38 protein-coding genes (2 of these 38 running past the window's edge) are annotated in these 57671 nt (G+C 64.3%); 14 read left to right on the top strand and 24 right to left on the bottom strand.

Annotation, left to right across the window (positions count from 1 at the left end; all coding sequences use genetic code 11):
- Positions 1-828: the 5' end (the start) of an NAD-glutamate dehydrogenase gene (locus NXT3_RS19250; RefSeq protein WP_104839880.1), read on the bottom strand. Its footprint begins 3960 nt before the window's first position; 828 of the gene's 4788 nt are visible here — the first part of the coding sequence; its start codon is at positions 826-828; its stop codon lies beyond the left edge, outside the window.
- A 283-nt stretch (positions 829-1111) separates the two neighbouring features.
- Here NXT3_RS19250 and pdxY point away from each other — a divergent pair, with 283 nt between their 5' ends.
- Together pdxY and NXT3_RS19240 are read left to right on the top strand one after the other, a co-directional pair.
- Complete coding sequence (gene pdxY / locus NXT3_RS19245; RefSeq protein WP_097526037.1) at positions 1112-1993, top strand: pyridoxal kinase PdxY; 882 nt, start codon at positions 1112-1114, stop codon at positions 1991-1993.
- Positions 1994-2041: 48 nt separating this feature from the next.
- Positions 2042-2689 carry a carbonic anhydrase gene (locus NXT3_RS19240; protein WP_104839879.1) on the top strand — a complete coding sequence of 216 codons (648 nt, stop codon included), beginning with the start codon at positions 2042-2044 and terminating at the stop codon, positions 2687-2689.
- 247 nt (positions 2690-2936) lie between these two features.
- On the opposite strand, the gene NXT3_RS19235 is transcribed toward NXT3_RS19240, so the two are convergent.
- Together NXT3_RS19235 and NXT3_RS19230 are read right to left on the bottom strand one after the other, a co-directional pair.
- On the bottom strand, positions 2937-3758 hold the full coding sequence (locus tag NXT3_RS19235; protein ID WP_037418366.1) for a lytic murein transglycosylase: 822 nt from the start codon (positions 3756-3758) through the stop codon (positions 2937-2939).
- Positions 3759-3931: 173 nt separating this feature from the next.
- Positions 3932-4966 carry an aspartate-semialdehyde dehydrogenase gene (locus NXT3_RS19230; protein ID WP_097539640.1) on the bottom strand — a complete coding sequence of 345 codons (1035 nt, stop codon included), beginning with the start codon at positions 4964-4966 and terminating at the stop codon, positions 3932-3934.
- Between the two features lie 569 nt (positions 4967-5535).
- On the opposite strand from NXT3_RS19230, the gene NXT3_RS19215 reads away from it, so the two are divergent.
- Complete coding sequence (locus tag NXT3_RS19215; RefSeq protein WP_037390440.1) at positions 5536-7428, top strand: MFS transporter; 1893 nt, start codon at positions 5536-5538, stop codon at positions 7426-7428.
- Positions 7429-7502: 74 nt separating this feature from the next.
- Here the strand turns inward: NXT3_RS19215 and NXT3_RS19210 are convergent, their stop codons facing one another.
- On the bottom strand, positions 7503-8195 hold the full coding sequence (locus NXT3_RS19210; RefSeq protein WP_097539638.1) for a phosphatase PAP2 family protein: 693 nt from the start codon (positions 8193-8195) through the stop codon (positions 7503-7505).
- Between the two features lie 127 nt (positions 8196-8322).
- Positions 8323-9435, bottom strand: coding sequence for a 3-isopropylmalate dehydrogenase (gene leuB / locus NXT3_RS19205; RefSeq protein WP_097539637.1), 1113 nt, complete (start codon positions 9433-9435; stop codon positions 8323-8325).
- 378 nt (positions 9436-9813) lie between these two features.
- Between leuB and NXT3_RS19200 the strand changes: the two genes are divergently transcribed.
- On the top strand, positions 9814-10455 hold the full coding sequence (locus NXT3_RS19200) for a LysE family translocator (protein WP_037418352.1): 642 nt from the start codon (positions 9814-9816) through the stop codon (positions 10453-10455).
- Positions 10456-10537: 82 nt separating this feature from the next.
- Positions 10538-12601, top strand: coding sequence for a M3 family metallopeptidase (locus NXT3_RS19195; protein ID WP_104839878.1), 2064 nt, complete (start codon positions 10538-10540; stop codon positions 12599-12601).
- Positions 12602-12812: 211 nt separating this feature from the next.
- On the opposite strand, the gene NXT3_RS19190 is transcribed toward NXT3_RS19195, so the two are convergent.
- From NXT3_RS19190 to NXT3_RS19145, 8 genes are all read right to left on the bottom strand, one after another.
- Positions 12813-14084, bottom strand: coding sequence for a glycerate kinase type-2 family protein (locus tag NXT3_RS19190; RefSeq protein ID WP_095678024.1), 1272 nt, complete (start codon positions 14082-14084; stop codon positions 12813-12815).
- Between the two features lie 326 nt (positions 14085-14410).
- Positions 14411-16066 carry a GMC family oxidoreductase gene (locus tag NXT3_RS19180; protein WP_097539635.1) on the bottom strand — a complete coding sequence of 552 codons (1656 nt, stop codon included), beginning with the start codon at positions 16064-16066 and terminating at the stop codon, positions 14411-14413.
- An 89-nt stretch (positions 16067-16155) separates the two neighbouring features.
- Positions 16156-16929, bottom strand: a complete 774-nt coding sequence (locus tag NXT3_RS19175) for a 3-ketoacyl-ACP reductase (RefSeq protein WP_104839877.1) — start codon at positions 16927-16929, stop codon at positions 16156-16158.
- The gene (locus NXT3_RS19170; protein ID WP_037418321.1) at positions 16926-18446 is read right to left on the bottom strand and encodes a GMC oxidoreductase; all 1521 of its coding nucleotides are present in this window, start codon (positions 18444-18446) and stop codon (positions 16926-16928) included. The genes NXT3_RS19175 and NXT3_RS19170 overlap by 4 nt, the downstream gene beginning before the upstream one ends.
- Positions 18443-19555 (bottom strand): ABC transporter ATP-binding protein, encoded by a 1113-nt coding sequence (locus NXT3_RS19165; RefSeq protein ID WP_104839876.1) that lies wholly within the window; start codon positions 19553-19555, stop codon positions 18443-18445. The genes NXT3_RS19170 and NXT3_RS19165 overlap by 4 nt, the downstream gene beginning before the upstream one ends.
- Before the next feature lie 4 nt (positions 19556-19559).
- Positions 19560-20441 (bottom strand): carbohydrate ABC transporter permease, encoded by an 882-nt coding sequence (locus tag NXT3_RS19160; RefSeq protein ID WP_097539633.1) that lies wholly within the window; start codon positions 20439-20441, stop codon positions 19560-19562.
- A complete protein-coding gene (locus NXT3_RS19155; RefSeq protein ID WP_037418313.1) occupies positions 20441-21319 on the bottom strand; it encodes a carbohydrate ABC transporter permease in 879 nt (292 codons plus the stop codon). Before NXT3_RS19155 ends, NXT3_RS19160 begins: the two co-directional genes overlap by 1 nt.
- 239 nt (positions 21320-21558) lie before the next feature.
- Entirely contained in the window at positions 21559-22803 is a 1245-nt protein-coding gene (locus tag NXT3_RS19145) for an ABC transporter substrate-binding protein (RefSeq protein ID WP_037418310.1), read from the bottom strand.
- 331 nt (positions 22804-23134) lie between these two features.
- Between NXT3_RS19145 and NXT3_RS19140 the strand changes: the two genes are divergently transcribed.
- Positions 23135-24211, top strand: coding sequence for a LacI family transcriptional regulator (locus NXT3_RS19140; RefSeq protein WP_104839875.1), 1077 nt, complete (start codon positions 23135-23137; stop codon positions 24209-24211).
- Positions 24212-24318: 107 nt separating this feature from the next.
- On the opposite strand, the gene NXT3_RS19135 is transcribed toward NXT3_RS19140, so the two are convergent.
- The 5 genes from NXT3_RS19135 to NXT3_RS19115 are packed head-to-tail and all read right to left on the bottom strand — an operon-like array spanning position 24319 to position 30259.
- Entirely contained in the window at positions 24319-25827 is a 1509-nt protein-coding gene (locus NXT3_RS19135; protein ID WP_037418304.1) for an aldehyde dehydrogenase family protein, read from the bottom strand.
- Positions 25827-26606 carry an enoyl-CoA hydratase/isomerase family protein gene (locus NXT3_RS19130; protein WP_037418301.1) on the bottom strand — a complete coding sequence of 260 codons (780 nt, stop codon included), beginning with the start codon at positions 26604-26606 and terminating at the stop codon, positions 25827-25829. Before NXT3_RS19130 ends, NXT3_RS19135 begins: the two co-directional genes overlap by 1 nt.
- The gene (locus NXT3_RS19125; protein WP_199773311.1) at positions 26599-28212 is read right to left on the bottom strand and encodes an acyl CoA:acetate/3-ketoacid CoA transferase; all 1614 of its coding nucleotides are present in this window, start codon (positions 28210-28212) and stop codon (positions 26599-26601) included. The genes NXT3_RS19130 and NXT3_RS19125 overlap by 8 nt, the downstream gene beginning before the upstream one ends.
- 5 nt (positions 28213-28217) lie before the next feature.
- Positions 28218-29219 carry a Gfo/Idh/MocA family protein gene (locus NXT3_RS19120; protein ID WP_037418295.1) on the bottom strand — a complete coding sequence of 334 codons (1002 nt, stop codon included), beginning with the start codon at positions 29217-29219 and terminating at the stop codon, positions 28218-28220.
- On the bottom strand, positions 29216-30259 hold the full coding sequence (locus NXT3_RS19115; protein WP_037418292.1) for a LacI family DNA-binding transcriptional regulator: 1044 nt from the start codon (positions 30257-30259) through the stop codon (positions 29216-29218). Before NXT3_RS19115 ends, NXT3_RS19120 begins: the two co-directional genes overlap by 4 nt.
- A 292-nt stretch (positions 30260-30551) precedes the next feature.
- Between NXT3_RS19115 and NXT3_RS19110 the strand changes: the two genes are divergently transcribed.
- Entirely contained in the window at positions 30552-31724 is a 1173-nt protein-coding gene (locus tag NXT3_RS19110) for a dihydrodipicolinate synthase family protein (RefSeq protein WP_104840041.1), read from the top strand.
- A gap of 51 nt (positions 31725-31775) precedes the next feature.
- Here NXT3_RS19110 and NXT3_RS19105 read toward each other — a convergent pair whose 3' ends face one another.
- Positions 31776-33113: an omega-aminotransferase AptA gene (locus NXT3_RS19105; RefSeq protein ID WP_104839873.1), complete on the bottom strand. Its 1338-nt coding sequence runs from the start codon at positions 33111-33113 to the stop codon at positions 31776-31778.
- 146 nt (positions 33114-33259) lie between these two features.
- On the opposite strand from NXT3_RS19105, the gene NXT3_RS19100 reads away from it, so the two are divergent.
- Complete coding sequence (locus tag NXT3_RS19100; RefSeq protein WP_097526064.1) at positions 33260-33808, top strand: type II toxin-antitoxin system RelB family anti-toxin; 549 nt, start codon at positions 33260-33262, stop codon at positions 33806-33808.
- Positions 33809-33988: 180 nt separating this feature from the next.
- Here NXT3_RS19100 and NXT3_RS19095 read toward each other — a convergent pair whose 3' ends face one another.
- The 4 genes from NXT3_RS19095 to hglS are packed head-to-tail and all read right to left on the bottom strand — an operon-like array spanning position 33989 to position 39656.
- Positions 33989-35221, bottom strand: coding sequence for a pyridoxal phosphate-dependent aminotransferase (locus NXT3_RS19095; protein ID WP_104839872.1), 1233 nt, complete (start codon positions 35219-35221; stop codon positions 33989-33991).
- Between the two features lie 19 nt (positions 35222-35240).
- Positions 35241-36773: an L-piperidine-6-carboxylate dehydrogenase gene (locus tag NXT3_RS19090; RefSeq protein ID WP_104839871.1), complete on the bottom strand. Its 1533-nt coding sequence runs from the start codon at positions 36771-36773 to the stop codon at positions 35241-35243.
- A 47-nt stretch (positions 36774-36820) separates the two neighbouring features.
- Positions 36821-38242 (bottom strand): FAD-binding oxidoreductase, encoded by a 1422-nt coding sequence (locus tag NXT3_RS19085; RefSeq protein WP_097539627.1) that lies wholly within the window; start codon positions 38240-38242, stop codon positions 36821-36823.
- 13 nt (positions 38243-38255) lie between these two features.
- A complete protein-coding gene (gene hglS / locus NXT3_RS19080; RefSeq protein WP_104839870.1) occupies positions 38256-39656 on the bottom strand; it encodes a 2-oxoadipate dioxygenase/decarboxylase HglS in 1401 nt (466 codons plus the stop codon).
- A 112-nt stretch (positions 39657-39768) separates the two neighbouring features.
- Between hglS and NXT3_RS19075 the strand changes: the two genes are divergently transcribed.
- The 4 genes from NXT3_RS19075 (at position 39769) to NXT3_RS32480 (ending at position 51430) form a co-directional block, all read left to right on the top strand.
- Positions 39769-40662, top strand: coding sequence for a LysR family transcriptional regulator (locus NXT3_RS19075; protein WP_037418277.1), 894 nt, complete (start codon positions 39769-39771; stop codon positions 40660-40662).
- A 347-nt stretch (positions 40663-41009) separates the two neighbouring features.
- Positions 41010-49622 (top strand): cyclic beta-(1,2)-glucan synthase, encoded by an 8613-nt coding sequence (gene ndvB, locus NXT3_RS19070; protein WP_104839869.1) that lies wholly within the window; start codon positions 41010-41012, stop codon positions 49620-49622.
- A 195-nt stretch (positions 49623-49817) separates the two neighbouring features.
- Positions 49818-50972, top strand: a complete 1155-nt coding sequence (locus NXT3_RS19065; RefSeq protein WP_097526076.1) for an OpgC family protein — start codon at positions 49818-49820, stop codon at positions 50970-50972.
- A gap of 161 nt (positions 50973-51133) precedes the next feature.
- Positions 51134-51430 (top strand): nitrilase-related carbon-nitrogen hydrolase, encoded by a 297-nt coding sequence (locus NXT3_RS32480; protein ID WP_234819763.1) that lies wholly within the window; start codon positions 51134-51136, stop codon positions 51428-51430.
- Between the two features lie 572 nt (positions 51431-52002).
- Here the strand turns inward: NXT3_RS32480 and NXT3_RS19055 are convergent.
- The gene (locus tag NXT3_RS19055) at positions 52003-53760 is read right to left on the bottom strand and encodes a glucan ABC transporter ATP-binding protein/ permease (protein WP_097539624.1); all 1758 of its coding nucleotides are present in this window, start codon (positions 53758-53760) and stop codon (positions 52003-52005) included.
- 368 nt (positions 53761-54128) lie between these two features.
- Between NXT3_RS19055 and NXT3_RS19050 the strand changes: the two genes are divergently transcribed.
- Both NXT3_RS19050 and pyc read left to right on the top strand, forming a co-directional pair.
- On the top strand, positions 54129-54869 hold the full coding sequence (locus NXT3_RS19050; protein ID WP_037390409.1) for a helix-turn-helix transcriptional regulator: 741 nt from the start codon (positions 54129-54131) through the stop codon (positions 54867-54869).
- A gap of 184 nt (positions 54870-55053) precedes the next feature.
- Positions 55054-57671, top strand: partial view of a pyruvate carboxylase gene (gene pyc / locus NXT3_RS19045; RefSeq protein ID WP_104839868.1) — the 5' portion only. 838 nt of this gene lie beyond the right edge of the window; only the first 2618 of its 3456 coding nucleotides appear in the window; it begins with the start codon at positions 55054-55056; the stop codon falls past the right edge of the window.

The following is a 57671-nucleotide window of genomic DNA, read 5'->3' as shown; positions in this document are numbered from 1 at the left end:
GAAGGCCAGGATCTCCGGCGTCGTCAGAACCGCATCCTTGCCCTGCCTGAGAACGCGGACCTCGGGATTGGAGAGGATGCCGAGGCCGCGCCCCCTGCCGCGCTCGACGCTCGCTTTCTCGCCCTTTCCGGAATAGGTGTATTCGCGCATTCCGAGGAAGGTGAAATTATTGTCCCTTAGCCAGCGAAGGAAGGCGAGGGCCTCGTCGCGGTCGCTCTTCTTGCGGGAGGCGCTGTAATCTTCCAGTTCCCGCATGGCCTGATCGAGGAGAGCGGTCATCGCCGGCCAGTCGTGTACCGCCTGATGAACCTGCTCCAGCACGTCGCTGATGCGCTTGCTCAGCGACCGCTCCTCGAGCGGCGTCAGTTTGCTCAGATGGATCTGGATGTGGCTGATGCGGTGGGCGGGGTCGCTTCCCTCGTCCGGGTCGAACAATTTGGCGGGCTGGCCCGGCTCCCTAACCAGAATGGGGTGGATCGCCAGGTGGATGTCGCGATGGGTGCTCGTCACCTCGCCCATGACGGAGTCGTAGAGGAAAGGCATGTTGCGTTCGGTGACGGCGATGATCGAGACTTCCGTTCCATCCGGCGCCACGCCCGGCACCGTCTCGACCGACACCTGCGGTCTGCCGCCGTCCCAGCGGGCCAGTTCCTTGCGCGCATGGGCGGCGGTCAGCGCCAGCATGTCCGGCGAATAAAGATCAAGGTCGTCGTTGCTCGCGCCGCTGAAGAGGATTTCCGGCGGCAGAGTTTCGGCACCGATCTTGGTCACTGCCGCACGGGCCGCATCGATGTGACGGTCCCGTTTCGGATTATGCTTCACGCCCATGAACTCGCTCCCCCAAAAATGATAGTTGACCCTATCAGAACCATGGTCAATGGCGATGGTTTTTTAAACGAATTTGGGCGAAATCGAGCCGGTTTTTGAAGAAATTCACGCCGAGTCCACCTAAATCCATTTAAATCCGGGGTGATTTCGCAAAAATTTCCAGAAAAACGATGAAAACGAACAAAACCCCGCAAGGCTTCAAAATCGTCCCGAGCGACTGCCTGTTGACAAGGCGGCGACAGTCGGGCGATCACGCTTCGAATCGAAGGATGGTCTTGCCCCGATGTCCGAAATGCACGCCGCGCCAGGCGCCGTCATCGTCATCTCCAGCCACGTGGTTCGCGGCACCGTCGGCAATCGCGCCGCCGTGTTCGCGCTGGAGACGCTCGGGCATCGTGTGTGGGCGCTGCCAACCATCATTCTTCCCTGGCATCCCGGTCATGGCCGTTCGACGCGGGTGGTGATGCCGGACGCGGATTTTCGGTCCGTCATCGACGATCTCGCCAGCGCCCGCTGGGCGGGCGAGGTGCGCGCCGTCCTCTCCGGCTACCTGGGTTCGCCTGCTCAGGCCGAGGGCGTCGCCCGGCTGGTGACGGTGCTCAGGGGCCGCAATCCAGACCTTTTCTACGCCTGCGACCCGGTGATCGGCGATGTGAACGGCCTTTACGTGCCGGTCGAGATTGCCGCCGCCATCCGCGACCGGCTGCTGCCGCTGGCGACGCTCGCGACGCCGAACCGATTCGAGCTTGCCTGGCTTGCGGGCGCAGCACTCGAGACCAATGCGACGATTCTCGACGCAGCACTTGGTCTTGGGCCGCCGCAGGTGCTGGTGACTTCGGCGATCCCCATGATGAGCGGCGGCACCGGCAATCTCTATCTCTCCGGCCGCCATGCGCTGCTTGCTGAGCATCGGCTGATCGACGACCCGCCGAACGGCACCGGAGACCTGCTTTCGGCCGTTTTCCTGGCCCGACTTCTTCAGGGGCTTTCCGAGGAGCGGGCGCTGCAGATGGCCACCGCCAGCGTGTTCGAGATCATCGCGCGCAGCCGCAAGCGCGGCGCCGACGAATTGACGCTCGAGCAGGATGCTTCGAGCCTGGCGACGCCGATGGCGATGGTGCAGATGCGCCGGCTGTTGCATCCGAGCCAGGTGCGGCCGAAATAAAGAAACTGCTCATAATGGATTGATCTGACGATCGCAGCGAGGTAACCGATGGATATGCAGCGTTTCCCGGAACATCTTCTGAACGGCTATCGCAACTTCATGAGCGGCCGGTTCAGCGAACAGCAGCAACGCTACAAGACACTAGCAGAAACGGGGCAGAAGCCGCGGACGATGCTCATCGCCTGCTGCGATTCGCGTGCGGCCCCCGAAACGATCTTCGACTGCGGCCCGGGCGAGCTCTTCGTCATCCGAAACGTTGCCAATCTGATGCCGCCCTATGAGCCGGACGGGCACTATCACTCAACCTCGGCGGCCCTGGAATTCGCGGTCCAGTCGCTGCGTGTCAGCGATATCGTCGTCATGGGTCACGGCCGCTGCGGCGGCATCAAGGCGGCCCTCGATCCGGATGCGGAACCGCTCTCGCCCGGCGATTTCATCGGCCGCTGGATGAATCTCTTGAAGCCCGCCGCGGAGCAGATCCAGAGCAACGAGGTGATGACGCCGGCCGAACGCCAGCGCGCGCTCGAGCGCGTATCCATCCGCAATTCGATCGCCAATCTCCGGACTTTTCCTTGCGTGCAGGTCCTCGAGGCGAAGGGAAAACTGCAGCTTCACGGCGCCTGGTTCGACATTTCGACCGGCGAGCTCTGGGTGATGGACGCGAAGACCGGCGATTTCACCCGCCCGGGAACGTGACGCGACACTGACAGACATATGGGTTCGCCCATCATCCGGTCTGCCGCCAGTCCCTTCCCGCAGGCGGGGAGAAGGGACTGGCGGAACGGCCGATGCCTGTTCAGAAATCTGCTTGAGCGATCCGCAGAACAGCACCGCGATCCTTCAGGAAAGGGGCGCAGAGGTTGCAGCAAAGTCCCTTCTCCCCGCAAGCGGGGAGAAGGTGCCGGCAGGCGGATGAGGGCAATTCAAGCGTGGCTGTTTCTGATCAGTCGCCGTCGATCTCGGCGCCGATGATGGCGATCGCCTGCTGGTAGACGCTTGCGGCGTTCCAGCCCTGGATCGCCGCGTAGTTCACCTGGCCCGGCTGGTAGCCGCCACCCGGCTGCCAGCCGTGGCCGCGCAGGAAGTTTGCGGTCGAGGCCAGCGCGTCGGCTTTCGAGCGCACCATGTCGATATGGCCGTTGCCGTCGCCATCCACGCCGAATTTCAAGACGTTCAGCGGCAGGAACTGCGTCTGACCGATTTCGCCATGGGCAGCGCCGCGGGCGGTGGGGCTCAGATCGCCCCGTTCGACGAGCTGAAGCGCGGCATAGAGCTGGTCGGTGAAATAGGCAGAGCGGCGGCAATCATAGGCGAGCGTCGAGACGGCGGAGAGCGTGTGCTCCTTGCCCATGAAGGAGCCGAAGCCGGTCTCCATGCCCCAGATGGCGATCAGCGGGCCGGCCGGCACGCCGTAGCGCTGCTGGATGCTTTCGAAAAGCGCGGCGTTCTGGGCGCGCATTTTCCGGCCGCGCGAGATGATCGCCTGGCCGCCGCGCTTCTGCATGAACTGGTCGAGCGACAGCTTGAAGCTTTTCTGGCCGCGGTCGGCACGGATCGTCGCCCGGCTGTAGGAAACATTGGCGAGAGCCTGATCGAGCACCGATGGCCTGATGCCGTTGCCGGCCGCCTCGCGCTTGAACTCGGCGACCCAGGCGGAAAAGCCCCCGGCGCCGTTGCCGCATTGCGCCGCAGAAGCGGCCGCGGGAAGAAATGCCGTTGAGATGAGGGCTGCAAGCCCCGTTACTGCGCACCTTGCCATGTGCATGGTATACCCCGTCAAAGCCCGAATGGTTGACTTGAAAGCCCGCCCCGCCCGGGCTCTCTCGTTTGCTCTCGTCCCCCGGCGATGTTTCACGTGAATCCACCGCCCCGAAGGCGAAACCCCGCAAGGTCGATGTCGCCGAGCGGGGCTTCGGATTATGCGTGATCGCCGCCTGATCAAGCCGCCTGCTTGCGCGGCTTGATCAGGCCGCGATTGACAAGCAGTTCGGCAATCTGAACGGCATTCAGCGCCGCACCCTTGCGCAGGTTGTCGGAGACCACCCACATGTTGAGACCGTTTTCGACGGTCGCGTCCTCGCGGATGCGCGAAATATAGGTCGCGTCTTCGCCGGCGCATTCATAGGGCGTTACGTAGCCGCCGTTCTCATGCTTGTCGACGACGAGGCAACCCGGCGCCTCGCGCAGGATCTCGCGCGCCTCGTCGGCGGTGATCTCGTTCTCGAATTCGATATTGACCGATTCCGAATGGCCGATGAACACCGGCACGCGCACCGCGGTGCAGGTCACCTTGATTTTCGGATCGAGCATCTTCTTGGTCTCGGCGAGAACCTTCCACTCTTCCTTGGTGTAGCCGTCCTCCATGAAGACGTCGATATGCGGAATGACGTTGAAGGCGATGCGCTTGGTGAACTTCTTGCTCTCGATCGGGTCGGCGACGAAGACCGCGCGCGTCTGGTTGAAGAGCTCGTCCATGCCGTCCTTGCCGGCGCCGGAGACCGACTGGTAGGTGGAGACGACGACGCGCTTGATCTTCGCGTGGTCGTGCAGCGGCTTTAGGGCGACGACGAGCTGAGCCGTCGAGCAATTCGGATTGGCGATGATGTTTTTCTTGGTGAAGCCGGAAACTGCGTCGGCGTTCACTTCCGGCACGATCAGCGGCACTTCGGCGTCGTAGCGCCAGGCCGACGAATTGTCGATGACGACGCAGCCCTGCTGGCCGATCTTCGGCGAGTACTTGAGCGATACCGCGCCACCGGCCGACATCAGGCAAATATCCGTGTCGGAGAAGTCATAGGTTTCGAGGTTGGAGACCTTCAGCGTCTTGTCACCGTAGGACACTTCAGTTCCGATGGAGCGCGAGGAGGCGAGCGCCACAACCTCGTCCGCAGGAAATCCCCGTTCGGAGAGGATGTTCAGCATCTCCCGGCCCACATTGCCGGTGGCGCCTGCGACTGCAATCTTGAAACCCATGTTCTAAGCTCTCTTTCTGTCTCTCCTCATCTGGTGGAGGCGGAGCCGCGCGGATCGTCCGCGAGGGTCCTGTCCCCGGCCGTGCCGGGGAGAGAGCGGAGGGCCAGAGACGTCAGACGGTTTTCGTCGTCGTTTTGGCCGTTGTTTTGCTTGCGAGCGAGAAAGCGCACGCCTGCCCGGCATGGGCCGGCACGTGCAGCGCAGCGATGGACGAATTGTTCGGTCGCATCTCGTTTCCTCGTTCGCCGCTGCTCTTACCGGCTTTTCCACAAGAGTCAAGCCGCCGGAGCCTCTGCGCCCCTCGAATTGCTCGGCCGGCCAACCGATCCCGACCGTCATGGTCCCTCTCCCCGTCGTCACGCCGCGTGCGGGCGAGGGTTAGGGTGAGGGGCAAATCCGCGCCCGATCGCCACATTAGACGAAAGTCATAGGACGAAAGCATCCCTGCCTGGGGAAGGGCTTTTCTGACATCCTCTCGACTCAGGCGCACCGCGTTCCGGACCTCGGGGAGGAGCCGGATCGATCGAACGGGCGCTCAAGGAATGCCTTTTGAAGTGGAGGATCATCAAATGGCAAATGTCGCAACAGCGGACGGCGTCAAGAAAGCCGGCCCTATGACCGCCGAGGAGAAGAAGGTCATCTTCGCCTCGTCGCTCGGTACCGTCTTCGAATGGTATGATTTCTATCTTTATGGATCGCTCGCCGTCTATATCGGCGCGACCTTCTTCAGCCAGTATCCGGAGACGACCCGCAACATCTTCGCGCTGCTTGCCTTTGCCGCAGGCTTCCTGGTGCGCCCCTTCGGCGCGCTCGTCTTCGGCCGGATCGGGGACCTTGTCGGCCGCAAGTATACGTTCCTCGTCACGATCCTGATCATGGGTCTGTCGACCTTCCTGGTCGGCGTTCTGCCCGGTGCCGCTTCGATCGGTATAGCCGCGCCGATCATCCTGATCGTCCTGCGCCTGCTGCAGGGTCTGGCGCTCGGTGGTGAGTATGGCGGCGCCGCAACCTATGTTGCCGAACATGCGCCGCATGGCCGTCGCGGCTATTTCACCTCGTGGATTCAGACGACGGCGACGCTCGGCCTGTTCCTGTCGCTGGTGGTGATCCTGTTCGTGCAGTTCATACTCGGCAAGGAGGCCTTCGCCGCGTGGGGCTGGCGCATACCCTTCCTGCTGTCCTGCGTGCTTCTTGGCGTCTCCGTCTGGATTCGGCTGAAGATGAACGAATCGCCGGCCTTCAAGAAGATGAAGGAAGAGGGCAAGGGTTCGAAGGCGCCGCTGACGGAGGCCTTCGGCCAGTGGCGGAATGCCAAGGTCGCGCTGCTGGCGCTCTTCGGTGCCGTCGTCGGTCAGGCCGTCGTCTGGTATTCCGGCCAGTTCTACGCCTTGTTTTTCCTGCAGAGCATCCTGAAGATCGACGGCCAGTCGGCGAACCTGATGGTTGCCGCCTCGCTCGTGCTCGGCACCGGCTTCTTCGTCTTCTTCGGCTGGCTTTCCGACAAGATCGGCCGCAAGCCGATCATCATGGCCGGCCTGCTGCTCGCCATGCTGACCTACTTCCCGCTGTTCAAAACCTTGACCTGGGCCGGAAACCCGGCTTTGGCCGAGGCACAGCAGAGTGTTCGCGCCACCGTCGCCGCCGCACCCGGGGACTGCAAATTTCAGTTCAACCCGACCGGCACGGCGAAGTTCACGACTTCGTGCGACATCGCAACGGCCTTCCTGACAAAGAACTCGGTGCCTTATGACGTGGTGACCACGGCGGCCGCGGGGACGCCGGCGACCGTGAAGGTCGGCGAGACGACGATCACCAGCTATGACGCGGTCGCCGCCGGCGACAAGGCGAAAGCCGAGGATGCTGCGTTCAGCAAGCAGGTCAACATGGCGCTGCAAGCCTCCGGCTACCCGCTGGTGCGTGGTGCCGCAAAGGTGCCAGAATCGAAGCTCGACGCTTTCGTCGCGGCCAATCCGGAGCTCGCCCTCGACGCGGCTGCGATCCGCGCCGGCGACAAGACCATGGTTCCGGCCGACAAGCTGACTGCCGACAAACTGCTGACCAAGGAAGAAGTCGGCAGCGCGACCGAAATGGCGGTCTATTCGATCGACAAAGGAGGCGCATTCACGATGGTGGCCGATCCGGCTCGCGTCAACTGGACGGTGATCATTGCCGTGCTGACCGTCCTCGTCATCTATGTGACGATGGTCTACGGACCGATCGCCGCTCTGCTCGTCGAACTCTTCCCGACCCGCATCCGCTACACCGGCATGTCGCTGCCCTATCACATCGGCAACGGCTGGTTCGGCGGCCTGCTTCCGGCAACGGCCTTCGCCATGAGCGCGGCAAAGGGCGATATCTACTATGGTCTCTGGTACCCGATCGTCTTCGCCGGCATCACCCTGGTGATCGGCCTGCTGTTCCTGCCGGAAACCAAGGACCGCAACATCGACGCGATGGACTGAGCCGCAAATAAGGCAGCCTTTCCTCGATATCCAATAAGCTCTCCTGACTCCGGCGCGGCCTCCGCGCCGGCTTTTTATTTGAGCCGAGAACGCGCGGTCTTCGGTGCCGGCCAGCCGCCGGCGTCGAGCCGGAAGAGCCAGTCCCGGCGGGCGAAGAGAAAGGCGACCATCATTGCGGTCCAGAGGCCGAGCAGCAGGCCGGCCGCCACATCGCTCGGATAGTGGGCGCCGACGACGACGCGCGACACGCCGATCAGCAGCGCCAAGATCAGAAAGAGCGGCCGCAGCCTCGGCGTCAGCATGGCGAAGGCACCGAAGAAGGCGCCGGCGGCCGTCGAGTGGCCCGATGGAAAACTCTCGAAAGCGCCGCTGCCGGTAAAGGGCGTCAGGCTGTAGGCCCCGTATTCGGCGAAGAGCTCCGGGCGGGCGCGGCCGATCAGCAGCTTCAACCCGTGCACCAGCACGCTTGCCGTGCCGATCGTCAGCAGGAAGTAGGCCCCGAGGCGGCGTGCCGTGCGGGCCCGCTGCCGGACGGTGTTGCGTCGCGACGATCGCCTGACGATGAAGGCGATCAGGAGCAGGGTCGCGGAGGTATAGATCATCCAGGCGAAGGTGCCGAAATCGGTGATTGCCCGGTTGAAGCCGATGATCTCTTGCGGCAGGCCCTGCGCCCATTGCGACAGGTGCGGATCGAAGGGAACGAGGGCCACGACGAGAATGATCGTCGTCAGCAGGATCCAGCTGGAGGAGGCAAGCGGTTGGTTCATGTCGTGTTTCCCGGATCGGTTCCCTGCATGTGAAGTCGAGCGCGGAAAAATCAAGGGATTCAAATCAAAACACCTCCGGACCGTGTCCGGAGGTGTGTTCGTATAGGTAGGCGAGAGTAACGGCCGATCAGGCCGAGAGCGCCTTGAACTCGGCGAGAATGGCGTCGCCCATTTCTACGGTGCCGACCTTCCGGCAGCCATCCGCCATGATGTCGCCGGTGCGGATGCCCTTGTCGAGCACGTTGGCGATTGCCTTTTCGAGATTATCGGCTTCCTTCACGAGGTTGAAGGAGTAGCGCAGGCACATGGCGAAGGAGGCGATCATCGCGATCGGGTTGGCGATGCCCTGGCCGGCAATGTCCGGCGCCGAGCCATGCACCGGCTCGTAGAGCGCCTTGCGCTTGCCGGTCTTGGCGTCCGGTGCCCCGAGCGAGGCCGAAGGCAGCATGCCGAGCGAACCGGTCAGCATCGCAGCGACGTCCGACAGCATGTCGCCGAACAGGTTGTCCGTGACGATCACGTCGAACTGCTTCGGTTGCCGCACCAGCTGCATGCCACCTGCGTCGGCCAGCATGTGCTCGAGCTGAACGTCGAAATACTTTGCCTTGTGCGTCTCGGTAACAACCTGGTTCCAGAGCACGCCCGACTTCATGACGTTGCGCTTTTCCATCGAGCAGACGCGGTTGTTGCGGGTGCGCGCCAGCTCGAAGGCGATGCCGGCGATGCGCTCGATCTCGTAGGTGTCGTAAACCTGGGTGTCGATGCCGCGCTTCTGGCCGTTGCCGAGATCGATGATTTCCTTCGGCTCGCCGAAATAGACGCCGCCGGTCAGCTCACGGACGATCAGGATGTCGAGGCCTTCGACCAGCTCCGGCTTCAGCGAGGACGCGTTGGCAAGCGCCGGATAGCAGATGGCCGGGCGCAGGTTCGCAAAGAGTTCCAGATCCTTGCGCAGGCGGAGAAGTCCGGCTTCCGGGCGCACTTCATAGGGAACCGCGTCCCATTTCGGTCCGCCGACGGCGCCGAAAAGCACCGCGTCGGCGGCAAGGGCCTTGGCCATGTCCTCTTCCGAGATCGCCGCGCCGTGGGCGTCATAGGCGGATCCACCCACGAGCCCCTCCTCCGTGACGAAACCGGCGTCCTGCTCGGAGTTCATGTAAGCGATGATTTTACGGACTTCCGCCATGGCTTCCGGGCCGATGCCGTCGCCGGGCAGAAGGAAGAGATTGCGCACAGTCATGGATAGTCCTTCTCGAGGGGAAAACTCGGGCGGTTCTTAACGCAACTTCGTATCGAGGGAAATCGCGTTGGCGAAAGATTTGTGCGCGTCTACCGGTTCCCTCGGAAACAGACCTCGCCTGCCGGAGCGCGAGAAAATGATAATATGGACCGATCACCGGTTCGCCCCAACGGCGAGGAAAAGCCCATGCGCAGGTTCATTCGGGCTGTCGCAGAGGTGGTTTAGGCCACGATGGACATCCTCACCTTCCGCAAACCGTCGCAGGCCAAGATGAGGCGCTGAGACAAGCCGGCCCGGTTCGCCGCCACTGCCGGTTTCCGCTTGACGGAATCGGCGCCGGACGCTCGAATGACCGAATTCCACAACCGGGGTTCCAAGATGTCCGAGACGCTTCTTGTCGGTGCCTTCCTTGCGGCTCTTTCCTATACGCTGATCCCCGGCCCCGCCTTCCTGGCGCTGCTCGGCATCGGCGCCGGCCAGGGCCGGAAAGCCGGCGCGCTGTTCATGGGTGGCCACCTCGCCGGCGATATCCTCTGGTCGACGCTGGCGCTCATCGCCATCGTCGGTGCCCGCTCGATCGGTACGGCGCTCTTTGACATTCTCGGGCTCATCTGCGGCGCCTATCTCGCCTGGATTGGCTGGACGGCGCTGAAGGCCCGGCCGAAGGGCGACAATCGCGCCCTGATGACGGTCGAGCGGCCGCTCCGACGCGGGCTGATCTTCGGGCTCACCAATCCCAAGGGTTATCCGGTGGCGCTCGCGACCTTCACGGCGCTCCTCGCCGGCTCCGCCAACGCCTTGGAATTCGACGCCCTGCCGATGCTCCTCGCCGTGTCGCTGATCGGTTTCCTGCTCGCCGATGTGATTCTGGTCGCCATTATCGGCGCCTCGGTCGTCCGGCGCTTCTACCGGCGCCACGAGCTCACCATCGTCCGGCTATCCGGGCTGCTCTTCATCGGCTTCGCCGTGCAGGCGATCTGGCACGCGGCGCCCGGTCTTTTCGGCATGCGCAGGGCTTGAACAGCCCGCGTCCGCCAACCACGTCACATCTGCCGGTGCGTCAAGCCCACGCCCGGTGCGATCCGCATGCGAAAGGAATCTCATGACCGCCGACGCTTCGCTCAATCCCGCCCTCACACACTGGACCGGCCATGAGGGCTTGCCGCGCTTCGCGGCGATAAACGACGAGGACTTCGCGCCCGCCTTCGATGCCGCCTTCGCGAGCCACGAGGCGGAGATCGAGGCGATCGCCAACAATCCCGAGCCGCCGAGCTTCGACAATACTGTCGTCGCTCTGGAGATCGCCGGCGACGAGCTGTCGCGCGTTTCGGCACTGTTCTGGACCAAGGCCGGTGCCCACACCAACGAGGTGATCCAGGCGCTGGAGCGCGACATTGCACCGAAGATGTCGCGCCACTATTCGAAGATCGGCACGAATCCGGCGCTCTTCAGCCGCATCGACACGGTGTGGGAGAAGCGGCAGGAACTCGGACTCGATCTCGAGGCGACGCGTGTTCTCGAACGGCACTGGAAGGGTTTCGTCAAGTCCGGCGCCAAGCTCGACAAGGTGGAGCAGGAGCGACTCGCGACAATCAACGAAACGCTTGCCGGCCTCGGCGCGAAATTCGGCCAGAACGTGCTGGCCGATGAGAAGAACTGGGCGCTCATGCTCACGAGCGATGAGGAACTGGCCGGGCTGCCGGATTTCCTCAAGGACGCGATGGCCGAAGCGGCACGCGACCGGGGCGAGGACGGTAAGTATGCGGTGACGCTGTCGCGCTCTATCGTCGAGCCGTTCCTGACCTTCTCGGAAAACCGCGAGCTTCGCGAGCAGGCTTTCCGGGCGTGGACGGCGCGCGGCGAAAATGGCGGCGAGACCGACAATCGCGGCATCATCGCCGAGACGCTTTCGCTACGGGCGGAAAAGGCGAAGCTGCTCGGCTATCCGAACTACGCCGCACTCAAGCTCGACGACACCATGGCGAAGACGCCGGAAGCGGTGAACGGCCTGTTGCTGCGGGTCTGGGAAAAGGCGGTGGCCCGGGCCCGGGAGGAAGAGGCGGATCTTGCCAGGCTGATCGCTGCTGAAGGCCGCAATCACGACGTGATGCCCTGGGACTGGCGCCACTATGCCGAAAAGCTGAGAGCGGAAAAGTTCAGCTTCTCGGAAAGCGAGCTGAAGCCCTATCTGCAGCTTGAAAGGATTATCGGCGCCTGCTTCGACGTCGCCCATCGTCTCTTCGGCATTACGGTGACGGAAAAGAGCGGCATCGCCGCCTACCATCCGGACGTCCGCGTCTTCGAGATCCGCGACGCTTCGGGCAAGCTCGCGGCGCTCTTCCTCGGCGACTACTTCGCCCGCTCCTCCAAGCGCTCCGGCGCCTGGATGAGCTCCTTCCAGTCGCAGCACAAGCTGAAATTGAAGAACGGTGCGGTCGGCGAAATCCCGATCGTCTACAATGTCTGCAACTTCGCCAAGCCCGCCGACGGCAAGCCGGCACTGCTTTCCATCGACGACGCCCGCACCCTCTTCCACGAGTTCGGCCACGCGCTGCACGGCATGCTGTCGAACGTCACCTACCCCTCGGTGTCTGGCACCGGCGTTTCGCGCGACTTCGTCGAACTGCCGTCACAGCTTTACGAGCATTGGCTGACGGTGCCGGAGATTCTTAGGAAATACGCCGTGCACTACCGCACCGGCGAACCGATGCCGCACGCCCTCCTCGACAAGGTGCTGGCGGCGCGGACCTTCAATTCCGGCTTTGCCACCGTCGAGTTCACCGCGTCGGCGCTCGTCGACATGGCCTATCATACGGCGGAAAACATCGGCGATCCGATGGCGCTCGAGGCGGCGACGCTCGAAAGGATCGATCTGCCGGCATCGATCGTCATGCGGCATCGCAGCCCGCATTTCCTGCATGTCTTCTCCGGAGACGGCTACTCGGCCGGCTACTATTCCTACATGTGGTCGGAGGTGCTCGACGCCGACGCCTTCGCCGCCTTCGAGGAGACCGGCGACCCCTTCGATCCGGCAATGGCGGCCAAGCTCAAGGGCCACATCTATTCCGTCGGCGGGGCGATCGATCCGGAAGACGCCTACAGGGCCTTTCGCGGCAAGCTGCCGAGCCCGGATGCGATGCTGGCGAAGAAGGGGCTTGCGGCATAGGTGTTCCCCGACGCCTTTCGTGCCTCGTGGCTCGCCCCCTCCCCAACCCCTCCCCACAGGTGGGAGGGGCTTTGGCGCCCGCTGCGGCCGATTGCCATTTTCCAACGTAGCATCTGCCGTACCGTAAAGAGGATCGCAGAGGCCGCGGCAACTTAAGCCCACCTGTGGGGAGGGGCTGGGGAGGGGCCATGTTGCGCCGTGGTCATTCACATCAGCGAATCAAGATCGCCCGGAAATCATTGACATTGGTGCCGGTAGGACCCGGCGCGAAGAGATCGCCGCTGGCGGCGAAGGCCGACCATGCGTCGTGGCGGGCGAGATGGGCGCGGGGATCGGCGCCTGCCGCCCGCATGCGGCCGACACTCGTCCCGTCGGCAAAGGCGCCGGCATTGTCTTCAGAACCATCGATGCCGTCCGTGTCTGCGGCGAGCGCATCGATCCCCGCGACGCCATCTATGTCGAGCGCCAGCGACAAGAGGAACTCGCTGTTGCGGCCGCCCTTGCCGTAGTCCTTGCCGGAAATCGTCACCGTCGTCTCGCCGCCGGAAAGCAGCACGACGGGTTTGGCGAAAGGTCGGGCGCGCAACGCCACTTCGCGGGCGAGTGCGGCATGCATGCGGCCGATATCGCGCGCCTCGCCCTCGATCGCATCCGACAGGATCATCGCCTCGATGCCGCTCTGCCGCGCCCGCGCCGCCGCAGCTTCCAGCGACACGCTCGCCGAAGCGATCACATGGACCTCGTTGCCGGCAAAGGCAGGATCGTCGGGGCTCGGTGCGCGCGCCGCATCCGAGCGAAGATGGGCGACGACCCGCTCCGGCAGCGCCATGGCGTAGCGCGCGACGATCTCGCGTGCCTCTTCCAGGCTCGACCGGTCCGGCACGGTCGGCCCGGAGGCGACGAAGGCGGGATTGTCACCCGGGACGTCCGATACGACCAGACTGACGACGCGTGCCGGCGAGGCGGCGAGGGCCAGGCGCCCACCCTTGACCCGCGACACGTGCTTGCGCACCACGTTCATCGCCGAGATCGGTGCCCCGGAAGCAAGCAGCGCCCGGTTGACGGCAATCTCGTCCTCGAGCGTCAGCCCATTCGGCGGCGCCGGCAGCAGCGCGGAGCCGCCGCCGGAGACAAGCGCAATCACCAGGTCGTCGGCGGTCAGTCCCTCGACCCGTTCGAGGAGTCCCGCGGAGGCGATGAGCCCCGCCTCGTCCGGCACGGGATGGGCCGATTGCAGCACCTTGATGCGGGCGCAATTTTCGATCGGCCCATGGCGAGCGACCACCACCCCTTCGAACGGGCCGTCCCAGAGCCGCTCAAAGGCGGCGGCCATTTGGCTTGCCGCCTTGCCGGCACCGATCACGATCGTTCGCCCCTTCGGCCGCTTCGGCAGATGGGCGCGAATGGCGGCTTCAGGGTCGGCCGCCACGACGGCAGCCTCGAAGACGGAGGTCAGAAAGGAGCGCGGCTCGATCGATGCCATGAATCAGTCCGGGATCTCGAGGTCAAAGACGAACACACCTTGGACGCCGCCCTCCGCCGTCGCAATGATTTTTGCGCCGATTCCGCGATGATCTGCGCCGTCGCGATCGGTGACGGCTCGGCGATTGCCCCTCTCCTCGGGTTTAACCCGAGGACTAGCCCGCTCTCCCCGCGCGCGGGGAGAGCGGACAAAGAGGGCGCGGCATACCCCTTCTCCCCGCTTGCGGGGAGAAGGTCGCGGAAGCGTGATGAGGGGCAAACGTCGGCCTTGCTTACCTCGGTGCGAAGGCGGATCAAAACGCAGTGGCGGATCATGCTTGCCTCGCGTCAGCGAATTGCCGCGCGAGCCCGCGGCCGCGTGTCGTTGCGCTCGTGCTCGAACACGGCCTGCGGCAGCGGCGGCAGGCCGCGGATGATGTCGGCCCCCTTCTCGCCCATCATGATCGTCGGCCCGTTGGTGTTGCACGACGGCACCCGCGGCATCACCGAACTGTCGCAGACCCGCAGACCCTCTAGGCCGCGCACCTTCAGCTCCAGATCGACCACAGCCGCCGCATCCGTGCCCATCTTGCAGGTGCCGACCGGATGATGATCGGTCTTGGCATTGGCGCAGCCATAGTCGAAGAGCTGCTCGTCCGTCTTGATATCCTTACCCGGCAAACGTTCGGCGAGCACGAAGGGTTCGAGGGCCGGCTGCTGCATGATCTCGCGGGCGATCTGCAGGCCTTCGAGCGACATCTTGCGGTCATGCGGATCCTCCCAGTAGTTGGGGTCGATCAGCGGCGCGGCCGCCGGATCGGCCGAGGAAAGGCGAACCGTGCCGCGCGAGCGCGGATGCAGATAGGCGGAGTTGAGCGTGACGCCGGCGTTCTTCAGCCGCGCCACGCCCGCCTCGATGCCCGAGCCGAGGCCGAGATGGAATTGGATATCCGGCGAGCGGGCATTCGGATCGGCATACCAGAAGCCGCCGGTCTCGAAGAGCGACGAGGCGACCGGACCCGAGCGGAAAAGCACATATTGAAGGCCCGCCCAGAGCGTGCGGTGCAGCTTGGCGACATTGTCATAGGTGTGGTCGCCGGTGCATTCGGCAATCACGAAGAGGTCGAGGTGGTCCTGCAGATTGCCGCCGACGCCGGGCAAGTCATGCCGAACCTCGACGCCGATCGAGCGCAGGTGGTCGGCCGGGCCGATGCCGGACTGCAAGAGCAGCTTCGGCGAGCCGATGGCGCCGGAAGAGACCAGCACCTCCCGTTCGGCGCGGACCGCCTCGCTGCCCTTGGCGGTCACCACTTCGACGCCGACGGCGCGGCTTCCTTCGAGCACGATGCGGGCGACGCGGGCACCGGTGCGCACCGTCAGGTTCTTGCGATCCTTGATCGGCGAGAGATAGGCGAGCGACGCGGAGGAGCGCCGGCGGTTGCGCTGGGTCAGCTGATAAAAGCCGACGCCCGCCTGCTGCTTGCCGTTGAAATCGTGATTGTAGGGAATACCGAGCTCCTGGCCGGCGCGGATATAGGCGTCGCAGATCGGCAGCGACGAGACCGGCATCGAGACACCGAGCGGCCCGCCATAGGAATGGTAGTCGTCGGCGAAGCGCTGATTGTCCTCGGCGCGCTTGAAATAGGGAAGCACGCTGCGATAGTCCCAGCCGGCGCAGCCGTCCTCGCTCGCCCAGAGATCGTAATCGACGGCATTGCCGCGGGTGTAGAGCTGCGCATTGATCGACGAACCGCCGCCGATCACCTTCGCCTGCGTATAGCGCAGCACCCTGCCCTTCATGTGCTTCTGCGGCACCGTCTGCCAGCCCCAGCTCGCCACGCCCTTGGTCATCTTGGCAAAGCCGGCCGGCATGTGGAACAGCGGATTCCAGTCGCCGCCGCCGGCTTCCAGCAGCAGCACCTTGACCGTCGGATCCTCGCTCAGCCGATTGGCAAGCACGCAGCCGGCCGGGCCGGCACCGGTGATGATGTAGTCGAATGCCATTCTCCGTTCCTCCGCCGCCTCTATTGGAACGTTCCAAATAGAAGTCGTGATAAATCTGGCGGACGCCTCCGACGAGACGCTCCTTGCTGCTAAAGTCGACTGATCGACAGGCCCCCATCGGCCTGAATGACTGAGCCGGTGGCGAAAGCAAATTTGCCGCTGGCGAGGCCGGCAACGATATTGCCGATATCCTCGGGCTCGCCCCAACGCTTGACCGGTACCAGCCCGCCGGCGATCAGCGCATCGTATTTGCCGGAGACGGCGGCGGTCATGTCGGAGCGGATGATCCCCGGGCGCACCTCGAAAACCGCGATGCCAGTCTCGGCGAGCCGCAGCGCCAGGCCTTGGCTGAAGGCGGCAAGGCCCGCCTTGCTCATGCAGTAGTCGAGCCGCTCCGGCGAGGTCATCGCCGCGGAGACCGAGGTGATGTTGATGATCGAACGTGGCGCGCCCGCCTCGACCGCAAGCAGGGCCTTCAAAACGGCTTGGGTAAAAAAGACCGTGCCGCGCAGGTTGATCCCGACGATCGTGTCGAAATTCTCCGGCTTCAGGTCGAGGAAATCGCCGCGCACCACGGAGGCGATGCCGGCATTATTCACAAGGCAGTCGATCCTGCCGAAGGCGGTGATCACCGCGTCGACGGTTGTCTGGTGACCGGAAAGATCCGCAATGTCGGCCCGGAGGAAGATGGCGCGTGCCCTGAGCGCCTCAAGTTCGGCGATGACCGGCGCCACGCCGTCCGCGTCACCGATGCCGGTAATCGCGATATCGAAACCACCGGCCGCAAGAGCCCGGGCGATGCCGAGGCCGATGCCGCGGCGGCCGCCGGTGACGATCGCGACGGGGCGAGCCTTGTCCGTCATGACCGGAGATCCTCCCTAACGATATGATCGGCGACGCGCAGCGCCTGGGCCGCGACCGTCAGGGCCGGATTGACGGCGGCGGAGGTCGGCAGGAAGCCTGCATCGACGACGAAGAGGTTCGGATGGTCGAAGGCGCGGCAATGGACGTCGAGCGGCGCCTGTGCCGGGTCATTGCCGATCCGCACCGTTCCGCACTGGTGCGACGGCGTCCGCTTGTCGAAGGCGCGCGCCAACACCACCGGAAAGCCTGCCTGCTTCAGCACCGCCTTCAGCTTGGCGACGAGCTTCAGATGCGCATGCCAGTTGGTGCGTACCCATTGGAGCAGGATGCGGTCGCCGTCGACCATGATGCGGCTTTCGGGCGACGGCAGATCCTCGCTCATGGCGTAGAAGTCGATGGCGCGGGAAGAAACCTGGCCGAGCAGCCATTCGGGCATCGACCGCATGTTGGCCTTCAGGATCGCGCCGGAGACGCGGCCGAGGAGCTGGATATTGCCGAGCGGCGGCCCACCCTCGCCATCGGAAAGATAGAAATCGTTGAGGCCGAAGGTCTTCTGGTAGACGGAATCGTTGCGATACCAAGGGCTGAGCGCGATCACCGCGCTCGAATTGTGGTTCATGAAATTGCGGCCGACCTGGTCGGAGCGGTTGGCGAGGCCGGCCGGGTTGCGGTCGTCCGCCGAGCGCAGCAGCAGAACGGCCGATTGCACGGCGCCGGCGGAGAGAATGACGAGCTTCGGCGAGAGACTGTGTTCCACACCGTCTTTGACATAGTGCACGGAAGCAATCGCCTTGCCGTCTGGCGCCGTCGTCAGCAGCGTAACCCGCGAACCGGTCTGCAGGCGGACATTCGGATATTCGAGCGCCGCCGTCAGCGCCGCCGTCTCGGCGTCCATCTTGCCGTCGAAACTGTTCGGATGTGCGTCCCAGGGCGTCTTGCCCTTGGCGAGCCAGCGGTCGATATCGATGCCGAGCGGCAGCGAATAGGGATGCAGGCCGTTTTCGCGCAGCCGCTTGCGCACCTTGGCGATCGCCGGCTCGTCCGGCACCGGCGCATGCGGATAGTCGTTCGAATGCGCCGGTTCGGTCGGGTCCTCTCCGAGGCGTCCGCGCACCTGGTAGAGCGCTTCCGCCCTGGCGTACCAGGGTTCGAGCTCCTCATAGGAAAAGGGCCAGGCGGGCGAGACGCCGTCGAGATGCCGCATCTCCTCGAAATCCTCGCGGCGGTAGCGTGTGAGCACCGCCCCGTAGAATTTCGAGTTGCCGCCGACATTGTAGTAGTTGCCGGGGTTGAAGCCGGCGCCGCCCGCCTCGTACCAGGTCTCCTTCGGCCGGAAATGTCCGCGCTGGAAGATCGCCCGCTGGTCGCGATTGACCGGCAGGTCCTCGATGTGGTGGCCGGCCTCGAGGATGAGGATTTCGGCGCCCGAAGCGGCAAGTCCCGCGGCCACCGTGGCGCCGCCGACACCCGAACCGATGATGACGATATCCGGCTGGCTCTGCATGCTCTGGCTCATGCGATCCGCATCTGGCTCTCGGGGTCGAAGAACACCGCCTTGTCGAGATTGAAGGCGAGCCGCGACGTCTGGCCGGGGGCGATGCGGGCGTCTGCCCTGAGCCGCGCGACGATTTCCTTGCCCCCGAGACGGGTCACCGCGAAGGTATCGGAACCCGCGGGTTCGACCACCTCGATCAGGCAGTCGCCCTCGGCGACGAACTTCGCATTGCGGTCGGCGCCGTCCGGATCGGTCAGTGCCTCAGGACGGATGCCGAAGACCACGTCACGGCCAGCATAGGCGGAGAGCGCACCGTCATGCGGCATGGCGAGCTTCAGCGGCTCGGCATTCGGCCGCTCCAGCGTGACCGCGACGTTCTCCCCGGCCGCTTCGATCCGCGCCTTCAGCAGGTTCATCGCCGGCGATCCCATGAAATCGGCGACGAACATATTGGCCGGGTTGTTGTAGATCTCGGCCGGCGTTCCGAACTGCTGCAGCACGCCGTCCTTCAACACGGCGATCTTGGTGGCGAGCGTCATCGCCTCGATCTGGTCATGCGTCACATAGACGATCGTCGTCTTCATGCGGTGGTGCAGGCGCTTGATTTCGGTGCGCATGTCGACGCGCAGCTTCGCGTCGAGGTTCGACAGCGGCTCGTCGAAGAGGAAGAGTTTCGGGTCGCGCACCAGGGCACGGCCCATGGCGACGCGCTGGCGCTGGCCGCCGGAAAGCTGGCCGGGCTTGCGCTCGAGCAGATGGCCGATCTGCAGCATGTCGGCGACCTGCTTGATCGCCTTGTCGCGCTCCTCCTTCGGCACGCCGCGGATTTCCATGCCGAAGGCGATGTTCCCGGCGACCGTCATGTTCGGATAGAGCGCATAGGACTGGAACACCATGGCGATGTCGCGCTTCGACGGGTGCAGCCCCGAAACCGAGCGACCATCGATGGCGATGTCGCCCGAGGTGATCGGCTCCAAGCCGGCGATCGTGTTGAGCAACGTTGACTTGCCGCAGCCAGACGGGCCGACGAGCACGAGAAAGCCGCCCTGTTCGATCTCGATGTTGATATCCTTCAGGATCTCCAGTGAGCCGTAGGATTTGCGCAGATTGCTGATTTTCAAGAATGACATGGGCTTACCCTTTCACGGCGCCGGACATCAGCCCGCGGACGAAGTAGCGGCCGGACACGATATAGACGATGAGCGTTGGCAGGGCGGCGAGGATCGCGCCGGCGAAGTGGACGTTGTATTCCTTGACCCCCGTCGACGAGCTCACCAGGTTATTGAGCGCCACCGTCATCGGCGTCGAATAGGGGCCGGAGAACGAGGCACCGAACAGGAAGTCGTTCCAGATATTGGTGAACTGCCAGATGACCGAGACGACGATGATCGGCCCGGAGGACGGCAGCATGATCCGCCGGAAGATCTGGAAGAAGCTCGCTCCGTCGATCTGCGCGGCGCGGACTAATTCGGTCGGGAAGGCCTCGTAATAGTTGCGGAAATAGAGCGTCGTGAAGCCGATGCCGTAGACCACATGGACGAGGATCAGCCCCCAGATCGACCCCGCAATGCCGAGAATGCCGAGGATGCGCGCCATCGGGATCAGCACGATCTGGAACGGGATGAAGCAGGACAAGAGCAGCATGCCGAAGAAGATGTTCGCTCCCGGGAAGCGCCACTTGGTCAGTACATAGCCGTTGAGCGCACCGATGATCGTCGAGATCGCAACGGCCGGAACGACCATCAGGATCGAGTTGATGAAGAAGGGGCGGAGACCGGTCGGCTGCACGCCGATCTGCGCCGTCGACCAGGCGGAAAGCCAGGGCTCGATCGTCCAGATCTGCGGCAGGTTGAGCATGCCCCCCTGGCGAATTTCGTCGAGCGGCTTCAGGGAATTCACCACCATCACGTAGAGCGGCAGCAGCGAATAGAGCGCGAAGAGGATCAGCGCCAAGTAGATCAGCGCCCGGGTCAGGCGGTTGTGCGAGATGACGTTCTCGGGACTGGGAGCGCCCATCAGCGTTTTCCTCCCCGGATTTCGGAATAGAGATAGGGGACGATGATCGAGAAGATCATCACTAGCATGATGATTGCCGACGAGGCGCCGATCGCCATCTGATTGCGGGTGAAGGTGTAGGAATACATGAAGGTCGCCGGCAGCTCCGTCGCCTGCCCCGGCCCGCCGCCGGTCAAGGCGATGATCAGGTCGTAGGCCTTGATGGCGAGATGGGCGAGAACGACGAAAGCCGAGAGGAAGACCGGCCGCATCAGCGGTATGATGATCCGCCGGTAGATGGTCGGCGTCGTCGCCCCGTCGATCTGGGCGGCCTTGATGATCTCGTTGTCGACGCCGCGCAAGCCCGCCAGGAACATCGCCATGATGAAGCCGGTCGACTGCCAGACGGCGGCGATGACGACGCAATAGATCGCGTAGTTGCGGTCCTTGATCCAGTTGAAGGAGAAGCTCTCCCAGCCCCACAGATGCATGGTGTTCTCAAGCCCGATGCCGGGGTCGAGGAACCACTTCCAGGCGGTGCCGGTGACGATGAAGGAGAGCGCCATCGGATAGAGATAGATCGGCCGGAGAAACCCTTCGGCGCGGATCTTCTGGTCGAGCAGGATCGCCAGCGCCAAGCCGAGCACCGAGCAGATGACGATATAGAGCGTCGCGAAGATCGCCAGATTGCTGACCGCCCGCCACCAGTGCGGCAGCGCCCAGAGCCGGCTGAAATTCGTGAGCCCGACGAAATTGTAGGACGGCAGCATCTTGCTGTCCGTCAGCGACAGGAAGCCCGTATAGACGATGAAGCCGTAGACGAACACCAGAACTATGAGAAAGCTGGGGGCGAGCACGAGCTTCGGCAGAAGCTCCTGCAGCCGGGTGCGGCTATCCATGTTTGTTACCACCGTATCGTTTCTTTTTTGCCCCTCATCCGCCTGCCGGCACCTTCTCCCCGCACGCGGGGAGAAGGGATATGCCGCGGCGCCTCCGCCCCCTCCCTCCCGGGAAAGGGGACAGCTCAGCCCTCAGGAGATGAAAGGCACGCCGAGCTCGCTGTTTGTCCCTTCTCCCCGCAGGCGGGGAGAAGGTCTCGGCAGCGGGATGAGGGGCAAGCCCCTCCCCCGCACCACCCTTACTTCGCAGCCTCGACCGCCGCGGCGAGTTCCTTCACCGCCTCTTCGGAGCTGAGCTCGCCGTTGAACTGGCGGGTCACCACGTCGTAGATGGCGTTCTTGACGGCGGCCGGGTTGGCGTGGCCATGCGCCATGGAGCCCATGAGCGTGCCGTTGGCATTGGCTTCGGCAAGGTCCTTGATGCCCTTCTTGCCGCAGGCGTCGAAGTCGGTATCCGGAACGTCGGTGCGGGCCGGAACCGATCCCTTGACGACGTTGAAGGCCGACTGGAAGGTCGGGCTTTCGATCGCCGAGGCCATCTGCAGCTGCGCCGGGACCTTGTCGTCCGAGACCTTGAACATCGCGAACTGGTCGGAGTTGAAGGTGACCGAGCCTTGCGTTCCCGGGAAGCGCATGCAGACGAAATCGGTGCCCGGCACCTTCTTCGCCTTCAGGAATTCGCCCTTCGCCCAGTCGCCCATGAACTGCAGGCCGGCCTTGTTCTCGATGACCATCGCCGAGGCGAGGTTCCAGTCGCGGCCGGAGAAGTTGTCGTCGACATAGGATCTGAGCTTCGTCATCCGATCGAAGGCTTCCTTCATCTTGTCGCCGCCGAGCGTCGCCGGATCGAGGTCGATGAAGGCCTTCTTGTAGACGTCGTTGCCGAGCGAAAGCACGACCGCGTCGAAGATCGTCGCATCCTGCCAGGGCTGGCCGCCGTGAGCGACCGGAGTGATGCCCTGCTCCTTGAACTTGTCGAGCAGCGCGATCAGCTCATCCCAGTTGGCCGGCTCCTTGCCGCCGGCCTTGTCGAGCGCCGCCTTGTTGATCCAGACCCAGTTGGTCGAGTGGACGTTCACGGGAGCGGCGATCCAGTGGCCGTCATATTTGGAGAACTGCTGCAGGGCGGCGGGAACCACCTTGTCCCAGCCCTCCTTGGCGGCGATCTCGTCGAGGTTGCCGAGCGCCCCTTCCTTGGCCCAATCGAGAATGTCGAAGCCGAGCATCTGCACCGCCGTAGGCGCATTGCCCGAGGTGACGCGGGCGCGCAACACGGTCATTGCCTCGGTGCCGCCGCCGCCGGCCACCGGCATATCGGTCCAGGTGATGCCCTTACTTTCTAGGTCCTTCTTCAGAACGTCGAGCGCCGCCGCTTCGCCACCGGACGTCCACCAGTGCAGCACCTCCACGTTCTCTGCTGCGCGCGCGGCGGTTGCCGCCAACATCAGTGCTGCAACAGCCGTCGTCGTCATCAACTTGCGCATCGTTTCCTCCCGTTTGCAAGTTACCGAAGCGGAAATCTCCTCCGCCTTGCTTGATTTGCCGCCCACTCTCAGGGGCAGCTTGGGCTTGCGGCATGCACCGCCCGCTCAATTTAAAACGTTACAAATCGCCACGAGTCAAGCGGACCCGCTGTTCGACCACTCTTCCGCCGAAACAGTCTGAGTTACCTGCGTTCTGCGGCACAACGCAGATGCTGCGGCGCAGCAGAAAATCCGCGCTAGGACGGTTTAAATCGTTTGCATCATACGATTGCCTGATGGTTGGCGTCACGTTACAAATGCCGCTCTTGACCGCTTGCAGGGAAGCATTCGTTTGGCCGATCCTACGAAACCCGTTCGCCCGGAAGGAACCGCGCAAAGGCGCGGCAAGCCCACCCTGCGCACCATCGCCGACATCACCGGTCTCGCCGTCACCACGGTCTCGCGGGCGCTTGCCGATGCGCCGCAGATCTCGCTCGAGACGCGCCAGCGGGTGCGTCAGGTGGCGCTCGACATCGGCTACTCCCCGGACCGCGCCGCCCAGCGCCTGAAGACCGGGCGCACCAACGTGATCGCGGTGCTGCTCGCGCCGCACGAAGAGATCCTCGGCTACGGCACTTCGGTCATGGCCGGCATCGCCCGCGCGCTGCAGGGCACCGCCTACCACCTGATCGTCATGCCGAACTTCCTCGATGCGGCGAATATCGATGCGGTGAACTACGTTATCCGCAACGGCATGGCCGACGGGTTGATCTTCTCGCGCACCGAACCTCTCGATCCGCGCGTCAAGCTGCTTTCGGAGGCCGGCTTTCCCTTCGTCACCCACGGCCGCACCGAGCTTGCCACCGCGCATCCCTTCGTCGACTACGACAATTTCACCTTCACCTATGAGGCGACGCGGCGGCTGATCGCCAAGGGCCGCCGCAAGCCGGCGCTGATCAGCGGCCCGGCCGATTTCACCTTCAGCGGCCACATCCTGCATGGCTTCATGACGGCTGTGCGCGAGACGGGCTGCGCCTACGAAATCCTCTCCGACATCGACCTCGACAGTCCGGCGGGCGCGATCCGCGACCGGATCCGCCGGCGCCAGACCGAGAAGGATCCGCCGGACGGCTTCACCTGCGGCGGCGAGGTCTGCGCCTTGGCGACGATCACCGGCATGAGCGATTGCGGCCTGAGGCTGGGGCTCGAATACGACATCGTCGCCAAGCAGACCTCGCCGCTGCTCGGGGCCATCCAGCCGCAGGTCGACACCATCTATGAGGACCTGACCGAGACCGGCGCGCATATGGGACGCATCCTGCTGCACCGCATCGGCGGCAGTACCGATATCGGCGAGCTGCAATTGCTGCTCGACCCGGAGCTTCGCTTCAAGATGCCCGCCGAAGTCCCGGGAGACGGCGCGGTCTGACTGGCGGGCGGTCGACGAGCCAAGGCACGGCATCCGCCTCCCCTGCCTCATCGTTGCTGCGAACCTAGCGAGTAATCGCATCTTCGACCTGCCTCCCGATTCCGATCTCAGCGCGGCATCCACCAGCTGGTGCGCCGGCCGATATGCATGTTGAGCGTCTTGGTTTCCGTGTAGTCTTCCACCGCATGCCGCCCGAGTTCACGCCCGAGACCCGACTGGCGGTAGCCGCCAAAGGGCAGTTCGGAGGCGCCGTCCATGAAGGTATTCATCCAGATCGTGCCGGCACGTACACGCCGCCCGATCGTCAGGCACGTGTCGAAGTCGCGGCTCCAGACGCCGGCCGAGAGCCCATAGTCGATCGAATTGGCGATGCGGATCGCCTCCTCGGTCGTCTCGAAGGTGAGGACCGAGAGGACCGGCCCGAAAACCTCCTCGCGCGCCACCGCCATTTCCGGACGGACGGACGAAAGAATGGTCGGCGCCATGAACTGGCCCATGCCGAGATCGAGCGCTGCACCGCCGTGGCTGACGGCCGCCCCCTCGCCCGCGGCGGCAGTTACATAGCCGGCGATCTTTTCCAGATGCTGCGGCGTGATGATCGCGCCGACCTGCGTCTCCGGATCGAGCGGGTCGCCGACCTTGACCTTGGCCGACAGGCTGGCGATCCGGGCCGTGACCTCCTCGGCGATGTCGCGATGCAGGATCAGCCGCGAGCCGGCATTGCAGCATTCGCCGGCATTGAAATAGGCGCCGAACACCGCCGCATCGACGAACTCGTCGAGATTGGCGTCGGGGAAGACGATCTGCGGGTTCTTGCCGCCGAGTTCGAGTGACACCTTCTTTAGGGTCTGCGCCGCATTCGCCATGGTCAGCCGCCCCACCCCGGTCGAGCCGGTGAAGGAGACCATGTCCACATCCGGATGGGTGGTGAGCGGCGCACCTGCCTCCGGCCCGGTGCCGACGATGATGTTGACAACGCCTGCCGGAACTCCTGCGGCCTCGAGAATTTCGCCGAGGACGAGGGTCGAGGCGGAGGTGAGTTCCGAAGGCTTGACCACTGACGTGCAGCCGGCGGCCAGCGCGAAGGGCAACTTCTGGCTGACGATCAGAAAGGGGAAGTTCCAGGGCGTGATGATCGAGACGACACCGATCGCCTCGCGCAGCACGACGCCGAGGGTGCCGTCGCCGAGTGTGTTGTAGCTTTCGCCGGAAAGCTCGCGGGCGAGCGCTGCGGCATAGCGCCAGATATCGGCCGCACCCGCGAGTTCACCCTTGGCCTGGCTGATCGGCTTGCCGGATTCGATCGCGTCGAGAAAGGCAAGCTCCTCGGCGCGCGCGGCAATCATGTCGGCAGCGCGGAGCAGGATCAGCGAGCGTTCGGATGCCGTCATGCGCGGCCAGGGACCGTCGTCAAAGGCGCGTCGCGCCGCGGCGATGGCGCGCTCGGCATCCACCTTGGTCGCCGCGGCATAGCGGCTGACGACGACGCCATGACCGGGCGCCACGCGCTCGATTGTCCGGTCTTCGGTGCCGGCCATCCATTGGCCGTCGATCAGCATGCGGAATTCGCGGACCGTGTAGTCGCCAAGCGGCTTCGGCCTCAGCAGAACCATCATCACCATTCTCCCTTGAAGCGCGCTTCGCGCTTTTCGCTGAAGGCCGCGACGCCTTCCCTGAGATCGCCGGTCTTGGCGACGAGGATCGAACCCAGCGTCTCGACGGCGGCACCCTTGTCCTCGCCATTCGCCGAAGCGATCATCAGCTTCGATATTTCGAGCGCCGCCGGGCCGCGGCGAGCGATCCGCCCGGCATAATCCCGCGCCGCGGCCATGACCGTACCGGTCTCGACCACGGCATCGACGAGCCCTTCGGCCCTCGCCGCCTCCGCCGAGAACATCTCGCCGCCGAGCACCATGCGCCGCACGATCTGCGCGCCGAAACGGGCAACGAGGCGCTGAGTGCCGGACCAGCCGGGCACCATGCCGAGGCTCGTTTCCGGCAGGCCGATCTTCACCTGGCTTTCGGCGATGCGGATATCCGCCGCCGCGGCCAGTTCGAGGCCGCCGCCGAGCGCATGGCCGTTTAAGGCGGCGATCACCGGCATGCGCAGCGTCGCGAGGCGCTCGAAAACCCGGTGGCCGAAGCGCACCCAGTCATGGCCGAAGGCGACGGCATCCATGCCGCCCCAGGCCTTGATGTCGCCCCCGGCGGAGAACGCCTTGCCCTCGCCCGTAAGGATCGCGGCGCGCACGTCGCGATTTGCCTCGACCGCATCGCAGGCGGAAGCGAGCGCCTTCAGCATGTCGATGTCGAAGGCATTGAGTTTTTCCGGCCGCGCGACGGTCATCGTCGCGACGGCACCGTCGATCTCGATACGGATGCGCTCGTCAGCCATCAGCACCTCCCCTGATCTCGCGCCGGCGCTTCGCCGGCAGCTTGAGCCCCAGCGGCGCCTGGTGGAAGAGCGCCGCGTCCATCACCTTCAGCCTGTCGGAAACCACCAGCGGGAATTCCGACTGGTCGAGGATATGCGCCTCAATGTCGACGCCCGGCGCAATCTCGGTGAGCAAGAGGCCCTCGGCCGTCAGCTTCATGACGCAGCGCTCGGTGACGTAGGTGATGTCCTGCCCCTGCTCGATGGCCCGGCGTCCCGAGAAGGTGACGTGCTCGACCTGATTAACGAGCTTCTTGAGCTTGCCTTCCTTCTCGATGACGAGTCGCCCGTCCGTGACGCCAAGTTTCGCGCCGGCGTTGAACATGCCGGAGAAGACGATCTTCTTCGCCCGCGCGGTGATGTCGACGAAGCCACCGGCGCCGGCGGTCACATGCGGGCGGAAGCTGAGCTTCGAGACATTGACCGAGCCGCTACGGTCGATCTCCAAGAAGGAGAGCAGCGACGCGTCGAAGCCGGCGCCCTGGAAATAGGTGAACTGGTAGGGCGACGGCATGAAGGCATCGGCATTGGAGGCGCAGCCGAAGGCGAAGTCGAGCAGCGGCACACCGCCGACCGCGCCCTGTTCGATCACCCAGGTGACGGCACCATGCAGCCCCTCTTCCAAGAGGATGCGCGGCACGTTGGCCGAGATGCCGAAGCCGAGATTGACGGCGCTTCCCGCCTCGAGCTCCTGCGCGACGCGGCGGGCGATCACCTTCTGGATATTGAATTCCGGGACGCGGAAACTGTCGAGCGGCCGGAAGATCTCGCCGGAAATCGCCGGATCGTAGAGCGTCTGTGTCGTCTGCTTCTGATCCGGATCGACGACGACGTAATCGACGAGCACGCCCGGCACCCGCACGTCGTGCGGTTTGAACGAACCTTCCTTGGCGATGCGCTTCACCTGGGCGATGACGATGCCGCCATTGTTGCGGGCGGCGAGCGCCTGGTCGAGCCCGCCGAGATAGGCGCCCTCGTGCTCATAGGTGAGATTGCCGCGCTCGTCCGCGGTGGTCGCGCGGATGATCGCCACCTCTGGCGCGATCGCCTTGAAATAGAGCCAGTCCTCGCCCTCGAAGGTAATCTTCTTCACCACCGGTTCGGCGGCGGCGGCAGCATTCATGGCGCAGCCTTCGCGCGACGGATCGACGAAGGTGTCGAGACCCACCTTGGTCATCACGCCCGGGCGTTTTGCCGCCGCCTCGCGGTGCATGTCGAAGAGGATGCCGGATGGAATGTTGTAGGCCGCGACTTCATTCGCGCCGATCATCTGCCAGATCAGCGGTGGCTCGGCACTCGAGGGGCCGGAAGGATAGGAGCCGCCGATGATCGTCTTCAGCAGACCCTTCCGGGCGATGTAATCGACCCCCTTGATGCCGCTCATGTCGCCGGCGGCAATCGGATGCAGCGTCGTCAGGTCGCGCGGGTGGCCGGTCGCCTCGAAGCGCTCGCCGATCGCCTTCAGCATCAGGTCCGGGCAGCCGAGACCGCTCGAAGAGGAGACCGAAACGACGGCGCCGTCCGGGATCATTGCAGCCGCTTCTGCCGGCGAAATATGCTTGCTCATCGAGATCAGAGTCCCGTTTCGATGTGGGCGGCGACGCCGGTGGCCGCGGCCTTGACGACGGCGAGGCCGGTGGCGAGCGACCAGACTCCGTCCTCGCCCGTCGCCGACGGCCGGCCGTTTCCTTCGATTGCGGCATGGAAGGCGTTGAGGGCCGTTTCGTAGAGATTGCGGTGGTCGAGCGGCAGCTCGACCTCGCCCTCTTCATTCCTCAGCGTCACGGTGCCGACCGGGCGCTGGGTCATGACGTTGCGGCCGATCAGCGAACCGTCGGTGCCGTGCACTTCGAGCCCGGTCTCGGCATATTTCGTCGTGAAGGCATCGTGGAACTGGGCGATCACGCCGGAGCGGAAGCGCAGGACCCCCATGACGCCATCCTCGAGCCCCTCCTTGCCCATGCCGGCGCTGTGGCTGATGGCCACCGCCTCGATTGGATCGTCGTCGAGAATGAAGCGCAGCGTATCGGCATCGTGCACGGTGATGTCGAGGATCACGCCGCCGCCGGCTTCCGGCTTGTCGAGCCGCCAGCCCTGGAGGTGCGGCGGCAGATAGACGGCGTGGAACACCCGTGCCGCAATCGGCCTGCCGATCCGGCCGGCGGCGATCGCCTCGCGCATCGCCCGGTGCGTGGCGGCGTTGCGCAGGTGATGGTTGGTGCCGAGCACCACGCCGGCCTCGCATGCCTTCAGCACCATCTCGCAGCCGTCGTTGAGGTTCATCGCCAGCGGCTTCTCGCACAAAACATGCTTGCCGGCGTGAATCGCCGCGAGCGCCTGGTCGTGATGAAGCTCGTTGGTCGTCGAGATATAGACGGCATCGACCTCCGGATCGCCGACCAGGTCGTCGATACCGGTGACCGCCTTCGCGATGCCGTTTTCCGCGGCATAGGCCCGGCCACGCTCCTCGCTCGAACTCAGCACCGAAACGACCTCGCCGCCGGCGGCACGGATCGCCCTGATCACCCATTCGCGCGCGATGGTGCTCGCGCCGATCAATCCCCATCGGATCATGACGATATCTCCTTCACTCTGCGTTCGACGAGGCCGCCGCAGCTCTGGCGAACGACGAGCCGCACCGGGTTGATGATCGCTTCAGGCTCGGCACGCCCGGCATTGATCTGCTTCAGCAGCAGTTCCGCCGCGCGCTCGCCCATGCCCTGCGGCTGGACGGAGACGGTGGTCAGCGCCGGCACCGCGGTCTTGGCCTCGATCACGTCGTCGAAGCCGATCACCGCGAAATCCGCTCCCGGCTCCAGCCGCCGCGCCCGCAATCCATCGCAAACGCCGAAGGCGACGGCATCGTTGAAGCAGAGTGCGGCGCTCGGCCGTTCCTTCAGCATCATCGCCTGCTCGATCGCCGTGACGCCGCCGGCCCGCGACGGTGCCGAGCCGATGATCAGTTCGTCGAGTACCGGGACGCCCGCCTCGCGAAGCGCATCGCGATAGCCGCGCATGCGCGCCTCGAAGACGGCCGTATCGGGGAAGCCCCCAAGAAATGTGATCCGCCGGTGGCCGCGCTCGATGAGATGGCGAACCGCTGCCATGGCTCCGGCCTGGTTGTCGGAGGTGAGCGACGAGACGCCGGCGCCGGCGATGTCGCGCACGACGAGGACGACGGGAATGCCGCTCGCGACGAGCGGGGCGAGGTCGGCCGCTTCCGTGCCGCGTGCCGGCGAGATGATCAGCCCGGAGACCCCATGCTCGCGCATCGAGGCGATGACCTCGCGCTGGCGCTCGATCTTCTCGCTCGTATTGGCAAGGAACTGGACGAAGCCCGCCGACTGCACCACCGCATCGACGCCGACGGCAAGCTCCGCGAAGAAGCTGTTCGTCAGGTCGTTGACGACGATGCCGATGATCTTCGACTTCGCCTGGCGCAGATTGGCGGCGCTGCGATTGTAGACATAGCCGAGATCGCGGATCGCCGCATTTACCTTGGCCCGCGTCGCCTCGTTGACGAGCGGGCTTCCCTGCAGGACGAGTGACACGGTCGACTTCGACACGCCGGCGGCGCGCGCTATGTCGACAACGGTCACCCGCTCCTTCGCCATCACCGTTCTCCCATCGGATTTCATCTGTTGCATCCTTAATAATTGGAACGTTCCAATTCCGTCAAGAGGCTTCCGTTCACTTTTCTTCCGGCGTCGTGGAGATCATGGAACACCTATCATCTATAGGAACCGACTTGAAACGCGTTGCATGTCAATGCTTTTGAGTGTTCGCTGCGCAGACAAGATGCCGCGCCGCCCCATCGGCGCTACGGCGTGAGGACAAAATTTCCGCCTTGCAATTTGGAACGATCTAAATTACTCGTTGCCGCAAATCTGAAGAGGATCAATGCCGATGACCAGCCTTTTGCTGCCGCGCCAGGACGGCTCGCTCGAAGAATACCGGCTCCAGGGAACCCCGATCGGCCGGCCGACTGCGGTGCCGACGTTCAACCGCATCGCCTATGCGGCCGCCCATGTCGTTTCCGATCCGCTGCGCGATGCCGATCCGTGGGGCAAGCCGGCGATCGATTGGGACGCGACGATGGCCTTCCGCCATCATCTATGGGGGCTTGGCTTCAAGATCGCCGAGGCGATGGACACGGCGCAGCGCGGCATGGGGCTTGCCTGGCCGGCCGCGCAGCAACTGATCCGCCGTTCGCTTGCCGAAGCGCGCAGCATTGCCGGCGCCGATCTCGCCTGCGGCGCCGGCACCGATCATCTCGCTCCCGCGGACGCACGGTCGATCGAGCATGTCATTGCCGCCTACGAGGAGCAGGTCGGCTTCGTCGAAGGCGAGGGCGGCCGGGCGATCATGATGGCAAGCCGGGCGCTCGCTCGCGTGGCCCGCTCCGGGGACGACTACCGGCGCGTCTACGGCCATATCCTCGCCCAGGCGAAGGACAAGGTCGTGCTGCACTGGCTCGGCGACATGTTCGACCCGCAACTCAAAGGTTATTGGGGCTCCGAGAATTTCGAGAAGGCGCTCGAAACGGTGCTGTCGATCATCAGGGAGAACAGCGCCAAGGTCGAAGGCATCAAGATCTCGCTGCTCGACAACGCCAAGGAAGTAGCGCTGCGCAACGGCCTGCCGGAGGGCGTGCTCTGCTTCACCGGCGACGACTTCAACTATGCGGAACTGATCGAGGGCGACGGCGAAAAATACAGCCATGCGCTGCTCGGCATCTTCGACGCCGTCGCGCCCTCGGCCTCGAAGGCGCTGGCGGCGCTTGCGGGCGGCGATCTCGCCACCTTCCGCGGCGTAATCGAGCCGACAGTGCCGCTGTCCCGCAAGATCTTCGAGGCGCCCACCCAATATTACAAGGCCGGCGTCGTCTTCCTCGCCTGGCTGAACGGCCACCAGCGCCATTTCACCCTGCCGGCCGGGCTGCAGTCGGCCCGCGGGCTCTCGCACTATGCGGAGATCTTCCGCCTCGCCGACCGGGCCAATGTGCTCGACAGGCCGGAGCTGGCGGCGGCACGGATGCGCAGCCTGATGGCGGTTCTGGGGGTAGAGCAGGCGGCTTGACGTCGGCTGGCCCCTCCCTTGGAGGGGCCGTGTGCAAGCGCACCGGGGTTGTTACTTCACCCTTTTCAAGGCATCGCCGAGGATCGAGACGATCTCGCCGAATTGCTGCTTCTCGACAATCAGCGGCGGCGAGAAGGCGATGATGTCGCCGGTGACGCGGATCAACAGACCCTTTTCGAAGCAATCGACGAAGACGTCATAGGCGCGGGCGCCGGGCGCGCCGTCGCGGGATTTGAGTTCGATGCCGGCGATCAGGCCGATGGTGCGGATGTCGATGACATGCGGCAGGTCCTTCAGCGAATGCATCGCCTCGTGCCAGTCCTCCTGCAGTCCGGCGGCGCGGGTCATCAGGCCCTCGTCGCGATAGATGTCGAGGGTGGCGATGCCGGCGGCGCAGGCGGCCGGATGGCCGGAATAGGTGTAGCCGTGGAAGAGCTCGATCTGGCTTTCCGGCCCCTGCATCAGCGCGTCGTGCACGTTGCGGCTGGCAAAGACCGCGCCCATCGGGATTGCGCCGTTGGTCAGCCCCTTGGCGGTGGTGACGAGGTCCGGCGTGACGCCGAAATAGTCGGTCGCGAAGGCGGCGCCGAGGCGGCCGAAGCCCGTGATCACCTCGTCGAAGATCAACAGGATGCCGTGCTTGTCGCAGATGGCGCGGAGCCGCTCGAGATAGCCCTTCGGCGGGATCAGCACGCCGGTCGAGCCGGCGACGGGCTCGACGATGCAGGCGGCGATCGTTTCGGCGCCGTGCAGGGCCACCAGCCTTTCGAGATCGTCGGCGAGCTCCGCCCCATATTCCGGCTGGCCCTTGACGAAGGCGTTCTTCGCAAGATCATGGGTGTGGCGGAGATGATCGGAACCGGGAAGCTGCGGGAAGACGCGGCGATTGTTGAGGATGCCGCCGACCGAGATGCCGCCGAAGCCGACGCCGTGATAGCCGCGCTCGCGGCCGATCAGACGCGTGCGGGTGCCCTGGCCGATCGAGCGCTGATAGGCGAGCGCGATCTTCAGCGCCGTGTCGACCGATTCCGAGCCCGAGCCGGTGAAGAACACCCGGTCGAGCTTGGCGCCGGCCGGGCCCGGCGCAATTTCGGCCAGCCGCTGGGCGAAGTCGAAGGCGATCGGATGGCCCATCTGGAAGGACGGGGCGAAGTCCATGGTCGAAAGCTGCCGCTCGACGGCGGCGGCGATCTGCCGGCGGCCGTGGCCGGCATTGACGCACCAGAGGCCGGCGGTGCCGTCGAGAATCCTGCGCCCGTCGACGCTGGTGTAATGCATGCCCTCGGCCGAGGCGAGCAGGCGCGGCGCCGCCTTGAACTGGCGATTGGCGGTAAAGGGCATCCAGTAGCTGTCGAGAACCGGTGTGTTGGGCTTATTGTGGGCGTCCATGGCATCCTCCTATCAGGTGCGGGATTGACGCCACGATTTCGATTGCCAAACAAGTCTTTTTCTTCAGTCAACTAAGCTATTGAATTTCATGGGTAGCTTTTGATAGAGTTTCGATATTCCGAACAACGTCAACACCGAAATCTGCCATGAACGTCGATATCGGCAGCCGCCTGCGGCATGTGCGGCTGATGCACAATCTCTCCCAGCGGGAACTGGCCAAGCGGGCGGGCGTCACCAACTCGACCATTTCGCTGATCGAAGCGAACGCCTCGAACCCGTCGGTCGGTGCGCTGAAGCGGATTCTCGACGGCATTCCGATCGGGCTTGCCGAATTCTTCTCCTTCGAGCCGGAAAAGCCGCGCAAGGCCTTCTACGCGGCCGAGGAGCTGGTGGAGATCGGCAAGGGGCCGATCTCCTATCGCCAGATCGGCGACAACCTCTTCGGCCGCAGCCTGCAGATCCTGAAGGAGTGCTATCAGCCCGGGGCAGACACCGGCAAGGTGCCGCTGGTGCATGAGGGCGAGGAGGGCGGGATCGTGCTTTCCGGCCGCCTTGAGGTGACCGTCGACGATGAGCGCCGCATCCTTGGGCCGGGCGACGCCTATTATTTCGAAAGCCGGCGCCCGCACCGCTTCCGCTGCGTAGGGCCGGTGCCCTGCGAGGTGATCAGCGCCTGCACGCCGCCGACGTTTTGAGGGCAAAGAGGCCGCGGCGACGACAGCGCGAGAATGCCCCTCCCCAACCCCTCCCCACAGGTGGGAGGGGCTTTGGTGCGCGTGGCGCCCGGGCTGCCATTTTCCCAAGCTCGACCCTGCTGCAACGATGCAAGAGAGGCGAAGTGAGTGCGGCGGTCTTACGACCCGTACTCACCAGACTTAAGAAAGCCGCGCACAGGCCGCGGCAATGCGGGTGAGCGCCTCCTTCAGCTCCGCTTCCGAGGTCGCGTAGGAGATGCGGAAGAAGGGCGAGAGGCCGAAGGCCGAGCCGGGGACCACGGCGACGTGGGCGTCGTCGAGCAGATAGGCGCAGAAATCCGCATCGGTCTCGATCCGCTTACCGGAGGGCGTCACCCGGCCGAGCATGCCGGCGCAGCCGGCGAAGGTGTAGAAGGCGCCTTCCGGCACGCGGCAATCGAGGCCGTCGATGGCGTTTAGACCGCTGACGACGAGATCGCGGCGGCGCTGAAAGCTCGCGGTGCGTTCCTTCAGGAAATCCTGTGGTCCGGTCAGCGCCGCAACGGAGGCTGCCTGGCTCACGGAGGACGGGCAGGAGGTCGCCTGGCTCTGGACGACGGCCATCGCCTTGATGAGGGCGCGCGGGCCGCCGGCATAGCCGATCCGCCAGCCGGTCATGGCATAGGCCTTTGACACCCCGTTGACGGTCAGGGTGCGGTCTTTCAGCCGAGGTTCGAGTTGGGCGGGGGTGACGAAGCGGAAGCCGTCATAGACGATGTGCTCGTACATGTCGTCGACGAGCAGCCAGACATGCGGATGCTGCAGCAGAACGTCGAGCAGCGGCCGGTAGTCGGCTGCGCTGTAGGCGGCACCGGACGGGTTCGAAGGCGAGTTGAGCAGTACCCAGCGGGTCTTCGGCGTGATCGCCGCTTCGAGCTTTTCCGCTGTCAGGCGGAAACCGGACGATTGATCGCAGGCGATCAATACCGGCTTACCCTCGCAGATCTGCACGATGTCCGAATAGGAGGTCCAGTAGGGCGTCGGGATGATCACCTCGTCGCCGGGGTTGATCGACGCCATCATGGCGTTGAAGAGGATCTGCTTGGCGCCGGTGGCGACGGTGATCTCGTCCAACTCGTAGGCGATGCCGTTCTCGCGCTGGAGCTTTTCGCTGATCGCCTTCTTCAATTGCGCCGAGCCGTCGAGCGCCGTGTACTTCGTCTCGCCACGCCGGATCGCTTCCCAGGCGGCCTGCTTGACGTGGTCGGGCGTGTCGAAATCCGGCTCGCCGGCGCCGAGGATGATCACCGGCTTGCCGTCGCGCTTCATGGCGCTGGCGCGCGCGCCGATCTTCAGGATTTCCGAGACGCCGATCGTGGCGATCCGTGAGGCGGGCTGAAAACCCGCCTCCTTGACCGTTGCATTGATGGTCATGACCGATCCTGTGCGATGATTATTCGATGTCGAACGACACTCCCTGCGCCAGCGGCAGAGCCTTCGAATAGTTCACCGTGTTGGTGGCGCGGCGCATATAGGCCTTCCAAGCGTCGGAGCCGGATTCGCGGCCGCCGCCGGTCTCCTTCTCTCCGCCAAAGGCGCCGCCGATCTCCGCACCGGACGTGCCGATATTGACGTTGGCTATGCCGCAGTCGGAGCCGTCGGCCGCGAGGAAGCGTTCGGATTCCTGCATATCGCGGGTGAAGATCGACGACGAGAGGCCTGCCGCGACCGCATTGTGATCGGCGATCGCCGCGTCGAAGTCGCTATACTTCATGACATAGAGGATCGGCGCGAACGTCTCTTCGAGCACGGGGCCTGCCTGCTTCGGCATTTCGACGAGCGCCGGTTTGACGTAGTAGCCGTTGTCGTAGCCGAGCTCGACGCGTTCGCCGCCGGTTACCGCGCCGCCCTCCGCCTTGGCCGCGGCAATCGCCTTCTGCATGTTGTCGAAGGCGGCCTTATCGACGAGCGGTCCGACCAGCGCGGCCGATTCCAGCGGGTTGCCGACGGAGACCGACTGATAGGCCTTCTTCAGCCGCGGCACGAGCTGGTCGTAGACGCTTTCATGGACGAACAGACGGCGGAGCGTCGTGCAGCGTTGGCCGGCGGTGCCCATGGCGCCGAAGGCGATGGCGCGCAGCGCCATATCGAGATCGGCGGAGGGGCAGACGATGCCGGCATTGTTACCGCCGAGCTCGAGGATCGAGCGGGCGAAGCGCTTAGCAAGCCGCGGACCGACCTCACGACCCATGCGGGTAGAGCCGGTTGCCGAGACGAGCGGAACCTTCGGATGGTCGACGAGCACTTCGCCGATCGTGCGGTCGCCGATCAGCACCTCGGAGAGGCCGTCAGGCGCATCGCCGAAGCGGGCGAGGGCGCGTTCGAGGATAGCCTGCGATGCAAGGGCGGTCAGCGGCGTCTTTTCAGACGGCTTCCAGACGACGGCATTGCCGCAGACGAGCGCCAGTGCCGCATTCCACGACCAGACGGCGACCGGGAAGTTGAAGGCCGAGATGATGCCGACGACGCCGAGCGGGTGCCAGGTTTCCATCATGCGGTGGCCCGGACGCTCGGTGGCGATCGTCAGGCCGTAGAGTTGACGGGAAAGGCCGACGGCGAAATCGCAGATGTCGATCATTTCCTGGACTTCGCCGAGACCTTCCGACGGGATCTTGCCGGCTTCGAGCGAGACGAGGCGGCCGAGGTCGGCCTTGAAGGTGCGCAACTCCTCGCCGAGCAGACGGACGAGCTCGCCGCGCTTCGGCGCCGGCACCAGCCGCCAGGCGCGGAAGGCCTCATCGGCTTTCTCGATCTTCCTGGCGGCTTCGGCGGCCGAAACGGTCCTGAGGCTGGCGATCTGCTCGCCGGTGACGGGGCTGTAGGAGGGCATGTCACCGCCCGTATAGAGCTCCTTGGCGACACCCATCTTGTCGACGAGGGCGGCTGCCTCCTTTGCGACATCGATCTTCTTCGCTGCAATGTTCATCTGTCTAACTCCCGTGTTTTCCTTGTTGGCGCGGGCTGCGCGGCGACCTAACCGAAGCGCACGCTGCCGAGCTTGCCCGGCGAGGTGATCGTCTTCAGGCCGGCGGCCATCTCTTTCAGTTTTTCCGGCGTGTAGAGATCGTAAACTGCCTGGTTGCGGCGACCGATTGCATGCTCTGCGCTAAAGCTGCCTCGATATTGCTCGACCGCGACCGTGAAGACCCATTCGCGCAGGCGCTGTTCGAAGGTCGCATCGGTCAATAGCGGGCTATCTTTCGCAGCGACCAGATTGAAGTGAACGCCGCCGTCGCCGATATGGCCGAAATCGCAAACCGTCACGCCGGGAAATTTCTCCGGCATTTCCGCCTTCATATGGTCGCAGAAGGCCATGATGTCACCCCGGCGGAACGACAGATCGAAGGCGATCAGCTTGCCGAGGTGCTTTACGCCCTCAGAAAGCGCATGGCGCAGTGCCCAGGTCTCGTGCGGCCGCCCGATGAAGGCGTCGGCGAGCGGCGCTTCCTCCAGCTCCCAGATTTCCGCCAGCGCAGATTCGAGAACCGCATCGAGCGGTTGCTCGCCCTCGCGCGGCGCCCATGTTCGGAAGATTTCGGCGAGGATGACGTAGTCGGGAATATTGCCGCCCTGGAACGGATTCCTGAGCGACGGCACATGGGCGAAAGCGGCGGCGATGGCGTTTTTCGACATGCCCTCGAAGGCGGAAAGATAGGCGCCGAGGCGCTCTTCCACGGCCTTCAAGAGCGGCAGCACTTGCGCCCCGCTTGCCGGCACGAGGAAGGCGGTCGCCACCTGCTTCGGAAGTCGCTCGAGGTTGAGCACGCACTCAGTGACAATGCCGAAGGCGCCGGAGGTGCCGATGAAGAGCTGCTTCCAGTCGACGCCGGTATTGTTCTTGCGCAGCTCCGAGTCGAGGTCGAGCACCGTGCCTGCCTCGTCGGCAAGAACCACCTTCAGGCCCAGCGTGTTGCGGCGGACGTCGCCATATTTCAGGAAACGCGAGCCGCCGGTGTTGGTGCCAATCATGCCGCCGAGACGCGGATCGGCGCCGAGGTCGATCGGGAAGAACAGGTCGTGCTCCTCGAGCTTCCTGTTGAGATCGGAAAGACGGAAGCCGGCATCGACGCGAACCGAGCGATTGTCGAGGTCGAGCTCGAAACGGCGGGTGAGCCGATCGAGGCTGAGCACCATTTCAGTGCCGGAACCATCGGGCGTCGAGCCGGAGACGAGGCCGGTATTGCCGGCTTGGGGGATGAGCGCGATGCCGTTGCGCACGCAATAGGAAACCGCGGCGGAAGCTTCGGCCGTCGTCGCTGGACGCAAGACGGCGGCGGCGCGACCGCGGTCGTAGCGCGCGCCTACCTCATAAGCTTCCATATCCTGCTGGCGCTCAACGACGCCCTTGTCGCCAAGGAGCTGCACGAGCGCGTCCATATGGTCCTGTTCAATCATCCTTGACCTGTCGTCATTCGGCGGCCACGGCGGCGGTCAAGGCCTTAAGGCAGGCCTCGATCGATGCCTTTTCAATGCCGGCATAGTGGGCGAACTCATCGAGAACGGCGGCGCCGAGATCCGTCTCGAAGCGCTTCTGGTTGGGGCTTGCGACGAATTCCTGCTGCGCGCCGTCGCCGAGGTTCGACTGGAAGATACCGGCGGCGCTGACCGGAAGGAAGTCCTCGTAGACGATCGGATCGAACTGAACGAGGCCTTCGGCGATCAGCCTGTCGAGATCGCGGCGGCCGGGAAGCTTCGTCTGCCGGCCTTTTTCGGTCAGAGAATAGCTGAAATAGCCGAGACCCGCTTCACGGATTTCCGCCCAGCTGTCCGGAAAGCCCCTGAATGCGTCGGCGAGCGCCGCTTCATAATCCCGGGCATTGGAGCCATCGGCGGCGGGGCGCACGATGCGGCGCGATTCATCGAGCAGCCGGTCGTAGAGGCCGCGGCCCTTGGGGGTCAGCGCTATGCCGCGCTGTTCGATCTCGCCGAAGCGGGCCGTGTGGGAACCAGCCTTCCAGCCGCCACCGGCGTCGAGGAAGGAAACGGCTTCCTCGAGCGCCTTGAAGGACGTCTGGCGGAGCAGGATGGGGCAATGGCGGGTCGGCGGCCCTTCGACGACGGCCTTCGGCGCGATCCCGTATTCCGGCATCAGCGCCTGCACACGGTCGATGTCGAGGGTGCGCGGCGTCAGGTGGTTGATATGCGGCCCCTTGAACGAGACGACGTCGGCGATCAGTCGGTGGGCGTCATGCAGGCGCTTGTACATGTCGGCGCTGACATTGGCCTTGTCGTGCCAGCGGAAGGTCTCCAGTACCTCGGCGACGAAGCGCTCGGCATCCTTCTTGTCGAGCCCGCCGTCGCGGTCGGCCTTTTCGGTGAGTTCGACCGCGGCAGGCGTGAAGATCCGGCGCTCCTTGAGGATCGCGTCGGCCTCGGAGCGCAGCGTCTCGTCGGCGATCAGATCCAGCCGCAGCAGCGAGGTGAAGACGCGGAACGGATTGCGCTTCAGCGACGCCTCGCCGACCGGGCGGAAGGCGGTGGAGTGCACCGGAACGCCGGCGGTGGAAAGGTCGTAGTAACCGACCGGATACATGCCCATCACGGCGAAGACCCGGCGCATCATCGAGAGCTCCGCCGGTGTGCCGAGGCGGATCGCCCCGTGCCGCTCCTCGGAGATACGGTCGAGCGTATCGGTCGCCTCGAGACGCTCCTTGAGCGCCGCATCCGCCGAAAGCGTGTCGGCATTGACCTTCGCCACCAGTTCCATCAGCGTCCCGTAGGCGGGAACCTCGTTGCGATACATCGCCGACATCGCGGCGGAAAAGGCCGAGCGGATATCGTCGGCGGACACGAAACTATTTTCTTTCACTGGGGCTCGCCTCGCGCTAAGGGTGACGACAAGATCATTCTTAATTCTGATCATATCGGAAGGTGACGGGCTTTGATCGCGTTGCTTCCGACTATGTTGATGCGAGGCTGGAATGAAGTTAAGCCGACGACTGGTTCCCGACGTGACGACGCTGCAGGCCTTCGAATGCGCAGCGCGCCACGGCAGCTTCACCCAGGCCGCGGCCGAGCTCAATCTCACCCAAAGCGCCGTCAGCCGGCAGATCAAGGATCTTGAAACGCAGCTGGGCGTGCTGCTCTTCGAGCGGGTCCGCCAGCGGGTCATCCTCTCGGATGCGGGCCAGAAATTCCTGCCGGAAGTTCGCCGCCTGTTACACCAGACCGAGGAGTTGATGGTGCGCGCCATGGCCTCGGCACGGGCCGATTCGAGCCTTTCGGTCGCCTCGTTGCCGACCTTCGGCAGCCGCTGGCTGGTGCCGCGCCTGCCCGATTTCCTGAGGCGCTATCCCGGTACGGTGTTGAACATCGCCTCGCGCTCCGCACCGTTCGATTTCGACGAGCAGAATTTCGATCTGGCGATTCACTACGGCCAGCCGGTCTGGGCGCGAGCCACCTGCAGCTATCTCTGCAGCGAGGTCATCGTGCCGGTGGCAAGTCCGACGCTTCTCGCCGCGAATTCGGTCGAGGCGCTGGAAGACATCGGCGGCGGCCCGCTGCTTCATCTCGCGACACGGCCGAAGCTCTGGGCGCAATGGTTCGATGCGAACGGCATCGACAGTCACGGTGCCTATCGGGGCAACCGCTTCGACCAATTCGCGATGGTCATCGAAGCGGCTACCGCAGGTCTCGGTTTTGCCCTTTTGCCCCGTTATCTGATCGAGCAGGAACTCGCCGCAGGCACGCTGCGGATTGTACTCGATCGACCGATGCAGACGGAAAACAGCTATTATCTCGTCGTGCCGGAAGGCAAACTGGAAAACCCGATCAGCCGCGCCTTCCGGGAATGGATCAGCGAGCAGGTCGGCTGACGCAGCCGGGGAGGGTGGAAAGCAGCCTTTCCGTGGGTCCCCCTTGGGATTGCGACGCTGCCATATACCAGGAAGGGGCCGGACTTGAGGGAAGCATTCATCGAGCCAGCGGGAGCGCGCCGCCGCGCCGCATCGTTGCCGCGGCCGTCCCGCGCAAATCGTCCAAGACGGTGCTCGCAATCCTTGCAAGCCGAAGGCACTGCGGCTAAAAAATGCCACTTTCATGCATCACGCGGCCGTGACATCCAGCGCGCCGTCGGCTTTGCGATATCTAAGCCCCAGGTCCCGGCCGGCGCCTGCTTCCGCGGGTACCCGGCCCCGGGATGATGAGGGCGGATGGGGGACACATGACCGTGTCTAGAAACGCGCCGGCGCCGCCTGGATCTTCCGGGCCGCAGCCACTTCGGCAGATCAACGAGAACCGGGCCCATCAACCCCGGTTGGAACAAGAATCCATACCCATGCTGCAACAAACGACGTCGTCCAACACACCGCGCGAACCGGAAGCGAAGCAAATCGATTACAACGATTCGATCCGTTCGACCTATTTCTCGATCGACGACCTCAGGGCATGCGGGGCCGAGCTTGCGTTGAACGGCGTTTCCTCCCTGCCGGGGTTCTTTCCCTTCGAGTTCCGCACCAGGCATCGGGAGAACGAAAAGGAAATCTTCCGCGTCTACCGGGCGACGGCGGCCGATGTCGAAGCCGGGGCCTCGATCACTCCGGCGGCCGAGTGGCTGCTCGACAACCACCACGTCGTCGAGGAAGCGATCCAGGAGGTCCGGCGCGACTTTCCGCGAAAATTCTACCGCCAATTGCCGACGCTGTCGGTCTCCGGAACGACCATACCGCGCACCATGGCTCTTGCCTGGCTCTTTGTGGCCCACACGCACAGCACAGTTTCGCGGGAGACCGTCACCGCGATGGTGGAAGGCTTCCAGGAGCATGAGACCTTAAAGATCGGCGAGTTGTGGGCACTGCCGTCGATCCTTCGCTTCGTGCTCATCGAAAACCTCAGACGCATCGCGATCCGCGTCGAACGCTCACGCGGCATGCGGCGGAAGGCGAACGAGGTGGCCGACCAGATCATCCGCCTCGGCGATCCGGATCGATGCCGGGCGCTGCTGGCGGACTCGGAAGCGCTCGCCGCCGACAATACCTTCATCGCCCAGCTTCTCTACCGCATGCGCGACGGGTCGCAGACCTCCGGCGCGGTCATCGCCTGGATCGAGGAGCGGCTGGAGCGCCGCGGCACCGACGTCGAGGAGGCGCTGGTTGCCGAGCAGAACCGCCTGTCGTCCGGCAATGCGACGATGAGCAACATCATTCGCGGCCTGCGCGAAATCGACGACACCGACTGGGCCGTCTGGTTCGAGAGCGTCAGCAAGATCGACGCGACGCTGCGCGAAGGCTCCGACTATTCGGCGCTCGATTTCGGCTCGCGCAACAAGTATCGCGACACGATCGAAAAGCTCGCCCGCCGGTCCGGCTACAGCGAGCACGAGGTCACCGAAACCGCGATCGAGATGGTCGAGGAGGCGAAGGCCGCCGCCGCCGTCGAGGCTCCGCTGCATGAGCCGAATGTCGGCGCTTTCCTAGTCGGCAAACGCCGCAAGGATCTGGAGAGGCGGATCGGCTATTCGCCGTCGGTGCTGCAGCGGATGATCCGCCTGGTGCGCAAGCTGGACTGGTTTGCGATCGCCGGGCCGAACATCCTCCTGACCATCCTGGCGATGATCGCCGTCTATGCCTTCGTCAGCCCGATGGACATTCCGAGCGGCGCCAAGCTGATCATGCTGCTGCTTTTCGCGCTCCCGGCCTCCGAGGGCGCGATGGGCCTGTTCAACACGCTCGTCACGCTCTTTGTCAGGCCGTCGCGGCTCGTCGGCTACGAATTTCTCGACGGCATACCCGAGGATGCCCGCACGCTGGTCGTGGTGCCGTGCCTGATCGCCAAGCGCGACCACGTCGACGAACTGGTGCGCAATCTCGAGGTCCACTATCTCGCCAACCCGCGCGGCGAGATCTATTTCGCGCTCTTGAGCGACTGGGCAGACAGCAAATTCGAGGAGACGCCCGCCGATTCGGATGTGCTCGAATATGCGAAGCGCGAGGTGGCGGCGCTCTCGGCCCGCTACGCCTATGACGGCAGGACCCGCTTCTTCCTGCTGCACCGCCGCCGGCTCTACAACGAGGCCGAAGGCGCCTGGATGGGCTGGGAGCGCAAGCGCGGCAAGCTGCACGAGCTCAACCTGCTGCTGCGCGGCGATCGCGACACCTCGTTCCTCCAGGGCGCCAACACCGTGCCGGAGGGCGTGCAATATGTCATGACGCTTGATTCCGACACGCGCCTGATGCGCGACGCGGTGACGAAGCTGGTCGGCAAGCTTTACCACCCGATCAACCGGCCGGTCGTGGATCCCCATGGCCAGAAGGTCGTCGCCGGCTACAGCCTGCTGCAGCCGCGCGTGACGCCGTCGCTGACGACGGGCAGCGAGGCCTCGGCCTTCCAGCGCATCTACTCGATCAACCGCGGCATCGATCCCTATATCTTCACCGTCTCCGACGTCTACCAGGACATCACCGATGAAGGCAGCTTCACCGGCAAGGGCCTCTACCACGTTGATGCCTTCGAAGCTGCGCTCAAGGGGCGCATCGAAGAAAATGCGGTGCTCAGCCACGACCTGCTCGAGGGCTCCTATGCGCGCTGCGCGCTGGTCACCGACATCGAGCTCGTGGAGGACTTTCCGACCCGCTACGAGGTGGAAATGTCGCGCCAGCACCGCTGGGCGCGCGGCGACTGGCAGCTCCTGCCTTACATCTTCAGCGTGGCGAACGGCCTCTCCATGCTCGGCCGCTGGAAGATGTACGACAACCTGCGCCGTTCGCTGATCCCCGTCGCCTGGCTCGCGGCCTCCGTCATGGGTTGGTACTACATGGAGCCGGCGGATGCGCTGATCTGGCAGATCGTGCTGATCTTCAGCCTGTTCGTCGCCCCGACGTTGTCGCTCATCAACGGCATCATGCCGCGCCGCAACGATATCGTCGCCCGCGCGCATATCCACACGGTGCTTTCCGACATCCGTGCCGCCAATGCCCAGGTCGCCCTGCGCATCGTCTTCATCGCCCACAATGCGGCGATGATGGCGGACGCGATCGTCCGCTCGCTCTACCGCACCTTCGTCAGCCGCAAGCTGATGCTCGAGTGGCGCACGGCCGCGCAGGTCCAGAGCGCCGGCCATGGCTCGATCGGCGACTATTTCCGCGCCATGTGGACGGCGCCGGCTCTCTCCCTCGTCTCGCTAGCGCTCGCCGCCATCTCCGACACCGGGCTGCCCTTCATCGGCATTCCCTTTGCCCTCGTCTGGGCGGCGTCGCCGGCGGTCGCATGGTTCGTCAGCCAGTCGGCGGAAACCGAAGACCAGCTCGTCGTCTCCGACGAGGCGATCGACGAGATGCGCAAGATCGCCAGGCGCACCTGGCGCTATTTCGAGACCTTCGTCACCGCCGAGCAGAACTTCCTGCCGCCGGACAATTTCCAGGAAACGCCGCAACCGGTGCTGGCGGAACGCACCTCGCCCACGAATATCGGCGTCTATCTTCTCTCGGTAATGTCGGCGCGCTCCTTCGGCTGGATCGGCTTCGAGGAGACGATCACCCGGCTCGAGCAGACCATTGCGACGATCGATCGCATGCCCAAATACCGCGGCCATCTGTTCAACTGGTACCGCACGCGGGGCCTCGAAACGATGGAGCCGCGCTATATCTCGTCGGTCGACAGCGGCAATCTCGCCGGTCACCTGATCTCGGTCTCGTCCATGTGCCGGGAATGGGCCGAGGCGCCCTCCGCCCATGTCCAGGGCAATCTCGACGGCATCGGCGACGTAGCGGCGATCCTTGCCGAGGTTCTGGCCGAATTGCCGGACGACCGCAAGACTGTCCGGCCCCTCAGGAAGCTGATCGAAGAGCGTATCGCCGGCTTTCAGAACGCGCTTGCCGCGGTCAAGCGGGAGCACGAATTCGCGTCGATCCGGGTCATCAACCTGGCGGTGCTTGCCCGCGACATGCACAAGCTGACCCTCAATCTCGACCACGAGGTCCGCAGCGCCCAGAGCGGCGAAGTGGCGAAGTGGGCGGGCTCGCTGGTGGCGACCTGCGAGGCGCACATCGCCGACGGCGTCTTCGATCTGGGTGCGATCGATTCGCTGCGCCAGCGCCTGCTGGTGCTGAAGGACCGGGCCCGCGACATCGCCTTCTCGATGGATTTCAGCTTCCTGTTCCGGCCGGAGCGGCGGCTGCTGTCGATCGGCTACCGGGTGAACGCCAACGAGCTCGACGAGGCCTGCTACGACCTCCTGGCTTCGGAAGCGCGGCTGACCAGCCTGTTTGCGATCGCCAAGGGGGATCTGCCGACCGAGCATTGGTACAAGCTCGGACGGCCGATCGTGCCGATCGGTGCGCGCGGCGCGCTCGTCTCCTGGTCCGGCTCGATGTTCGAATATCTGATGCCGCCGCTCGTCATGCAGGAGCGCCAGGGCGGCATCCTGAACCAGACGAACAATCTGGTGGTGCAGGAGCAGATCAACCATGGCCGGCGTCTCGGCACCCCGTGGGGAATCTCCGAGGCTGCGTTCAACGCGCGCGACCACGAACTGACCTACCAGTACACCAATTTCGGCGTGCCGACGCTTGGCCTCAAGCGCGGTCTCGGCCAGAACGCGGTGATCGCGCCCTATGCGTCGATTCTCGCCTGCATGTACGATCCGAAGTCGGCGCTCGCCAATCTCGCGCGCCTGCGCGAGGTCGGGGCGCTGGGTGCCTATGGCTACCATGATGCGGTGGATTTCACGCCAACGCGGGTGCCCGAAGGGCAGAAATGCGCCGTCGTGCGCAACTATTATGCCCACCACCATGGCATGTCGATCGCCGCGGTCGCGAACGTCGTCTTCAATGGACAGTTGCGCGAATGGTTCCACGCCGACCCGGTCATCGAGGCGGCGGAACTGCTGCTGCAGGAGAAGGCGCCGCGCGACATTCCGGTGATGGCGGCCAAGCGCGAGCCCGAATCGCTCGGCAAGGGCCAAGCCGACCTGCTTCGCCCGGAGGTCCGGGTCATCGAAGACCCGCTGTCGCAGGATCGGGAGACGGTTTTCCTGTCGAACGGCCACTATTCGATCATGCTGACGGCGAATGGCGCCGGCTATGCGCGCTGGAACGGCCAGGCGGTCACCCGCTGGAAACCGGATCCGGTAGAAGACAGGACGGGAACGTTCATCTTCCTGCGGGACACCGTGTCCAGCGAGTGGTGGTCGGCGACCGCCGAGCCGCGCCGCATCGAGGGCGAGAAGACGCTGACCCGCTTCGGCGACGACAAGGCCGAATTCGTAAAGACAGTCGGCGATCTGACGAGCGAAGTCGAATGCATCGTCGCCACCGAACACGATGCCGAAGGCCGCCGGGTGATTCTGCTCAATACGGGCACGGAAGACCGCTTCATCGAGGTCACCTCCTATGCCGAGCCGGTGCTTGCCTATGAAGACGCCGACAGCGCGCATCCGGCCTTCTCGAAAATGTTCATCCGCACCGAGATCAGCCGGCAGGGCGACGTCATCCGGGTGTCGCGCAACAAGCGCGGCCCCGGCGATCCCGATATCGAGGTCGCGCATCTCATCACCGACAATGCCGGCAGCGAGCGCCACACCCAGGCGGAAACCGACCGTCGCCGCTTCCTCGGCCAGGGCCGCACTTTGTCGGAGGCCGCTGCCTTCGACCCGGGCGTGAGCCTGTCGGGCACGGACGGCTATACGCTCGATCCGATCATGGCGCTCCGGCGCGTCGTCAGGGTTCCGGCCGGCAAGAAGGTCAGCGTCATCTTCTGGACGATCGCCGCCCCGGACCGCGAGGCGGTCGACCGGGCGATAGACCGCTATCGCCACCCGGAAACCTTCAATCACGAACTCATCCATGCCTGGACCCGCAGCCAGGTGCAGATGCGCCATGTCGGGATCAGCTCGAAGGAGGCGGCGAGCTTCCAGATGCTCGGCCGCTATCTCGTCTATCCGGACATGCATCTTCGCGCCGACTCGGCGAGCGTCAAGAGCGGCCTCGCCTCCCAGGCGGCGCTATGGCCGCTGGCGATCTCCGGCGACTTCCCGATCTTCTGCCTGAGGATCAACGACGACGGCGATCTCAACATCGCCCGCGAGGCGCTCCGCGCGCAGGAATATTTGCGGGCCCGCGGCATTACCGCCGATCTGGTGGTGATCAACGAGCGCGCCTCGTCCTATGCGCAGGACCTGCAGCACACGCTCGATTCGATGTGCGAGAACCTGAGGCTGCGCGGCCTGTCGGACGGCCCGCGCCAGCACATCTTCGCGGTGCGCCGCGACCTGATGGAGCCGGAGACCTGGTCGACGCTGATCTCGGCTTCGCGTGCCGTCTTCCACGCCCGAAACGGCACGATCACCGACCAGATCGCCCGGGCCGCCGCCCTCTACGCAAAGCCTGCGGAAGAGGCGAAGGAGCGGCCGCAGATGCTGCTGCCGGTGAACCAGGATGGAGCCGGCGGACGGGAGGCGACCGTCTCCGGCGAGGATCTCGAGTTCTGGAACGGCTTCGGCGGCTTTGCCGACGACGGCCGCGAATATGTCGTGCGGCTGCGCGGCGGCGAAGCGACGCCTCACCCGTGGATCAACGTCATGTCCAACGAGGGCTTCGGCTTCCACGTCTCGGCCGAGGGGGCAAGCTTCTCCTGGAGCCGCAACTCGCGCGACTACCAGCTGACCCCCTGGACCAACGACGCCGTCGTCAACCGTCCGGGCGAGGCGATCTTCATCCGCGATATGTCCAGCGGTTCGGTGCTGACGCCCTATGCTTCGCTCTCGCGGCGCAAGTCGGCGATCTTCGAGGCGCGCCATGGCCTTGGCTATTCGCTCTTCAGGAGCAAGCAGGACGAGCTCGAGATCGAAGCGGCCCATACCGTGCACCGGTCGCTGCCGGCCAAGCTGGTTCGGCTGTCGATCGTGAACCGCGGTTCGGTGACCCGCAAGCTGCGCATCTACGGCTATGCCGAGTGGGTGCTCGGCAACAATCGCAGCCGCACCGCGCCTTTCGTGCTCAGTGAATGGCAGGCTGCTTCGAAGGCGCTTCTCGCGACCAATCCCTATAGCATCGATTATGCCGGACGGACGGCCTTCTTCGCCATCGACGGCGCGCCGGCGAGCTACACGGCGAGCCGCCGCGAGTTCCTCGGCCGGAGCGGCGCAATCCTTGCCGCGCAGGCCGTGCTGTCGGGGGCCGAGCTTTCCGGGGCGATGGAAGTGGACGGCGATCCCTGCGCCGCGCTTGCGACGGATCTCACCATCGAGCCGGGCGCCGAGCGGCAGATCACCTTCTTCCTCGGCGACGCCGACAGCAAAGACCAGGTGGACGGAATTCTCCAAGAATTGCGTGTCGGTTCCTTCGACGGAACGCTGGAGGCGTCGAAGGCCTTCTGGAGCGAGTTCACCGGCGTCGTGAAGGTGAAGACACCCGACCGGGCCTTCAACCACATGGTCAATCATTGGCTCCCCTACCAGAGCCTCGGCTGCCGGATCATGGCACGCTCGGCCTTTTACCAGGCGAGCGGCGCCTTCGGCTTCCGCGATCAATTGCAGGATACGCTCGCCTTCCTCACGCACCGGCCCGAACTGGCACGGGCGCAAGTGCTGAACGCCGCTTCCCGGCAGTTTGTCGAAGGCGACGTGCAGCATTGGTGGCTGCCGGGCTCCGGCGCCGGCGTCCGCACGATGATTTCCGACGACGTCGTCTGGCTCGCCTATGCGGTGGCGCACTATTGCACGGTCACCGGCACGAAGGACATTCTCGACGAGAAGCTGCCCTTCATTGTCGGGCCGGCGCTCGAGGAGGGACAGCACGACAGCTTCTACACGCCGGAAATCGCCGATGAGGTCGCCGACATTTACGAGCATTGCGCCCGCGCTCTCGATCTCGCCATCAAGCGGACCGGGGCCAACGGCCTGCCGCTGATCCTCGGCGGCGACTGGAACGACGGCATGAACCGCGTCGGCGAGGCCGGCGAGGGCACGAGCGTCTGGCTCGGCTGGTTCCTGGCGGGCGCCTTGCGGGCCTTCCTGCCTCATGCGCGCGAACGCAAGGACGAAGCCCGCATCGCGCGCTGGGAGACGCATCTCGATATCGTCAAGCGGGCGCTCGACGAGGCCGGCTGGGACGGCGACTACTATCGCCGCGGCTATTATGACGACGGCACGCCGCTTGGCTCGGCGGAAAACAACGAATGCAGGATCGATTCGATCGCGCAATCGTGGAGCACGCTCTCGGGCGAGGGTGACGCGGAGCGTTCCAGGCGCGCCATGGACGCTGTGTTGGCGGAACTCGTCGATCCGGAAAAGCGCATCGTCCGGCTGTTCACGCCGCCGCTCGAAAAGACCAAGCAGGATCCGGGCTACATCAAATCCTATCCGCCGGGCGTGCGCGAGAATGGCGGCCAGTATACCCATGCGGCCACCTGGGTCGTGCTGGCCTTCGCCACCCAGGGGCGGCCGGAGGAAGCCTGGCGGGCCTTCCAGATGCTGAACCCGATATCGCATGCGCGCAGTCGCGAAGACGCCGAGCATTACCGCGTCGAACCCTATGTGGTCGCCGCCGATATCTATGGCGAGGGCCCGATTGCCGGCCGCGGCGGCTGGACCTGGTATACGGGTTCGGCGGGCTGGCTCTACCGCGCCGGCCTCGAGGGCATCCTCGGCATTCGCCAGCGAGGCGACAGGCTGGCGATCCAGCCGGTCCTGCCCGAACAGTGGGACGGCTATTCCGCCGACGTCCGGCTGAACGGCGCCACGCACCGGATTTCCGTCAGCCGCGACAAAAAAACCGGTGGGGTGATCGTCAGCGTCAATAATAGTGTCACAAAAAACGCGCATGAAGGCATTTTGCTGTAAGCGCCGGAATTGAATCGGAGAGGAACCGGCTTTGTACCGAACGTGCGAGGCCGGTTTCTCTTTGCGCCAATTTTGGAGCGCGCCCTGACTTTCGGGCCGCGATTTCATCGACGCTGCCAAGCGCCCTTTGAGGGCGGCGGCGTCCGGTTTTCAACAAGGGGTGGGGCGGGGCGCCAAATCCCGGATAAGGACCGCATGCTGCAAAAGACTTCTTGGGGCGGCATAGACCGGATCGGAACCGCCCCGGTCACGACAGGGCGCGACACACGCCTCGACGTGTTTAGAGCGCTCTGCCTGTTGACGATCTTCATCAACCACGTTCCGGGCCAGTATCTCGAATACCTCACCCACAAGAACATCGGCTTTTCCGACTCGGCAGAGGCCTTCGTGCTGATTTCCGGCCTTTCGGTCGGCGTCGCCTATTGCGGCCGGTTCGTGGCGGGCGCGCGGTTGGCGCTGACCCTGAAGGTGTGGCGGCGGGCGCTGACGCTCTATGTCGCGCATATCATGACGAGCGTGGTGACGCTGGCAATCTTCGCCGGCGGCGCCCTCTATTTCGGCCGCCAGGATCTGATCGGCGAGATCAACATCCGCCCGATCGTCGATCAGGCCGAGCAGGGCATCGTCGCCATGGTGCTGCTCGGCCACCAGCTCGGCTACAACAACATCCTGTCGATGTATGCGGTGCTGTTCCTGATGCTGCCCGGCATGCTGTGGCTGAATGCCGTCAGCCCGCGATTGCTGTTCGGATTCTCGGCAACGCTTTGGCTGGCCGCCGGCTGCTTCAAGCTGGTGCCGTACAATTTCCTCGACGAGGGCTATTGGTTCCTCAATCCGTGGTCCTGGCAGTTCCTGTTCGTGATCGGGATCATCGCGATGACCCATGTGCGCCGCGGCGGCAGCCTGCCGCGCAGCTGGTGGCTGATCGCGCCTTCCGCAGCCTATCTGATGATATCGGCCGCCTGGGTGCTGTTTTCCTGGTGGAACATCGACCTTTCCTTCGGCCTGCCGGCAGTGCTCACCGGCTTCGACAAGACCTTCCTGTCGCTGACGCGGCTGCTGCACGTGCTGGCGCTTTCCTACCTTTTGGCGATCACTCCACTCGTCAGCCGCCTGACGCGGCTCGACACCAATCATCCGCTGGTAATGATCGGGCGCAATTCCCTGGCGGTTTTCATCTTCGGAACGATCCTCGCCATGGCGGGGCAGGTGCTGCTCTTCGTCACCGGCAAGAACCCGATCATCGGCTCCCTCTTCGTCGTCGCCGGTATCGGCCTGCACTTCGTCTATGCCTATTACCTCGACTGGCTGAAGGAGGTAGGGAGTACGAAGCCGCTGAGGGTGGCATAAGAGCGCACGGATTGGGTCGATTTGCATGAATTCGATGTGGCGTAAGATGCGTCCGAGGCCTCATCGATTAGCGGATGTGGAGGGCTCATTCCTTGAAAGTGCCCACAGCATAGACCCCGGCATCGGCGGCGATTTCGCAAAACGCAACTGCAATAGGCGAGATGATCAGGAGCGCGGCGCTTCAAGGCGCGCGGCTGATCAGCTTCTGCGAAGGCGCGCTGTCGGGCTACGGGAAGGCGCAAATAGGAAGTCCTGATCATTGGCGGGACTTCGATTGGGATCGACAGGAAACCGCGCTTCGGGGTATGGCCGAAGTCTGCAGGCAATTCCGCATCTTTGCTGTCGTCGGTGCTGCGCATCGGCTCTGCGGAACCTACCCGCCGCACAACGGCCTCTACGTGTTCGCGGACGATGGGAAGCTGCTGACGAGATACGATAAGAGATCTCTGCGAGCTTGACGGCTGGTATACGCTAGGACTGCAGCCGGTCACGTTCGAGGTCGATGGTTATCGTTCGGCTGCGCGGTGTGCATCGAGTCGCAATTTCCGGAGATATTCGCCGAGTACGAGCGTCTTGGTGTCGATGCGGTTCTATTTTCCTCCTATGGCAGTTCCCCACATTTCCAAATCGCGCTGCAGGCGTATGCGGGGCTGAACTGCGTCTGGATAGCGGCCGTGACGCCAGCACAGGCTGCCCATGAGGGGGCCGGTGGGATGATCGGCACCGATGGGAGGTGGATCAGTCGAGGCTCGGACGCACTTGAGCCGAGCCTCGCGGTAGCAATGCTCGATCGGGCAGATCCAGCTTATGAAATCGCGCTTCAAAGAGCGCGCCCCTGGCATGCCAAGGCAAGGCAGGGAGACATTTACCGGGAAAAGATGGTGGACGACCCGAGAAGCCTAGACAGGAGCGTCTATTAACCTCGCGCGGACGAGAAGCACATGCGCCTTCCGCGGCCATCGCATTGCCCCAAAAGGAAATGCCCCGAAACGGGTCCGGGGCATTCGTTTGTTCGCAGGCAAGATGGGCGTCACGCCGCCGTGAGGCTCTTGCGGACATCCTCGTCCGTCAGGATACCGCTTGCCCTGAGCAGCGCCGCGAAGCGGCCGTTGCTCTGGCTGAGTTCGCTGAAGCCGCCCATTTCGACGATCCGGCCTTGATCCATGAAGATTACCAGGTCGGCCTCGCGCACCGTCGACAGGCGGTGGGCGATGATGAAGGTGGTGCGGTCCTTGCGCAGCGCATCGATCGCCTCCTTGACGCGCGCCTCGGTTTCCACGTCGAGCGCGCTGGTCGCCTCGTCGAGCACCAGGATCGGCGCGTTCTTGAGGATGGCGCGGGCAATGGCGATCCGCTGGCGTTCGCCGCCGGAGAGCCGGTTGCCGCGCTCGCCGACCATCGTGTCGTAGCCGTTGAGGCGGCCTTCGATGAAGTCGCTCGCGGCGGCAGCCTCGGCGGCGGCCATCACTTCTTCCAGCGAAGCATCCTCGCGGCCGAGGCGGATGTTGTCGCCGATCGAGCGGTTCATCAGGCCGGCGTCCTGGAAGACGGTGGCGATCGAACGGCGCAGCGACTTGCGCGTCACCGTCGAGATATCGACGCCGTCGATCAGGATCTGGCCGTGCTTCGGCTCATGGACCCGCTGCAGCAGGTTGACGAGCGTTGTCTTGCCAGCACCGGTCGGGCCGACGATCGCGACCGTCTGGCCGGCCTTGGCCGTGAACGAGACGTTGCGCACGCCCTGAGCGGAGTTGGCGAAGTCGAAGGAGATGTCGCGGAACTCGACTTCGCCGACGACGCGGGTGAGTTCCTGGGCGCCGGCCGGTTCATCGCGTTCGCGGACCGAATCTTCGAGCTTGTAGAAGTCCTCGAGCTTGGCGCGCGCCTCGAAGATCTGCGTCACGAAGGCCTTCATCTGGTCGAGACGGCCGATCAGCAGGTTGGCGAAGCCGATGAAGGCGATGACCTCGCCGACGCCCAGTTCGCCGCGCTGCACCAGGACGGTGCCGATCACGAGGATCGCCATCATCGAGATGGTCGAGGCGACGCGGTGGAGTGCGCTCGCCAGTGCCCACCAGTCAAGCACCGGGAACTGCGCGGAGAGGAGCCGCTCGGTGAACTTCTTGAGTTCCCGCGTTTCCGCTTCGATACGGTTGTAGCTGTGAACCACGGAAACGTTGCTGATCGAGTCGGAGACGTGAGAGAAGACCGTATGATAATGGTTCTCGACCGAAGCCTGGCCATCCTTCGTGCGCTTCATCACGGCCTTGCTGATCAGCACATAGGCGGCGCCGAGCACGACGAGGACCATCGACAGGCGGAAGTCCATGGCGAAGGCGGTCGGCACCAGCAGTACGAGCGCCACCGCGGTCGCAAGGTGCTGGCGCATGAATTCGAGCCACAGGCCGAAGAGGGTCTCGCAGGCACGCAGCAGCGTGTGCAGCGCATTGGAGGTGCCGCGCTGGCTATGCCAGGAGAGCGGCATGGAGACGATTCGGCCGAAGGCTTCCGTCAGCAGCGTCGCCCGGCGGCCATGCGCAAGGCGGTCGGCTCCGCGGGAGACGAGCACGAAGGCGATCGTGTTGAAGACGCCGAAGCCGGCCCACATAAGCAGCATCGGCGCGACGTCTTTCTGCGTGGAGATCGCGTCGATGATACGGCCGAAGAGGATGGGTTCGGCGATCGTGATGACAGCCAGGACGATATTGGCGATGACGATCGCCCCGACACGAAATTTGTGGACAGCAAGATACTGAAGCGCTCTTGCATACACCTGGAATAAAGACACTGTCTCACCCCTTCTGGGCATCGGATTTTCTGCCGCAACAGTCCTGCGGCACTGCGTTGCGCCCTTGCCGATCAGCGCAGGATTGCCCTGGTAGACCGACAAAGCCGCGCGAGACGGCCCTTGAGAAAAACCTGCGGAAAACGCGGAGCGGGCAAATCAGACGGCTTGATCATCCGGTCCAAGGGAGGAATTGGTGGACGATCCATCGTTCGCAATCTCTTGCCACGACTCCGATTTTTTGCAGGTTTCGTACAGGACCGGGCGTGATAAGAAGAATTATCGCGGTTGCAACATGAATGGCTTCTGAACGGCGTGTTCATAGAAGAATTCGCAAGCGCTCGCTGTCCGTTCCGACCACAGGGTGTTCCATGAATATAACGTTGCTCGTACAGTTTCTGGCGCTTCTGGAGGAGATGAAGACGCGCGAGGAAATCCTGCCCGAGTTCGAACGGCTGCTCGACCGCTGCGGCTTCGATTTTTACGGCGTCGTGCGCCAGCCCAAGCCGCACGAGAACCCGCTGCGGTTGCTGCTCGCCGGCCGATGGCCGGAGGGTTGGCCGCAGATCTACATCCGCAAGAAATATGTCGTCATCGACCCGACGATCCGCTATCTCGGCCACGCCCAGCGCGGCTTCCGCTGGCGCGACACGCTCGTCGCCTTCCGCTCCGACCCGCACCGCAAACGCATGGAAAGCATGATGGTCGAGGCCCGCAATCACGGGCTTTTCGACGGCTACATCTTTCCCGTGCACGGCCGGCGCGGGTTGATGGGCAACCTGACCGTCGGCGGCCGGGTGGTTGATCTGAGCCCGGTGGAACTGAGCCTTTTCGACGCGATCGCCAAGCGGCTGTTCTGGAAACTGCTCGAGCTGACCGATCCGGAGATCATGGCGGAGCTCGTCTCGCGCGTCGAGGTGCAGATGACGCGGCGCGAAATGGAGGCGCTGAACTATCTCGCCGACGGCATGACCTCCAACGACATCGGCAAGGTGCTCGACATTTCGAGCCACACGGTCGACTGGTACATGAACGGCATCCAGGAAAAGCTGAAGGCGAAGAACCGCCATCACGCGGTTGCCATCGCCTTCCGGCTGGGGCTGATCTCCTAGCTTCTCAAGTAAAAATCGCCGCCCCAGACTCCTTCTGGAACTGTCCGTACGATCCGAAGCTCCGCCATGACCCAATGGGTTAGGCTTCGTGTCGCATCTGAAATTGCACTTCATTCCTTGACTCGCTAATAGTTCTTTTCGCGGGTGCAGCATTCCGCGTTTCCAAGTCTATGAGGAGTCCGACTTGTCCATTTCGAAGATCCTTGTTGCCAACCGTTCCGAAATCGCCATCCGCGTCTTCCGCGCGGCCAATGAGCTGGGGCTTAAAACGGTCGCGATATGGGCTGAGGAGGACAAGCTGGCACTGCACCGTTTCAAGGCGGACGAGAGCTATCAGGTCGGACGCGGCCCGCATCTTGCCCGCGACCTCGGGCCGATCGAGAGTTATCTGTCGATCGACGAGGTGATCCGCGTCGCCAAGCTGTCGGGCGCCGACGCCATCCATCCGGGCTACGGGCTCTTGTCGGAAAGCCCGGAATTCGCCGAGGCCTGTGCCGCAAACGGCATCACCTTCATCGGACCGAAGCCGGAGACGATGCGCCAGCTCGGCAACAAGGTGGCGGCCCGCAACCTGGCGATCTCCATCGGCGTGCCGGTCGTGCCGGCGACCGAGCCGTTGCCCGACGATCCCGACGAGATCAAGCGGCTTGCGGATGAGATCGGCTATCCGGTGATGCTGAAGGCCTCCTGGGGCGGCGGCGGCCGCGGCATGCGGGCGATCCGCGACCCCAAGGACCTGATCCGCGAGGTGACCGAGGCCAAGCGCGAGGCCAAGGCCGCGTTCGGCAAGGACGAGGTCTATCTGGAAAAGCTGGTCGAGCGGGCTCGCCACGTCGAAAGCCAGATTCTCGGCGATACGCACGGCAATGTCGTGCACCTCTTCGAGCGCGACTGCTCGATCCAACGGCGCAACCAGAAGGTCGTCGAGCGCGCCCCGGCGCCCTACTTGAGCGAGGCCCAGCGCCAGGAACTCGCTGATTACTCGCTGAAGATCGCCGAGGCGACGAACTATATCGGCGCCGGCACGGTCGAGTATCTGATGGATGCCGACACCGGCAAATTCTACTTCATCGAGGTCAATCCGCGCATCCAGGTCGAGCACACGGTGACCGAGGTCGTCACCGGCATCGATATCGTCAAGGCGCAGATCCACATCCTCGACGGCTTTGCCATCGGCACGCCGGAATCGGGCGTGCCGAAGCAGCAGGACATCCGCCTCAACGGCCATGCGCTGCAGTGCCGCATCACCACGGAAGATCCGGAGCAGAACTTCATCCCGGATTATGGCCGCATCACCGCCTATCGCGGCGCCACCGGCTTCGGCATCCGGCTTGACGGCGGCACCGCCTATTCCGGCGCGGTGATCACCCGCTACTACGATCCGCTTTTGGAAAAGGTCACCGCCTGGGCGCCGAAGCCGGACGAGGCGATCCAGCGGATGAACCGGGCGCTCCGCGAATTCCGCATCCGCGGCGTCGCCACCAACCTCACCTTCCTCGAGGCGATCATCGGTCACCCGAAGTTCAAGGACAACAGCTACACGACGCGCTTCATCGACACGACGCCGGAGCTGTTCCAGCAGGTGAAGCGCCAGGACCGCGCCACCAAGCTCTTGACCTACCTCGCCGACGTCACCGTCAACGGCCATCCGGAGGCGAAGGGCCGGCCGAAGCCGAACGACGATATCGCCGCCCCGGTCGTGCCGTTCATCAATGGCGAGGCGAAGCCCGGCACCAAGCAGAAGCTCGACGCGCTCGGGCCGAAGAAATTCGCCGAATGGGTGAAGGCGCAGCCGCAGGTGCTGCTGACGGACACGACCATGCGCGACGGCCATCAGTCGCTCTTGGCGACGCGCATGCGCACCTATGACATCGCCCGGATCGCCGGCACTTATGCAAGGGCGCTGCCGAACCTGTTTTCGCTCGAATGCTGGGGCGGCGCCACCTTCGACGTGTCGATGCGCTTTCTGACCGAGGACCCGTGGGAGCGGCTGGCGATGGTGCGCGAGGGCGCGCCGAACCTGCTCCTGCAGATGCTGCTGCGCGGCGCCAACGGCGTCGGCTACAAGAACTATCCGGACAATGTCGTCAAATACTTCGTTCGCCAGGCGGCCAAGGGCGGCATCGACGTGTTCCGCGTCTTTGACTGCCTGAACTGGGTCGACAACATGCGCGTCTCGATGGATGCGGTCGCCGAGGAGAACAAGATCTGCGAGGCGGCGATCTGCTACACCGGCGACATTTTGAATTCCGCCCGGCCAAAATACGACCTCAAATACTATACCGATCTCGCGGCGGAGCTGGAGAAGGCCGGCGCCCATATCATCGCCGTCAAGGACATGGCCGGTCTCCTGAAGCCGGCCGCCGCCCGGGTGCTGTTCAAGGCACTGAAGGACGCGACCGACCTGCCGATCCACTTCCACACGCACGACACGTCCGGCATCGCCGCCGCGACGGTGCTGGCGGCGGTCGAGTCCGGCGCCGATATCGTCGACGCGGCGATGGATGCGCTTTCCGGCAACACCTCGCAGCCCTGCCTCGGCTCGATCGTCGAGGCGCTGTCGGGCTCCGAGCGCGACCCCGGGCTGAACCCGGAGTGGATCCGCCGCATCTCGTTCTACTGGGAAGCGGTGCGCCACCAATATGCGGCCTTCGAGAGCGACCTCAAGGGGCCGGCCTCTGAAGTCTACCTGCACGAAATGCCCGGCGGCCAGTTCACCAATTTGAAGGAACAGGCCCGCTCGCTCGGCCTCGAGACCCGCTGGCACGAGGTGGCGCAGGCCTATGCCGACGCCAACCAGAT

Origin of the sequence: Sinorhizobium fredii (assembly GCF_002944405.1) — a bacterium.
Taxonomy (GTDB): Bacteria; Pseudomonadota; Alphaproteobacteria; order Rhizobiales; family Rhizobiaceae; genus Sinorhizobium; species Sinorhizobium fredii_C.
Note: the sequence above shows the minus strand (reverse complement) of the source record. Positions and strands in the feature narration are given on the sequence as shown.

Excerpts from the sequence above, each read along its gene's own strand:
- NXT3_RS19170 (WP_037418321.1), bottom strand. The coding sequence starts at position 18,446 with ATGAGCCAGAGCATGCAGAGCCAGCCGGATATCGTCATCATCGGTTCG.
- NXT3_RS19160 (WP_097539633.1), bottom strand. The coding sequence starts at position 20,441 with ATGGGCGCTCCCAGTCCCGAGAACGTCATCTCGCACAACCGCCTGACC.
- NXT3_RS19100 (WP_097526064.1), top strand. The coding sequence starts at position 33,260 with ATGAACGTCGATATCGGCAGCCGCCTGCGGCATGTGCGGCTGATGCAC.
- NXT3_RS19230 (WP_097539640.1), bottom strand. The coding sequence starts at position 4,966 with ATGGGTTTCAAGATTGCAGTCGCAGGCGCCACCGGCAATGTGGGCCGG.
- NXT3_RS32480 (WP_234819763.1), top strand. The coding sequence starts at position 51,134 with ATGATCAGGAGCGCGGCGCTTCAAGGCGCGCGGCTGATCAGCTTCTGC.
- NXT3_RS19155 (WP_037418313.1), bottom strand. The coding sequence starts at position 21,319 with ATGGATAGCCGCACCCGGCTGCAGGAGCTTCTGCCGAAGCTCGTGCTC.
- NXT3_RS19215 (WP_037390440.1), top strand. The coding sequence starts at position 5,536 with ATGGCAAATGTCGCAACAGCGGACGGCGTCAAGAAAGCCGGCCCTATG.
- ndvB (WP_104839869.1), top strand. The coding sequence starts at position 41,010 with ATGACCGTGTCTAGAAACGCGCCGGCGCCGCCTGGATCTTCCGGGCCG.
- NXT3_RS19190 (WP_095678024.1), bottom strand. The coding sequence starts at position 14,084 with ATGGCATCGATCGAGCCGCGCTCCTTTCTGACCTCCGTCTTCGAGGCT.
- NXT3_RS19090 (WP_104839871.1), bottom strand. The coding sequence starts at position 36,773 with ATGAACATTGCAGCGAAGAAGATCGATGTCGCAAAGGAGGCAGCCGCC.
- NXT3_RS19130 (WP_037418301.1), bottom strand. The coding sequence starts at position 26,606 with ATGGCTGACGAGCGCATCCGTATCGAGATCGACGGTGCCGTCGCGACG.
- NXT3_RS19105 (WP_104839873.1), bottom strand. The coding sequence starts at position 33,113 with ATGGACGCCCACAATAAGCCCAACACACCGGTTCTCGACAGCTACTGG.
- NXT3_RS19085 (WP_097539627.1), bottom strand. The coding sequence starts at position 38,242 with ATGATTGAACAGGACCATATGGACGCGCTCGTGCAGCTCCTTGGCGAC.
- NXT3_RS19125 (WP_199773311.1), bottom strand. The coding sequence starts at position 28,212 with ATGAGCAAGCATATTTCGCCGGCAGAAGCGGCTGCAATGATCCCGGAC.
- NXT3_RS19135 (WP_037418304.1), bottom strand. The coding sequence starts at position 25,827 with ATGATGGTTCTGCTGAGGCCGAAGCCGCTTGGCGACTACACGGTCCGC.
- NXT3_RS19145 (WP_037418310.1), bottom strand. The coding sequence starts at position 22,803 with ATGCGCAAGTTGATGACGACGACGGCTGTTGCAGCACTGATGTTGGCG.
- NXT3_RS19065 (WP_097526076.1), top strand. The coding sequence starts at position 49,818 with ATGCTGCAAAAGACTTCTTGGGGCGGCATAGACCGGATCGGAACCGCC.
- NXT3_RS19240 (WP_104839879.1), top strand. The coding sequence starts at position 2,042 with ATGGATATGCAGCGTTTCCCGGAACATCTTCTGAACGGCTATCGCAAC.
- NXT3_RS19175 (WP_104839877.1), bottom strand. The coding sequence starts at position 16,929 with ATGACGGACAAGGCTCGCCCCGTCGCGATCGTCACCGGCGGCCGCCGC.
- NXT3_RS19195 (WP_104839878.1), top strand. The coding sequence starts at position 10,538 with ATGACCGCCGACGCTTCGCTCAATCCCGCCCTCACACACTGGACCGGC.
- leuB (WP_097539637.1), bottom strand. The coding sequence starts at position 9,435 with ATGACTGTGCGCAATCTCTTCCTTCTGCCCGGCGACGGCATCGGCCCG.
- NXT3_RS19210 (WP_097539638.1), bottom strand. The coding sequence starts at position 8,195 with ATGAACCAACCGCTTGCCTCCTCCAGCTGGATCCTGCTGACGACGATC.
- NXT3_RS19235 (WP_037418366.1), bottom strand. The coding sequence starts at position 3,758 with ATGCACATGGCAAGGTGCGCAGTAACGGGGCTTGCAGCCCTCATCTCA.
- NXT3_RS19115 (WP_037418292.1), bottom strand. The coding sequence starts at position 30,259 with ATGGCGAAGGAGCGGGTGACCGTTGTCGACATAGCGCGCGCCGCCGGC.
- NXT3_RS19180 (WP_097539635.1), bottom strand. The coding sequence starts at position 16,066 with ATGGCATTCGACTACATCATCACCGGTGCCGGCCCGGCCGGCTGCGTG.
- NXT3_RS19050 (WP_037390409.1), top strand. The coding sequence starts at position 54,129 with ATGAATATAACGTTGCTCGTACAGTTTCTGGCGCTTCTGGAGGAGATG.
- NXT3_RS19110 (WP_104840041.1), top strand. The coding sequence starts at position 30,552 with ATGACCAGCCTTTTGCTGCCGCGCCAGGACGGCTCGCTCGAAGAATAC.
- NXT3_RS19120 (WP_037418295.1), bottom strand. The coding sequence starts at position 29,219 with ATGATCCGATGGGGATTGATCGGCGCGAGCACCATCGCGCGCGAATGG.
- pdxY (WP_097526037.1), top strand. The coding sequence starts at position 1,112 with ATGTCCGAAATGCACGCCGCGCCAGGCGCCGTCATCGTCATCTCCAGC.
- NXT3_RS19095 (WP_104839872.1), bottom strand. The coding sequence starts at position 35,221 with ATGACCATCAATGCAACGGTCAAGGAGGCGGGTTTTCAGCCCGCCTCA.
- NXT3_RS19075 (WP_037418277.1), top strand. The coding sequence starts at position 39,769 with ATGAAGTTAAGCCGACGACTGGTTCCCGACGTGACGACGCTGCAGGCC.
- NXT3_RS19165 (WP_104839876.1), bottom strand. The coding sequence starts at position 19,555 with ATGTCATTCTTGAAAATCAGCAATCTGCGCAAATCCTACGGCTCACTG.
- NXT3_RS19200 (WP_037418352.1), top strand. The coding sequence starts at position 9,814 with ATGTCCGAGACGCTTCTTGTCGGTGCCTTCCTTGCGGCTCTTTCCTAT.